Origin of the sequence: Nocardiopsis sp. NPDC006832 (assembly GCF_040635885.1) — a bacterium.
In the GTDB taxonomy this organism is placed as follows: domain Bacteria; phylum Actinomycetota; class Actinomycetes; order Streptosporangiales; family Streptosporangiaceae; genus Nocardiopsis.
Window position 1 is genome coordinate 1 of the sequence record NZ_JBEYLC010000054.1, and the last position, 41165, is coordinate 41165.

At 67.6% G+C, this 41165-nt stretch carries 32 protein-coding genes and 2 pseudogenes; 26 read left to right on the forward strand and 8 right to left on the reverse strand.

What is annotated here, in order from left to right; all coding sequences use genetic code 11:
• The 5 genes and pseudogenes from ABZ717_RS22070 to ABZ717_RS22090 all read left to right on the forward strand — a co-directional run.
• Positions 1-85 (forward strand): annotated as a pseudogene (locus tag ABZ717_RS22070) (IS5/IS1182 family transposase); the annotation flags it as partial.
• Between the two features lie 24 nt (positions 86-109).
• Entirely contained in the window at positions 110-292 is a 183-nt protein-coding gene (locus tag ABZ717_RS22075; RefSeq protein WP_358513511.1) for a hypothetical protein, read from the forward strand.
• Entirely contained in the window at positions 289-759 is a 471-nt protein-coding gene (locus ABZ717_RS22080) for a hypothetical protein (protein ID WP_358513569.1), read from the forward strand. The genes ABZ717_RS22075 and ABZ717_RS22080 overlap by 4 nt, the downstream gene beginning before the upstream one ends.
• 654 nt (positions 760-1413) lie before the next feature.
• Positions 1414-1806, forward strand: a complete 393-nt coding sequence (locus tag ABZ717_RS22085; protein WP_358513513.1) for a VOC family protein — start codon at positions 1414-1416, stop codon at positions 1804-1806.
• Between the two features lie 121 nt (positions 1807-1927).
• Positions 1928-3232: an MFS transporter gene (locus ABZ717_RS22090; RefSeq protein WP_358513515.1), complete on the forward strand. Its 1305-nt coding sequence runs from the start codon at positions 1928-1930 to the stop codon at positions 3230-3232.
• 227 nt (positions 3233-3459) lie between these two features.
• Here the strand turns inward: ABZ717_RS22090 and ABZ717_RS22095 are convergent, their stop codons facing one another.
• The 4 genes from ABZ717_RS22095 to ABZ717_RS22110 all read right to left on the reverse strand — a co-directional run bounded on the left by ABZ717_RS22095 (position 3460) and on the right by ABZ717_RS22110 (position 8936).
• A complete protein-coding gene (locus ABZ717_RS22095) occupies positions 3460-5472 on the reverse strand; it encodes a tetratricopeptide repeat protein (RefSeq protein WP_358513518.1) in 2013 nt (670 codons plus the stop codon).
• Positions 5473-5521: 49 nt separating this feature from the next.
• Positions 5522-6493, reverse strand: coding sequence for a VanZ family protein (locus ABZ717_RS22100; RefSeq protein WP_358513520.1), 972 nt, complete (start codon positions 6491-6493; stop codon positions 5522-5524).
• Between the two features lie 171 nt (positions 6494-6664).
• On the reverse strand, positions 6665-7594 hold the full coding sequence (locus ABZ717_RS22105; protein ID WP_358513522.1) for a hypothetical protein: 930 nt from the start codon (positions 7592-7594) through the stop codon (positions 6665-6667).
• A 148-nt stretch (positions 7595-7742) separates the two neighbouring features.
• Positions 7743-8936: a DUF695 domain-containing protein gene (locus tag ABZ717_RS22110; RefSeq protein ID WP_358513524.1), complete on the reverse strand. Its 1194-nt coding sequence runs from the start codon at positions 8934-8936 to the stop codon at positions 7743-7745.
• An 89-nt stretch (positions 8937-9025) separates the two neighbouring features.
• Here ABZ717_RS22110 and mnmA point away from each other — a divergent pair, with 89 nt between their 5' ends.
• The 11 genes from mnmA to gatA all read left to right on the forward strand — a co-directional run bounded on the left by mnmA (position 9026) and on the right by gatA (position 23172).
• The gene (mnmA, locus tag ABZ717_RS22115; RefSeq protein WP_358513526.1) at positions 9026-10117 is read left to right on the forward strand and encodes a tRNA 2-thiouridine(34) synthase MnmA; all 1092 of its coding nucleotides are present in this window, start codon (positions 9026-9028) and stop codon (positions 10115-10117) included.
• Between the two features lie 123 nt (positions 10118-10240).
• The gene (locus ABZ717_RS22120; RefSeq protein WP_358513528.1) at positions 10241-10771 is read left to right on the forward strand and encodes a DedA family protein; all 531 of its coding nucleotides are present in this window, start codon (positions 10241-10243) and stop codon (positions 10769-10771) included.
• A 40-nt stretch (positions 10772-10811) separates the two neighbouring features.
• Positions 10812-11462: an HAD-IA family hydrolase gene (locus ABZ717_RS22125; protein WP_358513530.1), complete on the forward strand. Its 651-nt coding sequence runs from the start codon at positions 10812-10814 to the stop codon at positions 11460-11462.
• An 18-nt stretch (positions 11463-11480) separates the two neighbouring features.
• Positions 11481-12515: a methionine synthase gene (locus ABZ717_RS22130; protein ID WP_358513532.1), complete on the forward strand. Its 1035-nt coding sequence runs from the start codon at positions 11481-11483 to the stop codon at positions 12513-12515.
• Positions 12516-12574: 59 nt separating this feature from the next.
• Positions 12575-14839 (forward strand): NAD-dependent DNA ligase LigA, encoded by a 2265-nt coding sequence (gene ligA, locus ABZ717_RS22135; protein WP_358513534.1) that lies wholly within the window; start codon positions 12575-12577, stop codon positions 14837-14839.
• A gap of 199 nt (positions 14840-15038) precedes the next feature.
• Positions 15039-17084: an EAL domain-containing protein gene (locus tag ABZ717_RS22140; RefSeq protein WP_358513536.1), complete on the forward strand. Its 2046-nt coding sequence runs from the start codon at positions 15039-15041 to the stop codon at positions 17082-17084.
• Positions 17085-17256: 172 nt separating this feature from the next.
• Complete coding sequence (locus ABZ717_RS22145) at positions 17257-17592, forward strand: hypothetical protein (RefSeq protein WP_358513538.1); 336 nt, start codon at positions 17257-17259, stop codon at positions 17590-17592.
• 44 nt (positions 17593-17636) lie between these two features.
• Positions 17637-20015 carry a hypothetical protein gene (locus tag ABZ717_RS22150; RefSeq protein ID WP_358513540.1) on the forward strand — a complete coding sequence of 793 codons (2379 nt, stop codon included), beginning with the start codon at positions 17637-17639 and terminating at the stop codon, positions 20013-20015.
• 232 nt (positions 20016-20247) lie between these two features.
• The gene (locus ABZ717_RS22155) at positions 20248-21294 is read left to right on the forward strand and encodes a PQQ-binding-like beta-propeller repeat protein (protein WP_358513542.1); all 1047 of its coding nucleotides are present in this window, start codon (positions 20248-20250) and stop codon (positions 21292-21294) included.
• A gap of 81 nt (positions 21295-21375) precedes the next feature.
• On the forward strand, positions 21376-21675 hold the full coding sequence (gatC, locus tag ABZ717_RS22160; protein ID WP_067602534.1) for an Asp-tRNA(Asn)/Glu-tRNA(Gln) amidotransferase subunit GatC: 300 nt from the start codon (positions 21376-21378) through the stop codon (positions 21673-21675).
• Positions 21676-23172, forward strand: a complete 1497-nt coding sequence (gatA, locus tag ABZ717_RS22165; RefSeq protein ID WP_358513544.1) for an Asp-tRNA(Asn)/Glu-tRNA(Gln) amidotransferase subunit GatA — start codon at positions 21676-21678, stop codon at positions 23170-23172. It abuts the gene before it with no gap.
• A 76-nt stretch (positions 23173-23248) separates the two neighbouring features.
• On the opposite strand, the gene ABZ717_RS22170 is transcribed toward gatA, so the two are convergent.
• The 4 genes from ABZ717_RS22170 to ABZ717_RS22185 all read right to left on the reverse strand — a co-directional run bounded on the left by ABZ717_RS22170 (position 23249) and on the right by ABZ717_RS22185 (position 28855).
• Positions 23249-24412 (reverse strand): thioester domain-containing protein, encoded by a 1164-nt coding sequence (locus ABZ717_RS22170; RefSeq protein WP_358513546.1) that lies wholly within the window; start codon positions 24410-24412, stop codon positions 23249-23251.
• 331 nt (positions 24413-24743) lie between these two features.
• Positions 24744-25952 (reverse strand): thioester domain-containing protein, encoded by a 1209-nt coding sequence (locus tag ABZ717_RS22175; protein WP_358513548.1) that lies wholly within the window; start codon positions 25950-25952, stop codon positions 24744-24746.
• Positions 25953-26158: 206 nt separating this feature from the next.
• Complete coding sequence (locus ABZ717_RS22180) at positions 26159-27367, reverse strand: thioester domain-containing protein (RefSeq protein ID WP_358513550.1); 1209 nt, start codon at positions 27365-27367, stop codon at positions 26159-26161.
• A 321-nt stretch (positions 27368-27688) separates the two neighbouring features.
• On the reverse strand, positions 27689-28855 hold the full coding sequence (locus ABZ717_RS22185) for a Cys-Gln thioester bond-forming surface protein (RefSeq protein ID WP_358513552.1): 1167 nt from the start codon (positions 28853-28855) through the stop codon (positions 27689-27691).
• A 249-nt stretch (positions 28856-29104) separates the two neighbouring features.
• Between ABZ717_RS22185 and gatB the strand changes: the two genes are divergently transcribed.
• The 10 genes and pseudogenes from gatB to ABZ717_RS22235 all read left to right on the forward strand — a co-directional run.
• Positions 29105-30616: an Asp-tRNA(Asn)/Glu-tRNA(Gln) amidotransferase subunit GatB gene (gatB, locus tag ABZ717_RS22190; protein ID WP_358513553.1), complete on the forward strand. Its 1512-nt coding sequence runs from the start codon at positions 29105-29107 to the stop codon at positions 30614-30616.
• Between the two features lie 353 nt (positions 30617-30969).
• Positions 30970-33675: an EAL domain-containing protein gene (locus ABZ717_RS22195; protein ID WP_358513555.1), complete on the forward strand. Its 2706-nt coding sequence runs from the start codon at positions 30970-30972 to the stop codon at positions 33673-33675.
• Between the two features lie 73 nt (positions 33676-33748).
• Positions 33749-34060: a hypothetical protein gene (locus tag ABZ717_RS22200; protein ID WP_358513557.1), complete on the forward strand. Its 312-nt coding sequence runs from the start codon at positions 33749-33751 to the stop codon at positions 34058-34060.
• Complete coding sequence (locus tag ABZ717_RS22205) at positions 34054-34281, forward strand: hypothetical protein (RefSeq protein ID WP_358513558.1); 228 nt, start codon at positions 34054-34056, stop codon at positions 34279-34281. Before ABZ717_RS22200 ends, ABZ717_RS22205 begins: the two co-directional genes overlap by 7 nt.
• 340 nt (positions 34282-34621) lie before the next feature.
• A complete protein-coding gene (locus tag ABZ717_RS22210; RefSeq protein ID WP_358513559.1) occupies positions 34622-36448 on the forward strand; it encodes an acetolactate synthase large subunit in 1827 nt (608 codons plus the stop codon).
• Positions 36449-36465: 17 nt separating this feature from the next.
• Positions 36466-36990 (forward strand): acetolactate synthase small subunit, encoded by a 525-nt coding sequence (gene ilvN / locus ABZ717_RS22215; RefSeq protein WP_358513561.1) that lies wholly within the window; start codon positions 36466-36468, stop codon positions 36988-36990.
• A gap of 35 nt (positions 36991-37025) precedes the next feature.
• Positions 37026-38021, forward strand: coding sequence for a ketol-acid reductoisomerase (gene ilvC, locus ABZ717_RS22220; protein ID WP_358513563.1), 996 nt, complete (start codon positions 37026-37028; stop codon positions 38019-38021).
• A gap of 175 nt (positions 38022-38196) precedes the next feature.
• Positions 38197-39786, forward strand: coding sequence for a phosphoglycerate dehydrogenase (gene serA, locus ABZ717_RS22225; protein WP_358513565.1), 1590 nt, complete (start codon positions 38197-38199; stop codon positions 39784-39786).
• A 292-nt stretch (positions 39787-40078) separates the two neighbouring features.
• Entirely contained in the window at positions 40079-40486 is a 408-nt protein-coding gene (locus tag ABZ717_RS22230) for a hypothetical protein (protein ID WP_358513567.1), read from the forward strand.
• Between the two features lie 68 nt (positions 40487-40554).
• Positions 40555-41165, forward strand: a pseudogene (locus ABZ717_RS22235) (hypothetical protein); the annotation flags it as partial.

A 41165-nucleotide genomic window follows, 5' to 3' on the forward strand; every position in this document is an offset into this window, starting at 1 on the left:
TCGCTACGAGCGCAAGGCTGAGCACTTCCTCGCGTTCGCCGGCATCGCCTGCACATTGATTTGCTTCCGCAGACTCACCAAATGAGATGAGCTCTAAGACAGGACGACAATGAAGATCCTACTGGCCCTACTCGCCATGCTCATACGGCTCTCTCACCCCTCGCGAGGCCTGCACACCACCCCCTACGGCTACGCCCACCAGCTCACCTCGGAAATCCGCCGCCGCTCCCGTCGGGTTCGGCGCTACGCCGAGAATCTGCCCGAGGCGACCGTGAGGGCGTGCTGCGCATGAGCACCGACGTTCCCGGACTCTCCGAGTCCTCCGAGCCCGCCGCGCTCTCACTCGTTCACCCGACCGCCTCGACCTCCAAGACCACGCGGTCCGACGAGTTGGTCGCGGGGATCTGCCGGCTCCTCGACCACCCCGGCCGACCTGCGCACGCCGCTTGGACGCTGGCTCGGGCCGACCGCCTCTTCTCCGAGCTCGATCGTCGGATCCGTTCCGGTGAGCCCCTGCCCTCCACCTGGCTCGCTTCCATGGTGCGGCCGTCCGCCCCGCCGGACGAGCGGGGGATCGCCTACGACTACGCCACTCACTGCTACGACTCGGTGAGCGAGGCGCTGCGCGAGGTCGGGGGAGTGGTGGTCGCCTGGCGGGCGTTGGCCGAGGCCGGCCGGTACTGGCGACGGTTGAACGACGCGCTGGTCGAACGCTCCCCGTTGCCCGAGCCCTGGTTGCGCGAGCCGCCCCGGGAGTAGGTCCCAAACCCGGTGGCCCCGTCGCCCGCACCCCGCACCGGGTCACCGGATTCCGCCCGGGAACCTTCTTACCGAGTTGGTGCGGGCCCCGGGTGGCCCTTCGCAGAGTTATCCACAGGTGTGAACCGTGGTCTGGTGCGAGGGCTCTTCTCGTGATCCCATTGATTTCGGGGGGACCCCTGGGCTCCCGCGCATTCCCCTGCCCGAAACCCCGATCCGGAGAAGTTCACAAAAGAACCCGAGCCAGCAGCAGATTCGGACCCCGGATTCGACGGAATCGACCCTAGCAAGGGCCTTCCTGGGGAAAGCATCCAGGTGAGTGAGGGCCTCGGCGACCACGCGAACGAAAGGCATGTGGATAAGTCAACCGAGTACTTTCGACACAGAACCTTGGGCGCCCCCGAGCATTCCAGATCTGGCCGAGTCGCCGGAAGCCATGGCGATATTGAAATCGCCGAGTGGGTCACTTCGGTGGTACTCGACATGCGCGAGGATGAGCCCTCGGATTGACCTAATGACGATACGAGCACACCGAAAGACCACCGGCTGACTCTAAAGGACGTCAAAGTGGACATGGGGGAAGGTGGACGTGGTATAAGCAGAATCTGATCTGCACCCGATCCGACCCACACGGCTCGATCCGGAGGTTCCGACATGGCCAGCAAGTTCAGCGAGCTCGCGATCGACTGCGCGGAGCCGGAGGTGCTCGCCCGCTTCTGGTGCGCGGTCCTGGACTACAGGGTGCTGGGGGTGGAGGACGAAGGCGCGTTCGTCGCCATCGGCCCGGCCACGGCCACAGAGGACGAGAAGCGCGTGGGGCCGGTGCCTCCGGCGCTGACCTTCGCCCGTGTGCCCGAGGGCAAGTCCGTCAAGAACCGGCTGCACATCGACGTCAACCCCACCGACCGGGAGCAGGCCGACGAGGTCCGCCGTCTGGTCGAACTCGGTGCCCGCCGAGTAGACAATGGGCAGAGCGAGTTCAGCTGGGTCGTTATGGCCGACCCGGAGGACAACGAGTTCTGCGTCCTGTCCACTCGCCGTCCCTGACACCACAAGGGGATCGCGCGCGGCAATGAGGACGAGCCGTGAGTGGGGCTTGAGGGCAGGGGGCCGGCCGGGCAAGATGAAGCCGGCCGCACGGCCCCCATCCCCCACGAAAGGCCACCCCTTGCAGAAGGCCACACGTAAACCCGGTCTCGGCCGGGATTTCAACCGCTTCTGGCTCGGGAGTCTGGCCAGTAACCTCGGCGACGGCATGATGGCCATCGCCCTGCCACTGGTGGCGGCGTTGTTCACCAACGACCCGCTCCTGGTGTCCGGGCTGATCGCCGCCCGCTTCCTGCCCTTCCTGTTGTTCGGTCTGGCCGCCGGGGTGGTCGTCGACCGGGTCGACCGGGTGCGGCTGATGATCGGCACCAACATGGCACGGTCGATCGCGCTCGTGGCCTTGGCCGTGCTCGTCGCGACCGGGCACGCCACGATCTGGGTCCTGTACGCGGTCATGTTCACCGTCATGACCTGCGAGGTGTTCTACGATCTGGCGGGCAAGGCGCTGATGCCCAACCTCGCCCCGGCCGGGACCATCGACCGGGCCAATGGGCGCATTGAGGGCGGGCGAACCGTCACCCAGGACTTCGCGGGCGGGCCGCTAGCCGGGTTCCTGTTCGCCATCATGGCGTTCGTTCCCATCGCGGCCAACGCCGGCGCCTACGTTCTCGGGGCGCTGGTCCTGCTCGGGTTGCCCTTGGCGGTGCGTCGTGCCCCCGGGCAAAATGCCGACGGGGCTGCCGGAGTGGCCGGGACCGGAGACAGTGGGCGGCCCTCGGCTCTGGTCGACCTGCGCGAGGGGTTCGTCTTCGTTTTCCGGGGAAGCTCCCTCGGCCCGATCCTGCTTTTCAACCTGGCGCTCAACGCCGCCTTCACCGCGCTGAGCGCCGTCATGGTGCTGATCGCGCAGAACCACTTCGGGGTGCCGGCGGCCCTGTACGGTGCGTTCCTCGGTTCATCCGCGGTGGGCGCGCTCCTGGGCGCGGTCACGGTCGGAGCGATGGTGGCTCGGCTGGGCCGGTTCCGCTTGGAGCTGGTGTTCTTCACCGTCACCGGCCTGTGCTTCCTGGGCTTCGGACTGGCCCCGAACGCCTACGCGGCCGTGGTGGCGTGGGTCGTGCTGGGCTTCGTGATCACCGCGTCCAACATCGTGATGCTCGGCGCCATCCAGCTGATCGTCCCGGGACACCAGTTGGGGAGGGTGATGTCGTTCGTGCAGGTGTCCGGCACCGCCTTCGGCCCGGTCGCGGCCCTTCTGGCGGGTCTCCTCGGGCGGGTGGAGCTGTACTACGTTCCGATCGCCTCGGGTGTGCTGGTGCTGGTCTCACTGGCCATGGCGGTGCCGGCCCTGCGCCGGGTGGTGACCGAGGCGGACCAGATCGAGGCCGCCCAGGTCATCGATCAGGTCGAACACCCGGAACCATGACCACTCCTGCCCCCTACCGCGACGATCTTGCTCTCAGCGCCGGTTTCGTGCTGCCCGGGCGCCCCACCGACCCACCCCACACCCGCCCCGTGAATCGGTGGGCTCTGAACCTCAGGCGCCCCCTGAACCGCCCCCGTACCCCTCGGAACCCCCCGAACCGCCCCACAGCCTGCTCCACCGAAATCGGCGCTGGGAGCAAGACCATTCGGCTTCGGCCGGGCCGGGGGTCAGCCGCGGAGGTGCCTGGCGGCCTGGGGGCCCGTGGGTTCGTCGTTGGGGTCGAGTTCGTGACTTCCTCCATTACTCCCGGCCAGGGAGGCACGGGCCCCACTGTCCTCGGAACCCGCGCCCCCGTTCGGTGTCACCTCCGCCTTGATCCTGGCCTCGCGGCGTAGGCGTTCCACCCGCCTCCTCGTGGTCAGGGTGTCCGGGTGCCGAGGTCCCAGTACCCGACCTCGGTCCCGCAGCAACTCCTCCAGGGCGCGCACCGCTCCTTCGGTCTCACCGGCGCGCGCACGCCAGAACGCCAGATCGTGCCGACAGCGCAGCGTGACGGGGTGGTCGGCGCCCAATACCTCCGCGCGGGTCCGAGCCAGCCGGCGGAACTCCTCCGCCGCCCCGCGCGGGTCTCCGATCCGGCCCCGCCAGTGGGCGAGGTTGTGCAAGGTGGTGAGTGTGTTCGGGTGGTCGGGTCCCAGATGTTCTCGTTGGTCCTCCAGGAGCCGGCGGGCCTCGGCGACCGCGCCGGCCAGGTCGCCGGTGTCGGCTCGGCACAGGGCCAGGTTCCCCCGGGTACCGAACACCTCCACCCGGTCGGCGCCGTGCCACCGGCGCAGGTCGTGCAGTAGGTGTCGGAAGCGCACCATGGCCCCGGTCGTGTCGCCGGCCCAGGCCCGCAAATAGGCCAGTGAATGCCGAACGCGCAGGGCGGTCGGCCCATCGGGCCCCTCCATCACCAGGTGCCGCTCGTAGGACTCCTCCAGTTCCCGGTAGGAACCCGCCATGAACATCTCCCGGTAGGGGAGCGGGCTCTCCGCGGCACCGGCCCAAGCGGGGGCACGGGTACGGAACAGCAGGGGGTGCGGGTCCACGTCCCACAACGAACCCGGGGGCGCGTGGGAGCGCAGTGCGTCGGTGCTCGACAACAGCCGCCACTCCAGGGAAGCTCCCCGGCAGGTGTCCGGCCACACCTTCATGAGCCCGTCGGCGGCCGTGCGCACGCTCTCCATGGTCGGTCGGGAGCGCGGGTGGTCGTGCGCGGCGATCACGAGTGGGGTGTCCCGGGTGATCAGGTGCAGGCGTTCCAGGGAGGCCAGCGCCAACCGGACCTCGTGCTCGGCGAGGCGCCGCGGCGGGTAGGTGCGGCGCCCCAGGTGATTGCGGAACGGTCGGGACACGAGCACCTGTTCGGGGGTGGCCAGGGGACCGAGTAGCGAGATCAGCCCCATGAGGGGGCGGGCCACCCCGATCGGACGGTGACGGTCGGCGCGCTCCAGCGCCGGTTCGCGGGCGTCGCGGGAGTCGCCGAGCAGCTCCAGGTAGTCCGAACAGGCGGTGCGGCGATCCGCCATGTAGGCGACGGCCTGGCCCAGAGAGAGCGGGTGGTGGTCGAGGGCGGCGGCGAGGGCGTCGAGTTCGGCGGGAGAGTGGGCGACACCGGCCTCGGTGAGGGCGGAGCGCAGGTAGGCGCGGGCCTCGGCCCGGGTGAACGAGGAGACCTCGACCGGGCGCCGACCGGGAGGGGTGAAACGTTCGGTGGGCAGCCGGGTGGTGACGATCATCCGCCCCTTCTCGCGCCCCCGGGCCTGGCCGTCGGTGCGGGGTCGGTGACCGAGCGGCGGCCACAGGTCGTCGAAGTCGCGGGGGTCGGTCAGGTGGTCCCACACCACCAACCAGCGGGGGTCCACGCCTTGGGGAGGGTCGTACAGCCACGACAGGAATCGGCCGGCGGCGAGCTCGGGGTCGTCGGGGCAGTGGTCGAGGACCCGACGGGCCGCGTGGGAGTAGGCGAAGACCACGCCCTCCCGGTCGGTGGCGTCGGCCCACACCACGAGGGTGTCGGGGTGGTCGGTCAGCAGCGCCCGGGCGTGGTGCGCGGCCAGCTGGGTCTTGCCCACACCGGCGGGTCCCGTGAGCACCTGATCTTCGACGAGCGGTGGGGGGAGTTCCCGCCGGTGGAAGTGCGCGACCTGTTCGGGGACGGGAACGGGCCCGCCCTTGTCGCTGTGTCCGGGAGCCAACGGCCACACCCTTCCCAGGGTTAAGGGGTTTCGGTCGATCCAGTTCCCATCACAGAGGGGAGTCAATCCCATCGTTTTTGTCATCCCAGGTCGACGAGTCGGTGTGCTCGAAACGTGACCGAAACCGGGCGAGAGGCAAGGGGAGGGACGCGGCGCGTGGGAGCGAGCCCAGCGCCCGATCGGAGGTGGAGGCGTCCCGAAGGGGGGCCCGGGCCCGGGGGCGGCGGTCGAAGACCTCGACGAGGCCCACCGCGGTCAGGGCGAAGAGAGTGCCGAAGAGTGAGCCCACGCCGTTGACGAGAAGATCACCGGTATCGGGCAACCGATCCGCGGCGAGAACCCACTGGGTGGTCTCGATGGTCGAGGACAGGGCGGGGCCGAACAGAAGCCGGGCCGACCACGAGGAGAACGCGAAGAACGCGGCGATGCCGATCGGCACGAACAGCAGCGTGTTCAGGACCCGTTCCTGGAGGGCGAGGCCACCGGTGACACTCCATGGTCCCTCTTCCTCGTACCGGGCGACCTGGGCGTCCATGAACTCCAATTCCCGCTCGATGGTCTCCACGGCGATCCGCTCCGCCTCGGACTCCGGCTCCACCGGTGTGCCCTCGGCATCGATCACGGCCAGGGCGCCGTCCGGGCCTTCATACACGTGGAGAACTTCCGAGGCCGGGTCTTCCACCTCGGCTTTTTCGGCCCGCTCGGTCGTCGTCGGTTCCGTTGGCGAATAGTGGATCACGCGGCCGTCATCGAGTGTCACTCCGAAATTTTCGGGCCCTTTCGGGACACCGATGTCCTGGAAGGACGCCCGTGGATCCCAGATGACATGGCGATCCGATTCACCGATCGCGCCCAGACCGCTCAAGGGGGCCGTCAAGACCAGTAGGTACAGGGCCGACAGACACAGAGTCATCGCCCGCATGGCCGGTCGCCGCCCGGCCAGGAACAACGCCACGACCAGTCCCAAGGCCAACGCGAGTGTGGTGGTCAGGGGGTTCACGTAGAAGAGGACTGTCCACATAGTGGGCGACACTAACGCGAGATCGGGTTCAGGCCACCGTGATCCACGAGTACCCGGTGCCGGCCGAAGGGTTGTCCTGGCTGCTGCGCCGCCGCCCCGGACGGACCCTCACCGAACGCGCTCAGGTCCCGCCCGGCCGGCCCGAAGGCCGACGACCGACCCGGCCGGTCTTCAACCGCCGACGATGCTCTGGGCGAGGTCGGTTCGTTCGTCCGCCTGTTCCAGGCGCAGTGATTCCGCCACCGTGCGCAGGGTCGACTCCCTCGTGGAACCGGCCGGCCGGACCGCGGCGATCAAGTCCTCCGACAGTCGGATCCGGACCTCGCTGGGGACGCCCCCGCGCGGGACCGTCGGCCCTCCCCGGTACAGGAGGACCAACCTCTCTTCCGCCATGCACTCCACACCGCTGAAGTCGCAGTCGGCGAGCACGCCCTGATCGACGAGCTCCTCGGACCAACTGATCACGTGCACGTCGTCGGTCTCCTCGCCGGCCCGGGCGTAGGTGACCCGCAGCCCCTCGCGCACCTCGTTCGCGTGGATCGGGGACCACTCCGGGTGGTCGAGCACCGCGATCCGGTCCGTGAAGCCCTCGACCTGGGACAGGGAACGCCGGTCGGAGTGCCGGTCGCGCATGAGGTCGGAGGCCAGGGGCAGCACGAGCAGCGACACCAGCACCACTGCCACGCCCGGAAGCACGCCCGGTTGCCAGGGCCCCCGGACCCGGAAGGCGAGCATGCACACGCCCATGGCCACCGTGGTCACCAGCGCGGTCACCACGGCGGAGTTCAGCGCGACGTCACCGGGCAGCGGCGAGAACGAGGGCGCGAGCAGCCCCAGGATCACGGGCACGGCCATGGCGGTGCCCACGACCAGGGCGGCCGTCGAAGTGGTGTGGTTGACCCCCGCGCCCATCAGCCAGCGTCTGGCCAACAGCCACATGAGGAGGATGCCGCCGACGGTGACCGGGGCGAGCAGGAAGGTCCACGTCCCCACACCGCTCAGGAACAGGGCACGGGAGGTGTTCCAGACCCCGACCGGGAACAGCGACATCGTCGGAGCCGCCACCAGGCACAAAGCGAGGATCGCACCGACCGCGGCCATCCGTGGTCGACCAGTGGGCGCACTCGGCAGCACACCATCCATCGAATCCGTCCTCCCGACGGGAGGGCAACGTTACGCCTGTTGGTGCTTGATCGCCAGATGTGAAACGGGGGGTCGTCCTTGACCCTCCGTTCCGCCGCTCAGAACCTCAACGACCCAGTTTGCGCACGTAGGGCCGTCGGGCCAGCTCGAACTGGGACCACTTCGGGTCGAGCTGCGTGCGCAGTTGGATCTTCCCCTCGGACCAGTCCATCAACGCGGTCTCGAACTCGGGCAGCACGCCGGATTCCGGGTCGAGGTAGTAGATGTACATGCGTTGCCCGGCCCCGGACTGTCGCATGAACAGGGCGCCGTCGTCGCCGAGGATCTGCTTGAGCCCCGCCTCCAGTTCGGCGAGGGCCGTGCTGGAGGAGTCCTTGGGCAGACGATCGGAGTCGGCGTCGGTGTAGGGCACCAGTACCTGTACGAACAGCGACAGCGCCGGGTATTCGCGACGGGTCACGGGGTGGCGTAGCAGGATCTCCACCGCGCCCTGCAACGGCAGCCGCCCGTGCAGGGTCACCCACCCGTCGGTGCCGCCGAGCAGGTCGCCCATCTGCTTGGCGACGGACGGCATGGAGGTGGGCGGAAGCGGGTCCAGGGGCCGCTCGTCCAGGGGCTCGACCCTCCCCACCCAGCGCACCACCTGGTCCTCGCCCAGGGCGAGCAGGGTGACGTGGTCGGCGAGCCTTCTACGGGTCTCGGTCGACAGGAACATGTTGTCGGGGTGGTACACGCCCACGTCGATCCGGCCGTTGGCCTGGTCCACGCGCATGGACACGGACACGTGCGACAGGTCGAGTTCGTGGTCTTCCCAGTTCACCGTGGCGGTGAGCCGGTCGTGGTCGGCGGGAAGGACCGGGCGGAACGTCCACTCGGCGTCGTCGGGCGCCGAACGGGACCAGCGCTCGGAGACCACCCGCGCGTCCTCGGTGGCTCCTGGACGCAGCGTCATCGCGTAGGCGGGCGCGTCGGTGAGCCTGGAGGGGTCGTCGAGCGCGGCGAGCTGCTCCAGCAGCTTGGCGGGGTCGATGTCGGTCGACAGGTCCATGTCGTCGAGACCACCGGCCTGCGGCTCCGGCGCCTTGCCGATCTCCCAGTCCATGTCCGGATGGATCGCCCGGACCAGCTCGGAGACCTTTTCGGACGTCTCTGGGGCGACGGGTGTGCCGGAGTCAACGGACTCGGCCAACGCCGGTCGCAGGGACGGCCAGGCGTCCCAGAAGGCGGCCACCGCGGCGGTGGCGACCGAGGCGGAGGAATCGGTGGAGTCGTTGGATCGGCGACGACGGAACAGAGCCATGTGTTGATTTTCGCAGAACCCGGTGAGTACCTCCGCCCGCACACGGCGGGTACCTCCGCCTGCTCCGGGCGCATAGTCTGGAGGGCACTATGACTTTGCGTGTACTGGCGGCCATGTCCGGCGGGGTCGACTCCGCCGTCGCCGCGGCCCGAGTGGCCGAGGCGGGCTACGACGTCACCGGCGTCCACCTGGCCCTTTCCAAGAACCCACAGTCCTACCGCACCGGCGCACGAGGCTGTTGCACGGTGGAGGACTCCCACGACGCCCGCCGCGCCGCGGACGTCATCGGCATCCCCTTCTACGTGTGGGACATGTCGGAGGAGTTCGATCGCGAGGTGGTGCAGGACTTCGTCGCCGAGTACGAGTCGGGCAACACCCCCAACCCGTGTCTGCGCTGCAACGAGAAGATCAAGTTCGAGGCGGTGCTGGACCGCGCGATCGCGCTCGGCTTCGACGCGGTGGCGACCGGTCACCACGTGCGCAAGCTCGACGGTCGGCTGGTGCGCAGCGTGGACGAGGCCAAGGACCAGTCGTACGTGCTGGGCGTGCTCAACGCCGAGCAGTTGGAGCACGCGATGTTCCCGCTGGGCGACTGCACCAAGGACGAGGTGCGCGCGGAGGCGGAGCGGCGCGGACTGTCGGTGGCCGACAAGCCCGACAGCCACGACATCTGCTTCATCGCCGACGGTGACACCGCCGGGTTCCTCAACGAGCGCCTGGGGGAGAAGCCGGGGCCGATCCAGGACGAGGACGGAAACGTGGTCGGCACCCACCGGGGTTCGCACGGCTTCACCATCGGTCAGCGCAAGGGCCTGGGGCTGGGTGGTGCGCCCGACCCGCGCTACGTGCTGTCCATCGAGCCGGTGAACAACACGGTGACGGTGGGCCCGCGCGAGTCGCTGCGGGTGGACGGGATCGTGGGCCGCAAGCCGGTCTGGAGCGGGGGTGGCCCGCTGACCGAGCCGACCGAGTGCCACGTGCAGTTGCGTGCGCACGGCGAGGTGTACCCGGCGACGGTGTGGCAGCGCGACGCCGACGAGGGCCCCGAACTGGTGGTTCGGCTGGCCGAGCCCGCCAAGGGAGTGGCCTCGGGTCAGGCCGTGGTGGTCTACGAGGGTGACGCGGTTCTGGGGTCGGCGACCATCGCCGCCACCTCGCGCCTGGAGGACTCCATCGCCTGAACGGAGCGCTCACTTATCGGGCGATGTGGGACGAACAACGCAGTTTTTTCGACCTTGGCCACTTGCCGAACTTAGGTAAGGCAATGCAAAGTTGGTGGTGCCAAGGTCAGAAGGGGTCGTTCCATGCCGCAGTTCGCGTTCCTTGAGGGGCAGCCCTTCTGGGTGGTCTACGTCACCCTGCTCGTGGTGATCATGCTGCGCGCCCCCGCCACCCACCTGCTGGGTCGGGGAGTGGGCGCCGGGGTCAGCCGCGGCCGGATCGGCGAACGCCTGGGCCCCAAGCTGGACGCCGCCAAGGCGCGCATCGACCGTTATGGCGCGCCCGTGGTCACGCTCAGCTTCCTCACCGTGGGAATGCAGACCGCCATCCACTTCGCCTCGGGCGCCGTGCGCATGCGCTTTCCCGTCTACATCGTCGCGACGCTCATCGGCGGACTGATCTGGGCCGGGCTGTGGGGCACGGTCATCTCCGGGCTGGTCGGCGGCTGGCTGGTGCTGTTCCTCAACTCGCCCTGGACCGCCGTGGGCGTGGTCGCCGTGGCGACCGTGGCCGTCACGGTGCTGGTGCTGCGCAACCGCCGCAAGCGGGACAAGGGCGAACGGGACGGTGGGGCCACCGACGACGAGGAGAGGGCGCCCGCCGAGGCGGCCTGATCCCGGCCCCTCGGCTCGCTGGAACCCGTACGGTGGGGCCATGCGCATCTCGACGGACGCGATCCTGTTCGACATCGACGGCACGCTCGTGGACTCCACCCCGGTGGTGGAGCGCACCTGGCGTGTGTGGGCCGAGTCCCACGGAATCGACCCCGAAGCGGTCCTGAGGGTCTCCCATGGGCGACGCTCCGAGGACACGATCGCCATGTTCCTGCCCGCCGAGCGGATCGAGGAGGCCACCGACGAGCTGGAGGAACTCGAACTCGACGACGTGGACGCGGTCAAGGCCCTGCCCGCCACCGGCGAACTCCTCAAGGCCATGCCCGCCGACCGCTGGGCCGCCGTCACCTCCGGTGGGCGCCGGCTGATGTGCGAGCGCCTGGCCGCCGCCGGGCTGCCCCTCCCCGAGGTCCTGGTCGCGGCGGAGGACGTCAGCGTCGGCAAACCCGACCCCCAGGGCTATCTGAAGGCCGCCGCCGCACTCGGCCACGACGTCGAACGCTGCCTGGTCATCGAGGACGCGCCCGCCGGAATCCGCGCGGGGGTGGCCTCCGGAGCCACCGTGCTGGCCGTGGCCACCTCCCACGACGCCACCGACCTGGAGGGCCTGGGCGCCGTCGCCATTGTCGACGACCTCACCGCCTGCACACTGGAGATCACCCCCGACGGCCCCGTGCTCACCCTGGCCTGAGGCCGTATTGCTCTAACCTTGGGCAACGTGAGTCAACAGCAGCCCTACCCCTGGCCCGTCGCGTCCGCCACCGGTGTCGGATCCTGGCCCGGCGAGGACCCGGACGAGGCCACGCGCACCGTCCTCGGTGAACTCCCGGACCTTCCACACCTGCCCGAACTCCCCGAGCGGGGTGCCGGCGCCGACATGATCGGTCGCACCGCCGGACTCCTCGTGGACCTGCCCGTGGAGACACAACCCACCGGATGGCGGGTGGCCGACACCCCCGGCCGGGACCTGGTCCGCGCCGGCAGCTTCCTGGCCTACGACCTGGACGCCCTCACCGATCACGCCCACACCTACGAGGGCCCGTTGAAGATCCAGGTGGCGGGGCCGTGGACGATGGCGGCGTCGATGGAGCTGCGCAACGGACAGCGGATGGTCTCCGACCTCGGAGCCTGCCGCGACCTGGCCGAATCGCACCTGGAAGGCGTCCTCGCCCACCTCGCGGACGTGCGCACCCGCGCCCCCGGAGCCCGGATCATCGTGCAGGTCGACGAGCCCTCACTACCGGCGGTGCTGGTGGGTTCCCTGCCCACCGCCAGCGGCTTCGGGCTCTTGCCCGCCGTGGACCGGGTGCGAGTGGAAGCGACGTTGCGCGACCTGTTCGCCGCGCTCGACGAGGCCGGCGCGGTACCGGCCGCGCACTGCTGCGCCCCGTCGGTTCCCGTCGACCTGTTGCGGCGCAGTGGTGCCCGCGCGATCGGCATGGACGCGCACCTGATCGACCGCGCCCACGACGAGATGCTCGGCACCGCGGCGGAGGACGGAGTGGGCTTCATGTTCGGCGTCGTGCCCTCGGTGGACGGCCGTGAAATGTCCGACCCCGCGCGTAACGTCGATCCCGTACGCGAGCTCTGGAACCGGCTGGGGTTGGCCCCCGACCTGCTCTCCCGCGCGGTGGTCACCACACCCGCCTGTGGGTTGGCGGGCGCCTCGCCCCGGCACGCCAGAGCGGCCCTCAAGGCCGTCAGAGACGGGGCCAGGGTCCTTCGGGACGAACCCCGTAAGTAAGCCTCCCCCGAACCCGCACTCCCCCGGACACCCCCGCGAGAACAACCAGAAAGGCTGCAGTGAGCGCGCCCGACAACACCACTGTTCCCGACGAGGTACGCGCCCGGCACGCCGAGTTGTGTCGTGAGCTGGACGACCACGGCTACCGGTACTACATGGGTGCCCCCATCATCTCCGACGCCGAGTACGACACGCTCATGCTCGAATTGCGCGACATCGAGGACCGCCACCCGATCCTCATCACCCAGGACTCGCCCACCCAGAAGGTGGGGGCGCCCATCAGCGTCGACTTCGCCGCGGTCGAGCACCTGGTGCGGATGGAGAGCCTGGGCAACGCCTTCGACTCCGACGAGCTCAACGCCTGGGCCGACCGCGCCTCGGCGGAGGTCCCGGTCGACGCCTACCTGTGCGAGCTGAAGATCGACGGGCTGGCCGTGGACCTGGTCTACGAACAGGGCCGCCTGGTACGGGCCGCCACTCGTGGCGACGGCCGGGTGGGCGAGGACATCACCCTGAACGTGCGCACCATCGGAGTGGTCCCCGAGCGGCTCGACGAGAGCGTGCGGGCCGCCCCCGAACTGCTGGAGGTGCGTGGCGAGGTCTTCCTGCCGGTGGAGGCCTTCCACGAGCTCAACAAGCGCATCGCCGACGAGGGCTCGCACGCGCCGTTCGCCAACCCGCGCAACGCCGCCGCCGGGTCGCTGCGGCAGAAGGACCCGCGGGTGACCGCGACCCGACCGCTGTCGATGATCGTGCACGGTGTGGGCGCGTACGTCCCCGCCGGGTACAGCGAGGCGGAGGGTGGCTGGGGCGTCGACTCCCCGGAGAGCGCGCCGCAGGAGGTGAAGCTCACCAGCCAGTCGAAGACCTACACCCTGCTCGGCGAGTGGGGGCTGCCGCTCAGTGACCGGTACAAGGTGGTGGCCACCATGGACGAGGTCCGCGAGTACGTGGGCCACTACCAGGAACACCGGCACGATCCCGCCTACGAGATCGACGGCATCGTCGTCAAGGTGGACGACTTCGGGTTGCAGCGTCGGCTCGGTTCCACCAGTCGGGCGCCACGCTGGGCCATCGCCTACAAGTACCCGCCGGAGGAGGTCACCACCAAGCTGGTCGACATCAAGGTGGGCGTGGGTCGCACCGGCCGGGTCACCCCGTACGGGGTGATGGAACCGGTGTTGGTCGCGGGTTCGGAGGTGGAGTTCGCGACCCTGCACAACGCCCAGGAGGTGGCCCGCAAGGCCGTGCTGATCGGTGACACCGTGGTGTTGCGCAAGGCGGGCGACGTCATTCCGGAGATCGTCGGCCCGGTGACCGAGCGCCGCGACGGCACCGAGCGCGAGTTCGTCATGCCCAAGGAGTGCCCCGAGTGCGGCACGAGGCTGGGGCAGCAGAAGGAGGGCGACGTCGACCTGCGCTGCCCCAACGCCCGTTCCTGCCCAGGGCAGCTCCGTGAGCGCATCGCCTTCATCGCCGGTCGCAAGGCCCTGGACATCGAGGCGCTGGGGTACGTGGCCGCCACCGCGCTCACGCAGCCGGTGGAGCCGGCCGACCCGGCGCTCAAGGACGAGGGCGACCTGTTCGACCTCACCGTCGACCGGCTGTTGCCGATCCGCACCTACGTGCTGGATCCGGACACCACCGAGCCCAAGACCGATCCCAAGACCGGGGACCCCAAGGTCGTCTCCTTCTTCGCCAACCTCAAGGGCGAGCCGAAGAAGACCGTGGAGAAGCTCTTCGACCAGCTGGAGGAGGCCAAGAAGAAGCCGCTGTGGCGGATCCTGGTCTCCCTGTCCATCCGGCACGTGGGCCCGCGCGCGGCCGAGGACCTGGCCCGGCACTTCCGGTCGATGGACGCCATCCGTCAGGCCTCCGAGGAGGAATTGGCCGCGGTGGACGGTATCGGACCGACGATCGCCAAGTCGGTGCGCGAGTGGTTCGAGGTGGACTGGCACGCCGAGATCGTCCGCAAGTGGGCGGACGCGGGCGTGCGCATGGAGGACGAGGGGCAGGCCCCTGGTTCGCGGTTGCTGGAGGGGGTGTCGGTGGTGGTCACCGGTTCCCTGGAGGGCTTCACCCGCGATGGCGCCAAGGAGTCCATCGCCGAGGAGGGCGGCCGGGCCACGAGCTCGGTGTCCAAGAAGACCTCGTTCGTGGTGGTGGGCGACGCCCCCGGTTCCAAGTACGACAAGGCCGTGAAGTTGGGTGTTCCGGTCCTGGACGAGGCGGGGTTCCGGACCCTGCTGGAACAGGGAGTGGAGGCCGCCGAGAGCGTGCGGATCAACCCGCAGGAGGAACCCGAGGAGGACGCGGGGGAGTGAATCCCCTGGTCAGGGCGTGACGAGAAACGGGCGGGCACACCCCGCCCGTTTCCTTCTGTTGGGAGTGACCAACAAATTGGTTAACGCATAGTTCCTGTCATGCGACAGTTGGTGACGAAACCGCGTAAGCTGGGCGCCAACGCACCGGATACGGACCCGCCCGTATCTCGGATTACGGTCATGAGGTTCGAGGACACGGATGAAGGACCCCATCGCTACCCGGGACGTCGGGCCCCGCGCCGGTACCCCGCTGTGGCTCTACATGGCGGGAACCACCGCCGCCGGGGCCCTGCTCTTGGGCGTCTCCAGTCTCGAACTCGGCATGGAACAGCTCATCCTGCTCAGCCGGGAACCCCTGGTCTGGGTCATGTTGTGCATGGTGGTGCTGGGCGAACTCAGACCCATCGCCATGCCCGGACAGTCCCCGGGCTCCGGCGCGCCCACCTCGCTGCCCTTCACCTTCGCGCTCGTCATCTTCTACGGGCTGCCCATCGCCGCGATCGTCCAGTGCTCCGCCACGATCGTCGCGGGTGTGGCCCGCGCCCACGCCCCGCATCGCACCGCCTTCAACGCCGCCCAGTACGTGCTGACCCTGGGCGTGGCCGACGCCGTCCTACGCCTGGTCATGCCCGAGCTCGTCACCACCCCGTGGGTACCGGTGGGCGGCGAGATCGTCGTCATCGCCCTGGCCGGCGCGGCCTCCTTCGTGGTCAACCGCATCCTGGTGCTGTGCGCCGTGGCCATGCACGAACGCGTGCCGCTGCGCCAGGTCATGTTCAAGGGACTGCGCCAGCAGATCTACGTCAACGGGGTGCTGCTCAGCCTGGCCCCGCTGATCGTCATCGCCATGACCCACTCGGTGCTTTACGTGCCGCTGTTCGCGTTCCCGCTCGGAGCCCTCTACACCAGCGCCCTGCTGCTGGTGAAACGCGACCACCAGGCCAACCACGACGAACTCACCGGGCTGGCCAACCGCAAGCTCCTCACCGTCCGGTCGCGCCGCGAGATCGTCCGCGCGCACCAGGAGGGCACCAGGGTGGGCCTGCTCATCCTGGACCTGGACAGGTTCAAGGAGGTCAACGACACCCTCGGCCACCCCACCGGGGACCGGCTGCTGCAGACCCTGGCGCAACGACTCACCCACAGCGTGCGGCCCAACGACCTGGTGTCCCGGCTGGGCGGCGACGAGTTCGCGATCCTGCTGCCCAAGGTCCGCGACACCGAGTCCGCCCGCGAGGTGGCCCTGCGACTGCGCGGCGCCCTCGCCGAACCGGTGCGCCTGGAGGGCATGGACTTCGACCTACAGGTCAGCACCGGCATCGCCCTCTACCCGGACGACGCACCCGACTTCGAGTCGCTCATGCAGCGCGCCGACGTCGCCATGTACGTCGCCAAGACCGACCGCACCGGGGTGGAGTCCTACGACCCGGGCAAGGATCGTAATTCCACCGCCCGGCTGAGCATGTACAGCGAGCTTCGACGCGGGCTGGTCGACGGCGCCCTGGAGATGCGTTACCAGCCCAAGATCGGGTTGGCCGACGGTCGCGCCGTCGGACTGGAGGCCCTGGCGCGGTGGCGACACCCCTCCCAGGGGCTGCTCGCCCCCGACGAGTTCCTGCCGATCGTCGAACACTCCAACCTGTTCAGGGCCTTCTCCGCCCAGGTCCTGGACATCACCCTGGCCCGCGCGGCCGACTGGCACGCCGAGGGCCTCACCCTGCCGGTCTCGGTCAACCTGGGCGTGCGCGAACTCCTCGACCCCGAGCTGCCCGACACCGTCGCCGCGGCCCTGCGCGAATACGGGGTGCCCGCCCGACGCCTGGTCCTGGAGATCGCTGAACAGTCCCTCATCAACGACCCGGAGGCCGCCACCGAGGCCGTGGAGCGGCTCCGGGAACTCGGCGTGGGGTTGGCCCTGGACGACTTCGGCACCGGACACTTCACCCTCGCCCAGCTCGCGGGACTGCCCCTGGACGAGGTGAAGATCCACGAGTCGTTCACCACGCGCCTGGCCGAGGAGACGTCTCGGGGATACACCGTGGTGCGCGCCGCCATCACCCTGGTCCGGGCCCTGGGCATGCGGGCCACCGCCGAGGGCGTGAGCAGCGCGGAGTTGGCCGAGGCCGCCCTGGAGGCCGGTTGCCACTCCGCCCAGGGCCACCACTTCGCCGAACCCATGCACCCCCGCGACGTGCTGCCCTGGTGGACCGCCCACACCACCCCGACCCCCACCGGACCCCAGTGACGGCCTGACCGGTTGTGGCCAGGGCGCCCGATTCCGAATGGAACCGCAGTTCACGAGGGACTTGGGTTTCCGGCTCGCGGTGATCGTGGCGGGGGCCATGATCACGAAGGGTGTGCCGATGCTAACTTGAACCGCGTCCCATTTGGTCGGTCATGACAGAGGATATTTCCCTATGCCCTTGCATGAAGTGGGTGTCAACGTTCAAGACGCCTATGGAGCGGGTGCCGCGGCCGAAGAGTACGCGTCTGCGTTCAACGGCCTGCACGATGACTTCAACGGTGTCCTGTCTTCGGCTTCGGCTGCCTGTGCCGATGATCCGAGGGTCGGTGGTTGGTCGGAGTACGGGGAGGAACAGGCCGAGGCTATAGCCAGAGTTGAGAACCACGGGGTTTCGCTAGCAGAGAACGTTCAGGGTGGTGCATCCGAAACGGCGAATACCGATGGCCAGGCATCAGAGGTCTATAACTCGGCGGATGCGCCGATGGCGCGTCCTGTCAACTTCCGATAACCGTATTATTTTCATTATTATCCGTCTCGGAAACCAGGAAAGTCGTGTATTTTTCCCCCACTCCTTGCGATATCGACACCGCAAAACTCGACCAAGCCGCCGACGACATGATGGAGATCGTCGGGCGGATTACCGGAAAAAGCGGAGATCTGGAGTCACTGTTCACGGACGCCGCGCTAGAGTTCTCCGATCTGATCGCAGAGAATCTCATGTCCACCGCGAACGAAAATCATTCGGCGTGGACATCGGCTTTGACCTCCTGCTGGCACGTTTGGGGGGTGGTAAGTAAATGGAGTGGTGACGTCGAACGCTACCAGTCACGGATTGCTTCCCTTCAGGAAGAATGGGATACGGCGGTTGGTAATAACTTCGGTTTTCCAGAGGACGATGCTGGTGGGATCGAAGCGCGTAGAGCGTTGGCAGGTGTCCTCAATGACCGAGCACAGGGCCACTGGGAAACTCTGGAAGGAGAAGCGGAGGACAACTCTGAAAACCTGAAGGGTGGACCCACCGTGTCCAATCTTCGGGAACTGGTCGACGCCGGGGTTCTAGGGTTTGCGGCGTACAATGCTACTCGGCAGATCATGTACTACCCGTCCACGTTCGATACTGGAACGAGGGACGCTGAGAACATGGCTGATTATCTGACCGGGGAAAAAGAGCTTGATGATGAGTACTACCGGCTTTTGGAGCAATTGGCCGCTCTCACTGCTCTTGCTGGAGATGCAAAACGCAATGGAGGCCAGCCTCGGGGTTATGAACTCGAATATCTAGAGGAATTCTATGATGCCCTGGATGAAGAGGTTGAAGGAGGGGTGGTCGAACTTCCTGGGAAGCTCGATGGTGAGCATCTGAGTGACTCGCAAAGAGAAAATGCTCTTGGCGCCTTGGGTGACGGGCTTCTTGTGCTTTCTGATGAGGCTGTCGGAGGTGGTTACGATTCCGTTCCTGCAAGCGTCCAAGATGTTCTTGAAGGGCCGGATTTCAGCACTGACCAAACTGGACGTGGTGCCGGAAATATCCTTCAGAACTGGCGGGATCAGGCTGCGGGGTTGGGTGAATTGTTTGTTCATGCTGATGAAACATTGGAAGCTGGTGCGGAGTTCTCCACTCGTTTGATAGATACTGTTTCCAAAGAAGTGGATCGTATTATTCATCTGCCGGGCCAAGGCGCGACTGATGACAACGCTATGTCCATACTCCTGGAAGTGGCTACACGCAATGATGATGCGAACTATGCATTGCTCACAGGAGAGTACCCGGAAGGGGTGGATGTCCCTCTTCCTTGGGGTGGGCCAAATGCGGATAGCAACCGAGAAAATGCGCTAGTGCACCTGTACACCCATGATTGGGGGGACGATGGGGCGGCGGTCCGCAAAATCACCGATTGGATATCAGATGGCCCTGCGGCCGGTGATAATGACACCGAAGATGAGCATCGTGAAACAGCCCTGCTGGCCTTGATGGAACTTATGGTGGACAGTGGATTCCAAGATTCTTTGTTCAACACGGGAAGCCACGTAGACGATGGCGATGTCACTTGGCATAATGTCTCGGCCAGTCATCTGAATTCAGAATTGGCAGATAGTTTTGCCGATATATTCATCGCTTTCCAGGATGATTTTGCCAATACTGATGGGATTCCAGGCAACGTTGAAATCGGTTTAGGTGAGGGGCTTGAAATTACCGATGAAGCTCGGATGGCTTTTACTCGGTTCGCGGTGGGAGATCCTGATGCGGCGGCCAAGATATACGGAGAATCTCTGCTCACCACGGCTGAAGCTATGGAGGAGTATGCAACCAACACCGGGGAGAGGGAACACGGACCGGCTCACTCTGCTGCGGGTCTCCAGGCGCTAGTTGAGGTTGCTTTGTTGAACGAGAGCACAATGCGTGAGGCGAATGACCAAGAGTTTGCCGAATATCGCAACAAGGTAAACACTGCCGCTATCAACCTTATTGGCGGCGCCGCCGGCGATAAGGGAGCCTCCGGATTGATCGTGGAGATCGGCAAGGCTATTGCGGGTGAGGCGTTTGCGGTCTCTGACGAGTCGGGGAAACCCCATGTGGGAGTGAACGGTGAGTGGGTGGAATCCGAACGCATGATGGGGTACGCCCTTGGTGTTGCGGCGGAGCAGGATCCAGAGCTCATGTCAGTGCTCGAAGAAAATGGTATTGCGAAGAAGGATGGGTCTGGAAATCTTTATATCCCGCCTGATCATGTCGATTGGGAGATTTCTGGATCTGAAAGTGCTCTTTCTGACTATTATCATAAAATTGATCAAAGAGATTGGCCCGACGGCGAAAGTGACACCAGGGACGCCGTTGAGAATTTTATTAACGCCTTTGATCGTACGGCGTCGAAATGGGAAGAGCATATCGTGGATGAAACTGGAGAAAGGGTGAAAGAGGAAGATGAATAATCCTCCCTGGAGTCGCCTTTGCGAGCATCTCGGGCGACTTATATTAAATTATACCTCTTTTCTGGTCGTGTTGGCTATTATGTGCGGGTGTTCTGTTCTTGGTCCCTCCCACAGTATCCATGAGCCGGGGGAGTCTCCAGAGTTCAGGGATTCGATTAGTGAGGTCGCCTGGACCTGGGAGCCTCCCCGGGGTGCAGATAGTCTGGTCGTCCGCAGGATAGATCAGGGAGTCGTGGTTCTTTTCGAGACTGGTGTCGTCGCTCTATCCGGTGAAACGGGCGAGGAGCTCTGGTCTTACCATGATCGAAGCCGGGAGTTCATTGGAAATGTCGCGAGTGGGGGTGAGTATGTCGTCCTTTACGACCAAGAGGAGTCACGGGTAGTGCTCTTTGAGAGCGATGCGGGGAGGATTGCATATGAGTACACGCAAGACTTGACGGGTATCGATTATACCCATGATTCTTCTTTCGGTCATTTGCGTCCTGCCATGGCCGGCATCACCGATGACACCTGGATTGTTCGTTGGGAGGACTCGGCCAGCTCTTATGACCTGTCAACCGGGGAACGACTGTGGTCCGTGTCGAACGTGCCGAACTGTTCCGATGTGGGCCAGGTGGATGACTTGACGGTGAGGAAGGATGTTGTGGTGGCCGCCACTACCTGCTTCGAACATCCTGAGGACGAGGAGACCGTGGCCTGGACAGTAGGGTGGGATTTCACATCGGAGCTGGTAGGGCTTTCCCCCGAGACGGGGGAGGAGCTCTGGCGCTTCGAACACACTATCGGGCGGATGCCCATCGACTCCCTGGAGCGCACCATCAGTTCACGTCCAGGTGGGCTTATATATGTCAATTACCCCGAATCCCATGATCTGGGAATTTCGCTGCTCGATATCGATACGGGAGAGGTGACATATTCGGATGCGCAAAATCTGCTGTGGGTCTCACCTGAGGGATCCCGGTTGGGCCTCTGGGACACCGAGGCCGGTGAATACCTGGTCCGGGACCGATCCGGCGCGAACGAGCGCACTCTGGAACCGGAGACCAGGGCCGAGGGAGTCAGGGTCGGGCTGGAGGACGGAGTGCTCTACCTGAACGAATGGACGGAGGACGCCTCCGCTTCCGAGGGGTTCGGACGGTTTGACGGGTTCGACGGGGACTCCACCTTCGTGTGGGACAAGGCGGAGGGGCTGAGTGTGCACCGGGCGCTGGACGTTCCCGGTGCGGTGGCGGTCTCCTACACGGCCGACGGTGAACCGGGTGTCATGGGACTCAGGTGACGGGGAACGGGACCGTGACACGGGCGGGGGCCAATAGGATTGTGCTGATCACCCGTCCGCCGAAGAAACGGTTCTCAACTGATGACCGCCATCACCCGCGATGAGGTCGCGCACCTCGCCCGGTTGTCACGGCTGGCGCTCGACGAGGGCGAGCTCGAAACGCTCGCCGCCCAGCTCGGTGACATCCTCACCGCCGTGGCCAAGGTGCAGGAGGTCGCCCAGGGCGACATCCCGCCGAGCTCGCACGCCCTGCCGCTGACCAACGTCTACCGCCCCGACGAGGCCAGGAACGGCCTCACTCCCGAGCAGGCCCTGGCCGGAGCCCCCGCGGTGGAGGACCAGCGCTTCCGGGTCCCGCGGATCCTTGGGGAGGAAGAGTAGATGAGCGACGTCATTCGTCTCAGTGCCGCCGAACTCGGTGCCGCGATCAAGGCGGGAGAGGTCTCCTCGGTGGAGGCCACCACCGCCTACCTCGACCGGATCGAGAAGGTCGACGGCGACATCGGCGCCTTCCTGCACGTGGGCCGCGAAGCCGCGCTGGAACAGGCCCGCGCGGTGGACGCCAAGCGTGCCCAGGGCACCGAACAGGGCCCCCTCGCGGGTGTGCCGATCGCGCACAAGGACGTGTTCACCACCCAGGACATGCCCACCACCGCGGCCTCCAAGATCCTCGAAGGTTGGCAGCCGCCCTACGACGCCACGGTCACCGCGCGCCTGCGCGAGGCCGGGATGGTCATCCTGGGCAAGACCAACATGGACGAGTTCGCCATGGGCTCCTCCACGGAGAACTCCGCCTACCAGCTCACCCGCAACCCGTGGGACACCGATCGCGTCCCGGGCGGTTCCTCCGGTGGTTCCTCGGCTGCCGTGGCCGCGTTCGAGGCCCCCCTGGCCACCGGAACCGACACCGGTGGTTCCATCCGCCAGCCCGCCGCCGTGTGCGGTCTGGTCGGTGGCAAGCCCACCTACGGCGGTTCCTCCCGCTACGGGATGATCGCCTTCGCCTCCTCCCTGGACACCCCGGGCCCGTTCGCGCGCAACGTGCTGGACGCCGCCCTGCTCCACGAGGCGTTCTCCGGACACGACCCGCGCGACTCCACTTCCATCGAGGCCGCGGTGCCGCAGGTGGTCGAGGCCGCCCGTAACGGCGACGTCGAGGGCCTGACCGTCGGCGTGGTCAAGGAACTGGACAACGACGGCTTCCAGCCGGGTGTGCGCCGGCGCTTCCGCGAGACCGTGGAGCTGCTGGAGTCCCTGGGTGCCAAGGTCGTCGAGGTGTCCTGCCCCAGCTTCGACGCCGCCCTGAGCGCCTACTACCTCATCGCGCCCAGCGAGGCCTCCTCCAACCTGGCCCGTTTCGACGCCATGCGGTACGGCCTGCGGGTGGGCGACGACGGTACGCGCAGCGCCGAGGAGGTCATGTCGCTGACCCGCGCCCAGGGCTTCGGTCCGGAGGTCAAGCGCCGGATCATGCTCGGCACCTACGCGCTGTCCAGCGGCTACTACGACGCCTTCTACGGCAGCGCCCAGCAGGTCCGCACGCTCATCAAGCGCGACTTCGAGGCCGCTTTCGAGAAGGTGGACGTGCTGGTCTCGCCGACCACGCCCACCACGGCCTTCCCGCTTGGTGAGCGCGCCGAGGACCCGATGGCGATGTACCTGGCCGACCTGTGCACGATCCCGTCCAACCTGGCCGGGAACGCGTCGCTGTCGGTGCCGTGCGGCCTGGCTCCGGAGGACGGCCTGCCGGTCGGCTTCCAGATCATGGCGCCGCCGCTGGCCGACGACCGTACCTACCGGGTCGCGGCCGCCGTCGAGCGCGCCCTGACCGACCGGGACGGTTCCCTGATCGCCCGCAGCCCCTACGCGGTCGCCTAGCGGCCGGTTCGGCATCACGAAGGCCCCGCACCCGTTCACGGGTGCGGGGCCTTCGGGCTGTTCGGGGCCGGGTGGGTTACTCGCCGGCCTGCGCCCTGCGGCGGCGGGTCAGATACATCACGCCCGTGCCGGCGGCGATCGCGACCAGGGCCGCGGCGACCAGGGCGATCACGGCGTTGCCGGTGAAGGCCAGACCGCCGGAGGTGGGTGTGGCGGCCTGGTCGGCCACCGGCGACGGGTCGGCTTCGGTGGTGGCCTCCACCTCCGGCGGGGTGCCGCCCGCGGCGTCCCACGCGATGGTGGCGGTGTCACCGATGACGATCTCGCTGTCCTCGGCGGAGATGAGCGTCTGGGTGGGCTCTTCGGAGTCCTCGCCCTTGAACAGGCGACCGGTCTCCACCGCCGCGGTCGTCTCCAGGACCAGCGTGGCCTCGCCCGCTTCGGCGTCCGCGGGCACGGAGAATGCCACCACGTCACCGTCGGACACCTCCTCGATGGTGTCGCCGCTGTCGGCGTCCACCACCTCGACCCCGTCGGGTCCCTCCACACCGACCGGGATGCTCTCCCCACTGGTCTCCACGGTGAACTCGCCGATGGTGTCCCCGGCCAGTCCGGAGTCCGCGTCGGGGCTGACGGTGAGCGGCGAGGCCGGCTCGTTCGGAAGTTCCTCGGCGTTGTCGATCAGGTGCCGGTACAGGTGTGTGACGTTTCCGGCGTTGACGTTGGTGTCCAGTTGGGGGCCCTGCTCGACCCGGTCCAGGTCCACGCCGTTGCTGAAGTGCCAGATGGCCGCCTGGGTGGCGGTGAGCGCCTCGGACTCGGTGAGCCTGGCCATCTCCGCCTCCTCCTGGAGATCCTCCACGTCCACCACCGGATAGGAGTTCTTCAGGATCCAGTGCACCTTGCCGGGATCGGTGAAGTCGCCCCGTCCCGGGTAGTTCTCCCACTGGTCCTCGCGGTACCAGGCGTCCTCGACCAGCCCGGTGCGCACGTCGATGCAGTAGGTGGTGAGCCGCTGGTCGCTCTCCTCCAGGTGGACGTTGAAGGTCGCGGTGGTGGTGTAGGGCTCGCCCGCCATGGTTACGGCGTGCCCGTGTTCGGCGACCCCGGTGTACCGACCCTCGACGGAACCGCGGTAGGGGGCGGGTTCGGCGGAGGCGGAGCCGGTCACGGAGAGGGGGACCAGGGACAGGGTGAGAGCGAGGAGAACGGAGGATGCGCGGCGGAACACGTGCGTCACTTCTCTTCCTGGGAGGTTGCGGAGAGAGGCTTTCACACTGGGTCACATGGAACAACGGATCTATTACGAACTGGCCGGTATCAGCCATTCGGACGACCACGGGTAAACCAAAGGGGCCCGCCCCCGTGCCATGCACGGGAACGGGCCCTATCGTTCAGCGCCGCCGCTTCGCTTTGGCGTGTTCGGGCGCCCCAAAAAGTCAGGAACCTTCGGCACCTCTGGTGTGATAGCGAAAAAACGTGCTATCCCACCGCCGGCACCTCCCCGGGTTTCCAGAGAACAGGGCCTGACGGCGCCCGAACGGACACTTCTCGCGACCTGGGAAGCGGGCTTAGGCGTCGGTGACGTCAGCGGCGCCGGCCTTGCGCTTGCGGCTCAGGTAGATGGCGCCACCACCGGCACCGAGGGCGGCGATGCCCGCGGCGACCAGGCCGGCCAGCGCTCCACCGGTCACCGGCAGGGTGGGCTCGTCCTCCTTGCCGGGGGCGGGCTTGTCGTCCTCTTCCGGCTCGTCGGTCGGGGTCGGCTTGGGGGCCGGCTCGTCGGTCTCGTCCGGGGTGGGCTTCGGCTCCGGCTCGGGCTCGGGCTCCGGCTCGGGGGCGGGCTGGTCGGCCGCGGCCCACTCGACACCGGCACCGGCCTGGACGGAGGTCTCGGTGTCCTCGGCGGTGATCAGCGTCTGGGTCGGCTTGTCGGGGTCCTCACCCTTGAACAGACGACCCCGCTGGATGGTGGAGGTGGTCTCCAGGGAGAAGGACGCCTGGCCGGCCTCCGCCTCCTCGGGGATGGAGAAGCCGACCTTGTCGCCGTTGTCGACGGCGTCGACCTTCTCACCGGTCTCGACGTCGACCAGCTCGACGCCCTCGGGGGCGTCCAGGGTGACCGGGATCTCCGAAGCGGTGGTGGAGACCACGAACTCGCCGACGGTCTCACCGGCCTTGCCGGTGGCCGAGTCCGGGCTGACGCTCAGGGACGCCGGCGACTGGGCCAGCTCCTCGGCGTTCTCGACCAGGTAGTCGTAGACGGCCTTCACCGCCGGCTTGTTGCGCTGGTCCAGGGACGCGCCGTTGCTGAAGTGCCAGATGGCGGCCTGGGTGGCGCCCAGAGCCTCTTCGTCGCTGACCCGGATGTTGGTGTCGGCGGCGGAGGCCAGCTCCGAACCGGACAGGGCCGGGTAGCCGTGCTGGAGAATCCAGAGGACCTTGCCGGGCTCGGAGTCGGCGAACGCGCCCTTGCCGGGGTAGTTCGCCCAGTCGTCCTCGTTGTACCAGGCGTTGGACCGGATGCCGGTCTCGATGTCGATGCAGTAAGTGATGGCCTTACCGCCGGCCTCGACGTCCAGGTTGAACAGGTTGGTGCCGATGGTGCGCCCGTCCATGTGGACCGTCACACCGGACTGGTGGTTGCTCGTGTACTGAGCGCGCACCACGTCGCCGTTGTCGGCCGCGGCGGGGGCGGCCAGACCGAGGGCGAGGAACGCGGCGGCGGAGGCCGCGACACCCGCGCGGGAGAAGGCGCGGGGGGAGGGGGAGAGCTTCAAGTCGTGTCCTGTCGCTAGGTGTTGTGCCACGTGTGTACGACAGCGGGGAGGGAGGAGAACAGATGCCCGAGTGGGCGGAGAGGGTTTGGGCTCTTTGGGCCCGGTGGCACAACAGTACCGATTTGTTCCTGTCCGATAATACCGAAGGGGCCCGTCCTTTGGAACGGGCCCCTCCTCCTTACCGTCTGGTAAGGGCGTGACGGTTGTTACGCGTCGGTGTCCTCAGCGGCGTCGCCGGCGCCGGCCTTGCGCTTGCGGCTCAGGTAGATGGCGCCACCACCGGCACCGAGGGCGGCGATGCCCGCGGCGACCAGGCCGGCCAGCGCTCCACCGGTCACCGGCAGGGTGGGCTCGTCGCTCTCGGCCGGGGGAGTGGGCTTGTCGTCGCCCGGCTCGCTGGGCTCCTCGCTGGGGGTCGGGGCAGGCTCGCTGGGCTCCTCGCTGGGGGTCGGGGTCGGCTCCGGCTCGGTCGGGGTCTCGCCCGCGGCCCAGGTGGCGGAGGCCGAAGCGGTGACCGAGGTCTCGTCACCGTCGACGGTGATCAGCGTCTGGGTGGGGACACTGGCGGACTTGCCCTGGAACAGACGGCCGGTCTCCACGGAGGAGGTCGCCTCCAGGGAGAAGGAGGCCTCGCCCGGCTCGGTGCCCTCGGGCACGGCGAAGCCGACCTTGTCGCCGTTGTCGACGGCGTCGACCTTCTCACCGGTCTCGACGTCGACCAGCTCGACACCCTCGGGGGCGTCCAGGGTGACCGGGATCTCCGCGGAGTTGGTGGAGATCTCGAACTCGCCGACGGTCGAACCGGCGGTGCCCTCGGCGGAGTTCGGGGTGATGCTCAGCGCGGCGCCGGGCTCCTCCTCGATGCTCTCGGCGTTGGCGGTCAGGTACTCGTAGACCGCCACGACGGCTTCGCTGTTGCCGTCGGAGAGGTCCATGTCGTTGCTGAAGTGCCAGATGGCGGCCTGGGTGGCGCCGAGGGCGTCCTCGTTGCTCAGACCCTCGACACCCGCGGCCTCACCGAGGGCGGCGGCGTCGGTGTTCGGGTAGGCGTTCTGCAGGATCCACAGGACCTTGCCGGGCTCGGCGAACTCGCCCTTGCCCGGGTAGTCGGCCCAGTCGTCTTCCTTGTACTCGGCCTGACCGACGATGTTGGTCCGGAAGTCGATGCAGTACATCGTGAGGACGCTGCCGTCGGTCAGTTCCAGGTTGAACAGGCTGGTCGGGACCGAGCTGCCGCCCATGTGGACCTTGGGACCGCTCTCGGCGTTGCCGATGTAGGTGCCCTCGGCGGAACCTTCGTAGGTCTCGACCTCGTCGGCGGCCGCGGGGGCGGCCAGACCGAAGGCCAGGAAGGCGGCCGCGGAGGCCGCGAGGCCGGTGCGGCCGACGATGCGGGGGAGGGAGAAGTTACTCAAGTTGTTTCCCGGTGTCTTATTAGGGGTGAACCGGATGATCCGCCGGTGCGGAAGTGAATGGACGCCACGGTCGGGGTCAGGGGGCGCGGAGCCATTTAGGGGGAGCGATCTCTCCGGGAGGGCCGTCAGACGCGGGAGGGGGCCGCGTGCTCCCTGGGTCGTCGATCGCCCGGCCGATACTAGCGAGACGGTTCGTGCTTTCCAACCCGCTTCACGAAAAATGTGGCCCATTACGGGCAAGTCCAAATCTGGGCAGGGCAAATCCGGATTGCGGCGAGATGTTATAGATCGAGGTCGGCGCGGTGAGGCTGTTTCGGCTGCCTAATCCCGACGCTTACGGCCCAGAACCAGGATGAGCAGGCCGGATACCACCAATGCACCCGCGATGACCAGGAGCCCCGACAGCCAGGTGCCGGTCAGGGCCAGACCATCCTCCTGATTTCGGTCCTCGTCTTTCGGGACCTCGGTCATGACTTCGGGTTCGTCCGCGGGTTCCTCGGCGGGTGCGGCCGTCGGCTCCGGTTCGGGGGTCGCCGGCTCGTCCGCGGTACCGGCCTCGGCGGGTTCCTCGGCGTGCCAGGTGACCGTCGCGGTGGTGGAACTGGTGGCGGTACCCGGTTCCGCGGTGATGAGCGGCTGGGTGCGCACCCCCTCGCGGCCGGTGAACAGACGCCCCTCCGGGAGGGGGACGCCCGGGCCGCGCGCGTGCACGGTGGCCACCCCGGCCGGTACCGACGGGTCGACGTCGAGGTAGACCTCGTCACCGTCGGAGACCTTCGAGACCTCCTGACCCGCGGAGTCCACGAGCCAGGACGCGGGTGCGCCGCGCACGGACACCTGCACATCCCCCTCACCCGAACTGGACACCGTCAACGGGCCCAAGGGCTCGCCCGGCGCGATCTCCTCCACCTGGGTGGGGGAGAGCTCCAACGATCGGGCGGTCGTGCCGCCCTCGGTGGCGGAGCTGCCCTCGACCAGGTGGTCGAAAAGGTGCAGCATCTCGTCGGAGTTGCCCTCGGTGCCGGGGTCCACGTCGTCCAACACGTGCCACAGCGCGGCCTGGGTGGCGGCGATCGCCGTGTGCTCCTCAAGGACCGGCAACCCGGCCTCGGAGGCCAACGACGTCAGCGGCAGGTTGGGGTAGGAGTGACGCACGATCCAGTTCGCGCGGTCGGCCGGGTCCGTCTCCCGGGCCGTGGCCGTCCACTCCGGGCGGTCCGCCCACGCGGACTCGACGTAGGCGGTACTCGGACGCACCTCCTCGTCCACCATCATCGCGTAGGCGCGCACAGAGTCCTCGTCGGCCACACGCAGGCTGAACAGGGCCGTCTGTAGTTCCCGGCCGTCTTCGAGCAGGACCGGGGCACCCGCCATCGGGTCGCGGTCCACGCGCGAGAAACCGTCGGCGTGGACGGGTGAAGTGGAGAGGGCGCCGATCAGCGTGCTCGCGCAAAGCAACGCGGCGCACCGACGCAGGATGCCGGACATGCTCAGGCGCTCCCGTGCGGAAGGGCGGTTGGGGCGACCCTGCCCCGACCGGCGAATTCGTGTTTCCTGGCAATCAAGACTAACGGTCCGGCACCCTGGGTGACGGTAGATCTCCTCCTTAGCGGCCCAATCGTGCGCTCGCCGTGACATCCGTTTGTCCCGCGAGGGTCGGGAACGGGCACAGAGGGCCCCTCGACCTCGGTAGGCTGACCTGGAAGGTATGTCCTCTACTGAAACGGGTTTGCGGCGATGGCCCACGCGGTAACTCCTAGCTTCGAGCAGGCGCTGACCAGGTACGAACCTGTGCTCGGCCTGGAGACCCACATCGAACTGGGCACCGCCTCCAAGATGTTCTGCTCATGCCCGACCGCGTTCGGTGCCGAGCCCAACACCCAGGTGTGCCCGGTGTGTCTGGCCTTCCCCGGCTCCTTGCCGGTGGTCAACGAGAAGGCGGTGGAGGGCGCGATCCGTCTGGGGTTGGCGCTCAACTGCTCCATCGCCCCATGGGGCAGGTTCGCGCGGAAGAACTACTTCTACCCGGACATGCCGAAGAACTACCAGATCTCGCAGTACGACGAGCCGATCTGCGTCGACGGACACCTGGACGTCACGGTCGACACCCCCGACGGCCCGCGCGAGTTCCGCATCGAGATCGAGCGCGTGCACATGGAGGAGGACACCGGCAAGTCCTCCCACGTGGGTGGTTCCACCGGGCGGATCCACGGCGCCAGCCACTCCAACGTGGACTACAACCGCGCCGGCATCCCGTTGCTGGAGATCGTCACCAAGCCCATCACCGGCACCGGTGGGCTCGCCCCGCTGGTGGCCCGCGCCTACGCCGCCGAGCTGCGCGACCTGGTCCGTTCCCTGGGCATCTCCGACGTGCGCATGGAGGAGGGCTCCATGCGCTGCGACGTGAACGTGTCCATCAACGAGATCGGTGCCTCGAAGTGGGGCACCCGTAGCGAGACCAAGAACGTCAACTCGCTTCGCTCGGTGGAACGCTCCGTGACCTCGGAGATCGAGCGTCAGGCCGGCGTGCTCGACGCGGGGGAGCGCGTGGTCCAGGAGACCCGCCACTTCCAGGAGCAGCTGGGCCGTAGCACCTCGGGCCGCTCCAAGGAGGAGGCCCAGGACTACCGCTACTTCCCGGACCCCGACCTGGTCCCGGTCGCTCCGTCGGCCGAGTGGATCGAGGAACTGCGCGCCACCCTGCCCGAGCTGCCCGCCGCCCAGCGGGCCCGGATCAAGACCGAGTGGAAGCTCACCGACACCGAGCTGCGCGACCTGGTCAACGCCGACGCCATCGTTCTGGTGGAGGCCACCGTGGCCGAGGGCGCACCCTCGGCCGAGGCCCGCAAGCTGTGGCTGAACGAGCTCTCGCGCCGCGCGACCGAGCAGGAGGTGGAGCTGGGCGCGCTGCCCATCACCCCCGCGCAGGTGGCCCGGATCATCGCGCTGGTCGCCGAGGGTACGCTCACCAACAAGCTCGCCCGTCAGGTGGTCGAGGGTGTCCTCGCCGGCGAGGGCGAGCCCGACGCCGTGGTGGAGGCGCGCGGCCTCAAGGTCGTCAGCGACGACGGTGCGCTCGGTGCGGCCGTCGACGAGGCGATCGCGGCCAACCCCGACGCCGCGGACAAGGTGCGCGGTGGCAAGGTCGCCGCGGCCGGCGCCCTGGTCGGCGCCGTCATGAAGGCCACCCGTGGTCAGGCCGACGCGGGCCGGGCCCGCGAACTCATCCTGGAGAAGCTCTCCGGCTGAGCCGAGGTTCCCGCCTTGGACCCGGCACCCGCAACGGTGTCGGTCCGAGGCTTACACGGAGCCTTCCAGGCTTCATGCGGCGTCGTGGGGCGGTAGGGGCCCCGCGGCGCCGATCCCTTTTTCAGGAGCGGGGCCAGGGGCGGGTGCGGGGGACGGGTTGAACCTGAAACCGAGGTGACCGAGAGTAGCCGTTCCGTCGCCATCTCTCAGCCGGTCCTCAATCGCCGTGTGACCTTGGTTGCGTAGGGTGTCCATGCATGGGGTGCGTGCGTTCCACCGCGTCCTGAGTCGAGAAATACACGAGGTGGGTGCTCCATGTCCGAGGAGAGAGCCAGGCGTTGGGGAGGCCCCTGATGGGTCTCAAGGCACGCCGGCTTGCGGTGTTCGGTTTGGGCGCGCTCTTTCTCCTCTATCTCCTGGGGACGTTGATCCCGGCGGGGGAGAGCACGGTCGCGGACGCCCTCGGGCAGTGGCCCGGGGCCGTGGTCGCGGGCGCCGCGGGCGCGTCCTTGTTGTTGGCCGCCAAACGCTGGGCTCGAACCGGAGCCGATCGGGACGCGCACGTCGACGGGGCGGACGGCCCGGCCGCGCTGAGGTTCCTCGGCTTCTCGGCCCTGGCCTGGTGCGCGGGTGCCCTGACCCACGCCATCACCCGGACGTTCAGCGCCGGGTCGGTCTTCTCCCTCACCCTGGGCGACCTGTTCGCCTTGGTCGCGCTGCCACTCTTCGTGATCGGTTTCACCAAGTTCGCGCCTTGGCCGGGTGGACTGCGCACGGCGATCCGGCACATCACCGACAGCTACGTGTGCGCCGCCGCGGTGTTCTCCGTGGTGTGGGTCCTGTTGTTCTCGCCGTTGTACGAGGAGCTGGGCCAAGGGGCGGGGCTGCTCGGGTTCGCGCTGGTGTACCCGGTGGCCGACATCGTGGTGTTGTGCCTGCTCATCCCGCTGGTGTTCATGTCGCCGCACAGCACCCGGCGCGCGGTGCTGGTGGCGACCGGAGCCCTCATCGCCATCGCCGCCTCCGACATGATCGGCGCGGTCACCCGCCTCACCGGGCCGCCGGTGGCCGGGGGGATCGAACAGCCGGTGCGGTTCCTGGGCTTCGCGCTGTTGGGCGCGCTTCCGTGGCTGGTGGAGCACCGGCCGGGCGCCGAGCCGCGCCGGATCACCGGACGTGGGCTGTACCGGTTCGCCCCCGAGTTCGCCGCCCTGGCCTCGGTCCTGGCCGCCACCGTCGTGCTCACCGCCGGGGCGTTGCGGATGTCCGAGGTCGCCGCGGTCCTGCCGATCGCCGCGGGCACCGCCGTGATCGTGCTCGTGGTGCGCGTGCTGGGAATGCTGGAGGAGAACGCCACCCTCACCCGCATGGTCCGCAACCGTGAGGGGCACTTCAACGAACTGGCCCGCAACAGCGGCGACGTCATCCTGGTGCTGGATCGCGACGGCGGGGTGTTCTACCTCAGCCCGGGCACCGCCGAGGCGTTCGGCTACCGGCTGGACGACGTGCTCGCCGCGCCGGTGACCACGCTCATCCACCCCGAGGACCTGTCGCGCACCAACGCCGTCCTGGACCTGTTCGACCAACGCAGCGGCCAGGGGGTGCACCTGCGGCTGCGGGTACGGGCCGCGGACGGGACCTGGCGGCACACCGAGTCCACCGTCTCGCTCTACGAACAGCCCGGCGAACCCGACCGGCTGCTGGTGACCACCCGCGACATCAGTGCTCAGGTGGCCCTGCAGGACCAGGTGGAGCACCTGACCTTCCACGATGGTGTGACGGGCCTGCCCAACCGGGCCTATCTGGAGGAGAGGGCCAGCGACGTGCTGGCGCACCGGGCCATCAACGACGAGCACACCGGCGACGTCGCGGTGATCTTCCTGGACCTGGACGGGTTCACGGCGGTCAACGACTCCGCCGGACACGTGCGGGGCGACCACATGCTGGGGCAGGCCGCGCGCCGGTTGCGCGGTGAGCTGGACTCCAACGCCACCCTGGCGCGCTGGGGCGGCGACGAGTTCGCGGTCCTGGTCGAGGACGTTCCCAAGGCCCAGCGCGTGGTGGACCTGGCCGAACGTCTGGGCCGGGTGATCGCCTCCGAACCCTTCCAGGTGGCCGACCGCGACATCCTGCTGACCGCGAGCATCGGGGTGGCCTTCGCCGAACCCTCCACGGACAGCGGTGAGCTGCTGCGCAACGCCGACGTGGCGATGACCCGGGCCAAGGAGCGCGGCGCGGGCAACGTCGAGGTCTACGCGGCCCACATGCACGACATGGTCGTGTCCCGGCTGGAGTTGCAGATCCGGCTGCGCCAGGCGCTCAGCAACGGTGAGTTCTTCCTGGAGTACCAGCCGATCGTGGACCTGGGGACGTCCCAGGTCACCGCGGTGGAGGCGTTGGTGCGCTGGGACCGTGACGGCGAGGTCGTCGGCCCGGACGCGTTCATCGGCGCGGCCGAGGAGTCGGGGCTGATCGTGCCGCTGGGGGAGTGGATCCTGCGTGAGGCCTGCGAGAAGGTCGCCGTGTGGCGGGTCTCGGACTGGGACATCGGCCTGTCGGTGAACCTCTCGGTCAAGCAGGTGCTGTCGCCCCGCTTCGTGCGTGCCGTGGAGGGCGTCCTCAACGAGACGGGCCTGTCCTCGGAGGTGCTGACCCTGGAGGTGGACGAGGAGGTCCTCCTCGACGACCAGGGTGACGCGGTGGAGCGCCTCGGCGAGCTCCGCGGCCTGGGTGTTCGGCTGGCCATCGACGACTACGGCATGGGGTACGCGTCCCTGGCCCACCTGCGGGAGCTGAGCGTGGACGCCATCAAGATCGACCCTTCGTTCATCGCCGACCTGGGCCGCGATGACACGGTCACCCTGCTCACCCACACGATCGTCCAACTGGGACGAGACCTGGGCGTCCAGGTGGTCGCCGAGGGCATCGAACGCCCCGAGCAGCTGGAGCAGCTGCGGGTGATGGGTTGCGACCACGGACAGGGTTTCCTGGTGGCCCGCCCGATGCCCGCGAGCGGCGTGGAGTCCCTCGTCGGTGGCGAAGCCGGCGTCAACCTGTAGGACGAACCACCACCAAACCGGATGTAGCGCTGTTCACCTGCGGAGACGCGGATATGGGCGCTAATTTTCCGGCATGCCCTCTCATCAGCACGAGTTCCCACTCGACCTGATCCGCAACGATCCCGCGTCTGTGGTCGAACTCCTCAAGGAGATCACCGGTAAGCCGTTGCCGGAGTTCACCCGTGTCCGTTGCGACTCCGCCGAGGCCACGAGCACGGCGCTGACTCACCTGACCTCGGATTCGGTGGTGGTCTGCGAACGGCCGCCCTACCCGCACGAGAAGCGGGACGATCCGGTTCCCGTTCTGGGGATCATCGTCGAACCTATGCGCTCGCGGCCCTCTCCGTCGCGGCTCCCGGAGCATTGGAGAAGCTCATCATGCTGAAGGACTACGAGTTCAAGACCGAACTGATCGGGCGGCCTTTCCGAGAGGGGCGCGCGGAGGGGCGTGTCGAGGCCTTGCTCGGGTTCCTTGAGGCCAGGGAGATCAAGGTGTCCGAGGCGGCTCGGGAACGGATCACCGGCACCACCGACATCGCCGTTCTGGACGCGATGTTGCGCAAGGCGGCACACGTCGAGCGGGTCGAGGACCTCTTCGGGGAGTAGTTCGAGATGGACTGTTAAGTCCGGCTCGGGGTGGATGTGTCCGACCCCTGTCACGTGTTCTGTGTTACACGCGGCAGGGGTCCTTCGTGTATATATGCAGGCCAGGGCGTTTCTCGGTGGTTCGAGTCTCGCCGGATGTTGAAATCGGCGTCTTGCATGGTGAGACAATACGTGGAACCGGTTGACGCGAACGGGCCCCTTCGGCCAATGTTGACAGCGTGCAGAACAACCTCCTGATTCTCGTACTTGGTCGGCGCGCAGCCCACTGAGTTTCTTCTGCTGCGCGCCACCCCTCGACCGCCACCGGGCGGTGGGGGTTTTTTTATTGCCGCACCAGGCCATGAGACCGGAAACCACCACTTCCAGAGCTCCACCGCCGCTCTGGACATCGCTGAAGGATCTTGAGATGACCGAGCAGATGACCGGCGCCCAATCGCTGATCAGGTCGCTGGAGCACGTCGGCGTTGACACTGTCTTCGGGATTCCCGGCGGCGCCATCCTCCCCGCGTACGACCCCCTCTACGATTCGGCCAAGGTGCGCCACATCCTGATGCGCCACGAGCAAGGGGCCGGGCACGCGGCCGAGGGCTACGCCTACGCCACGGGACGCCCCGGGGTCTGTATGGCCACCAGCGGCCCGGGCGCCACCAACCTGGTCACACCGCTGGCCGACGCCCACATGGACTCCGTCCCGATGGTCGCCATCACCGGCCAGGTCGCCGCCCCGATGATCGGCACCGACGCCTTCCAGGAAGCCGACATCTGCGGCATCACGATGCCGATCACCAAGCACAACTTCCTGGTCAAGGACGTGCGCGACATCCCGCGCACCATCGCCGAGGCCTTCCACATCGCCTCCAGCGGTCGCCCCGGTCCGGTCCTGGTCGACATCTCCAAGGACGCCCTGCAGGCCGCCGCCGAGTTCGTCTGGCCCGAGCGCCTGGACCTGCCCGGCTACCGCCCGGTCACCAAGCCGCACGGCAAGCAGGTCCGCGAGGCCGCCCGGATGATCGCCGAGGCCAAGCGCCCCGTCCTGTACGTGGGCGGAGGGGTCCTGCGCGCCAACGCCGCCGCCGAACTGCGGGTCCTGGCCGAACTCACCGGCGTCCCCGTGGTCACCACCCTGATGGCCCGCGGTGTCTTCCCCGACTCGCACCCGCAGTACGTGGGCATGCCGGGCATGCACGGCGACGTCGCCGCCGTCGGAGCGCTGCAGCAGGCCGACCTCATCTTCGCCCTGGGCGCTCGCTTCGACGACCGCGTCACCGGCCGGCTGGACAGCTTCGCCCCCGACGCCAAGGTCGTCCACGCCGACATCGACCCCGCCGAGATCTCCAAGAACCGGCACGCGGACGTTCCCATCGTCGGCGACGCCCGAGAGGTCCTCGCCGATATGGTCGTGGCCGTGCGCGCCGACCAGGAGAAGGGCCGCCAGGGCGACTACGAGGCCTGGTGGAACCGGCTGAACCAGCTGCGCACCACCTACCCCAAGGGCTACGACGTCCCCGACGACGACTCCCTGTCGCCGCAGGCCGTCATCGAGCGCCTGGGCCAGGTCGTGGGCCCCGAGGCCACCTACGTGGCGGGCGTCGGCCAGCACCAGATGTGGGCCGCGCAGTTCATCGACTACGAGCGCCCCGGCTCCTTCGTCAACTCCGGTGGTCTGGGCACCATGGGCTTCTCCGTCCCGGCCGCCCTCGGCGCCAAGGCCGGCGACCCCGACCGCGTGGTCTGGGCGGTCGACGGTGACGGCTGCTTCCAGATGACCAACCAGGAACTCGCCACCTGCGCCGTCGAGGGCATCCCGATCAAGGTCGCCATCGTCAACAACGGCAACCTGGGCATGGTCCGCCAGTGGCAGACCCTGTTCTACGAGGGCCGCTACTCCAACACCGACCTGCAGACCTCACCGAAGGACGAGAAGGTCCGGATTCCGGACTTCGTGCGCCTGTCCGAGGCCTACGGTTGTGTCGGACTGCGTTGCGAACGCCCCGAGGACATCGACGCCACCATCGAGAAGGCGATGTCGATCAACGACGTCCCCGTGGTCGTCGACTTCACCGTCAACCACGACGCCATGGTCTGGCCGATGGTCGGTCCCGGCGTCAGCAACGACAACATCCAGTACGCGCGGGACATGGCGCCGAACTGGGAACACCAGGACTAGGAGAAGGCCGAACAAGCATGAGCAGTCACACGCTTTCCGTTCTGGTGGAGGACACCCCGGGCATCCTCGCCCGAGCCTCCGCTCTCTTCTCCCGTCGTGGGTTCAACATCGACTCACTCAGTGTCAGCACCACTGAGTACCCCGGTCTGTCCAGGATGACGATCGCGGTCAACTGCGACCTCCACCCTTTGGAGCAGGTGACCAAACAGCTCAACAAGCTGGTCAACGTCGTCAAGATCGTGGAGATGGACACCACCGCGTCGGTGCAGCGCGAGCTGCTCTTGATCAAGGTCAAGGCCGACGCGAACAGCCGCACCCATGTGCTTCAGACGGCCGAGCTCTTCCGCGCGCATGTCGTGGACGTCAGCCCGGACGTCGTCGTCATCGAGGCCACCGGCGACCCCGAGAAACTCGATGCCCTGGTCAAGAATCTGGAACCCTTCGGAATCAGGGAACTGGTCAAGTCAGGGCTGGTCGCCCTGGGCCGGGGACCGCGTTCGATCACCGACCGCTCCCTGCGAGCGATCGAACGCAGCGCCTGAGCCCCCGAGAACGCAGAAACAAGGAGTAATCCCAAGTGGCAGCAGAGATGTACTACGACGACGCCGCGGACCTCGCGCTCATCCAGAGCAAGAAGGTCGCCGTGATCGGTTACGGCAGCCAGGGTCACGCGCACGCGCTGTCGCTGCGGGACTCGGGCGTGGACGTCCGCATCGGTCTGGCCGAAGGCTCCAAGAGCCGCGCCAAGGTCGAGGAGGAGGGCCTGCGCGTCCTCACCCCCGCGGAGGCCACCCGCGAGGCCGACGTCATCATGATCCTGGTCCCCGACCACATCCAGCGTGACCTCTACACCGAGGAGATCGCCCCCAACCTTGAATCCGGCAACGCGCTGTTCTTCGCGCACGGCTTCAGCATCCGCTATGGCCTCATCAAGGCCCCCGAGGGTGTCGACGTCGCCATGGTCGCCCCGAAGGGCCCCGGCCACCTGGTCCGTCGCCAGTACGAGGCCGGGCGCGGCGTGCCCTGCCTGGTCGCGGTCGAGAGGGACGACAGCGGACAGGCCTGGGACCTGGCCCTGTCCTGGGCCAAGGGCATCGGCGGCACCAAGGCCGGCGTCATCAAGACCACCTTCACCGAGGAGACCGAGACCGACCTGTTCGGTGAGCAGACGGTGCTGTGCGGTGGCACGGAGGAGCTGGTCAAGGCCGGTTTCGCCACCCTCGTGGAGGCGGGCTACCAGCCGGAGATCGCCTACTTCGAGTGCCTGCACGAGCTGAAGCTGATCGTCGACCTCCTGTACGAGGGCGGCATCTCCAAGATGAACTGGTCGATCTCGGACAACGCCGAGTACGGCGGCTACACCCGTGGCCCGCGTCTGATCACCGAGCAGACCCGCGAGGAGATGCGCAAGATCCTCGGCGAGATCCAGGACGGCACCTACGCCAAGGAGCTCATGGACGAGTTCGACAACGGCAAGCCGACCTTCACCAAGCGTCGTGAGGCCGAGCAGGCCGAGCAGATCGAGAAGGTGGGCGCCGAGCTGCGTCCGCTGATGAGCTGGCTCAAGGCCTGAAGCTCACGGGATTCGTGATCGAGGGGGGAAGGTGAGACATCTTTCCCCCCTTTTTCCGCCCCTTGCCCAGTGGGCTTCCCTACCCCACAGGTAGACTTTGGATCGGCCGTCACACCCGATTCGGGCAGCGCCTCCACCTGCGCGATCGGGTCGCACCACCTGAAAAGGAACCGTTGTGCCCAAACCCGTCGTACTCGTCGCGGAAAAGCTCTCGCCCGCCGGAATCGCGCTTCTCGAAGAGGACTTCGAAGTCCGTCATGTGGACGGTGCGGACCGGTCCCTGCTCCTTCCCGCCCTGACCGGCGTCGACGCCCTGATCGTGCGCAGCGCGACCCAGGTGGACGCCGAGGCCGTCGGCGCGGCCGATCGCCTCCAGGTCGTGGCCCGCGCGGGTGTGGGCCTGGACAACGTCGACGTGGACGCGGCCACCAAGGCCGGCGTGCTCGTCGTCAACGCCCCCACCTCCAACATCATCAGCGCCGCCGAGCAGGCCATCAACCTGCTGCTGGCCAGCGCCCGTAACACCGCCCCCGCGCACAACGCCCTCATCAACGGTGAGTGGAAGCGCTCCAAGTACACGGGTGTGGAGCTGTACGAGAAGGTCGTCGGCGTGGTCGGCCTCGGCCGTATCGGCGCGCTGGTCGCCCAGCGCCTGCTCGCGTTCGGCACCAAGGTCATCGCCTACGACCCGTTCGTGCAGCCGGCCCGCGCCGCGCAGATCGGCGTGGAGATGACCACGCTCGACGACCTCTTGGCGCGCGCCGACTTCATCACCATCCACCTGCCCAAGAACAAGGACACCCTGGGCCTCATCGGCGACGAGGCGCTGTCCAAGGTCAAGCCCTCGGTCCGGGTCATCAACGCCGCGCGCGGCGGCATCCTCGACGAGGACGCCCTGTACCGGGCCATCAAGGAGGGGCGCGTGGCCGGCGCGGGCATCGACGTGTTCGCCAAGGAGCCGACCACCGACAGCCCGCTGTTCGAGTTCGAGAACGTCGTGGTGGCCCCGCACCTGGGCGCCAGCACCTCCGAGGCGCAGGAGAAGGCCGGTACCCAGGTCGCCCGTTCGGTGAAGCTGGCCCTGTCGGGCGAGTTCGTGCCGGACGCGGTGAACGTGCAGGGCACCGGCGTGGCCGAGGAGATCAAGCCGGGTCTGCCGCTCACCGAGAAGCTGGGTCGGGTGTTCACGTCGCTGGCCGGCGCGCTCGCCGCCCGCATCGACGTCGAGGTGCGGGGCGAGATCGCCCAGCACGACGTGAAGGTGCTGGAGTTGGCCGCGCTCAAGGGTGTGTTCACCGACGTGGTCGAGGACACCGTGACGTTCGTGAACGCGCCGTTGTTGGCCAAGGAGCGCGGGGTCGAGGTCAACCTCGTGACCAGCGACGACAGCAGCGACTGGCGCAACCTGATCTCGGTGCGCGGTGTGCTGGCCGACGGCACCCGGGTGTCGGTCTCCGGTACCCTCACCGGTCCCCGTCAGACCGAGAAGCTGGTGGAGATCAACAACTACACGATGGAGATCGGCCTCGACGAGCACATGGTGTTCCTCTCCTACGAGGACCGCCCCGGCATCGTCGGCAAGGTCGGCGCGCTGCTCGGTGATTCCGAGGTCAACATCGCGGGCATGCAGGTCATCCGGGACAAGGAGGGCGGCAAGGCGCTGATCGCGCTGACCGTCGACTCCGCGGTGCCGGACGAGATCCTGATCTCGATCGGCGCGGAGATCGAGGCGGACATAGTCCGCCAGATCGACCTGGAGAACTGACTCCGGGCCGGTGGTACGGGGCCGTTCCGTCCAGATTTCGTTAATCGATCTCTGGTCGGGGCGGCCTTTCTGTTGTGTTAATGGCCTTATGTGTTACTGGGGATGATCGTTCCTAATTGCCGATTCGGTGTTTGAATGTGCATCAAGAATTGGCAAAATTATGGGACGTGCATCTGTTCGGAACTTGCTGCCTCCGGGATAGTGGAATCGTGTCCTCGGGCCGGCCGCATGTGAGCGTTCTTCGTGGTCGGTTTTGGAGGAACCCCACCGATCTGTTCGAATGGAGCTCGAATTGCGATTTCTGCGACGTCGTCCTGTTCTCCTGTTCCTGTCTTCCACGGTCGCGGTGTCCACGATGCTCGGACTGTTGTTCGCTCAAGGGCTGATCGACGTTTGGTCGGCCGTGCAGATCACGGCTCTGGCGGCGCTCTCCGGCCTGGTGGTGCTGCTCGTGATCCAGGTGCGGCGTACCACTGTTCAGATCAGGCAATTGCGACGTGGTTTCGATCGACAGGTGCGAGAGGTCGCCGAGATCGCTGGGGAGAATCGGGCCGAACTGTTCGGCCGGGCCGATGAGTTGACCGATCGATTGGACTCCGTGGCCGATTCGGTGACCGAACTGCGCACGGAGATCCGTGACGGGTTGTCCGATGTGCAGGTATTCGGGGGTGCCTCGGTGGCCGCTCGGGTGGTCTCGTGATGGATGGAGTTCTGGCCGAGGCCCTCGGGGGGCGTGGGCAGGGGCGTCTGGTGCTGTGCCATATCGGTGTGCGAACCGCACCGAACCTTGCCCGCCCTGAGCCCGGAATCGAGGTTGTCGACCTGCGGCGCGCGGCCGGGCGCCCGTTCGCGGGGGCCATCGAACGCTTCGTTCTCCTCGCGGCGACCACGGCGGACCTGCGTGCCGCCGTCCCCCTGAGCGGTGGGCTGCCGTCGGCCACTGAGGTCCGGATCGTGGTCATGGCCTCGGCCCCCCACATCGGGCCGCCCTTTCCGGTGGTGCCAGGTTCGGGGCAGTGGGAAGGGCTGCTGGACTTCCACGTGGGTCGCCTGTCGGACCGGGGTTGGTCCTGCGCGTTGACCTTCACCGATCCGGTGGAGGTCCAGGCGGTCCTTCGTGCGGTCGCCCAGGGGATGGTGGGCGGTCGCCAGGGCCGGGAAGTACCGGTGCCGGAGAGCTCGGACGGTGCCGTCGGCGTGGGCCCCACCTGGGAGGAGTTGGGCCGCCCCGGCGCGTTGGTCGGTCGTGCTGGCGGGCCGGGTGTGTCGGTGGGGGGTGTTCCCGCTGTGGATGAGCGGGTGGTGAATCCGATGGGGTTCACGAGGTCTTCGTCGGCCAAGGTGGGGCGGTTGGTTTCGCGGGGTGGTCGTTGGGTGTT

Coding starts and splice junctions, on each gene's coding strand:
- ABZ717_RS22100 (WP_358513520.1), bottom strand. CDS start 6,493: ATGTGGACAGTCCTCTTCTACGTGAACCCCCTGACCACCACACTCGCG.
- ABZ717_RS22195 (WP_358513555.1), top strand. CDS start 30,970: ATGGGTCTCAAGGCACGCCGGCTTGCGGTGTTCGGTTTGGGCGCGCTC.
- ABZ717_RS22080 (WP_358513569.1), top strand. CDS start 289: ATGAGCACCGACGTTCCCGGACTCTCCGAGTCCTCCGAGCCCGCCGCG.
- ABZ717_RS22140 (WP_358513536.1), top strand. CDS start 15,039: ATGAAGGACCCCATCGCTACCCGGGACGTCGGGCCCCGCGCCGGTACC.
- ABZ717_RS22205 (WP_358513558.1), top strand. CDS start 34,054: ATGCTGAAGGACTACGAGTTCAAGACCGAACTGATCGGGCGGCCTTTC.
- gatC (WP_067602534.1), top strand. CDS start 21,376: ATGACCGCCATCACCCGCGATGAGGTCGCGCACCTCGCCCGGTTGTCA.
- gatA (WP_358513544.1), top strand. CDS start 21,676: ATGAGCGACGTCATTCGTCTCAGTGCCGCCGAACTCGGTGCCGCGATC.
- ABZ717_RS22200 (WP_358513557.1), top strand. CDS start 33,749: ATGCCCTCTCATCAGCACGAGTTCCCACTCGACCTGATCCGCAACGAT.
- ABZ717_RS22210 (WP_358513559.1), top strand. CDS start 34,622: ATGAGACCGGAAACCACCACTTCCAGAGCTCCACCGCCGCTCTGGACA.
- mnmA (WP_358513526.1), top strand. CDS start 9,026: ATGACTTTGCGTGTACTGGCGGCCATGTCCGGCGGGGTCGACTCCGCC.
- ABZ717_RS22125 (WP_358513530.1), top strand. CDS start 10,812: ATGCGCATCTCGACGGACGCGATCCTGTTCGACATCGACGGCACGCTC.
- ABZ717_RS22110 (WP_358513524.1), bottom strand. CDS start 8,936: ATGGCTCTGTTCCGTCGTCGCCGATCCAACGACTCCACCGATTCCTCC.
- ABZ717_RS22075 (WP_358513511.1), top strand. CDS start 110: ATGAAGATCCTACTGGCCCTACTCGCCATGCTCATACGGCTCTCTCAC.
- ABZ717_RS22105 (WP_358513522.1), bottom strand. CDS start 7,594: ATGGCCGCGGTCGGTGCGATCCTCGCTTTGTGCCTGGTGGCGGCTCCG.
- ABZ717_RS22185 (WP_358513552.1), bottom strand. CDS start 28,855: ATGTCCGGCATCCTGCGTCGGTGCGCCGCGTTGCTTTGCGCGAGCACG.
- ABZ717_RS22145 (WP_358513538.1), top strand. CDS start 17,257: ATGCCCTTGCATGAAGTGGGTGTCAACGTTCAAGACGCCTATGGAGCG.
- ilvN (WP_358513561.1), top strand. CDS start 36,466: ATGAGCAGTCACACGCTTTCCGTTCTGGTGGAGGACACCCCGGGCATC.
- ABZ717_RS22120 (WP_358513528.1), top strand. CDS start 10,241: ATGCCGCAGTTCGCGTTCCTTGAGGGGCAGCCCTTCTGGGTGGTCTAC.
- ABZ717_RS22085 (WP_358513513.1), top strand. CDS start 1,414: ATGGCCAGCAAGTTCAGCGAGCTCGCGATCGACTGCGCGGAGCCGGAG.
- gatB (WP_358513553.1), top strand. CDS start 29,105: ATGGCCCACGCGGTAACTCCTAGCTTCGAGCAGGCGCTGACCAGGTAC.